Raw genomic sequence first — 57,671 nt, forward strand, 5'->3', positions numbered from 1 at the left:
TCAGTTGTATTTACTTCCCTATCCCAATCAAAGGAAAATCCTATTGATTTCATTTGCTCTTTGAAGTGGGCAATGTTATCTTCTGTGACCTTAGCTGGGTGGATTTTGTTTTTGATAGCGTAGTTTTCTGTTGGAAGACCAAAAGCATCCCATCCCATTGGATACATTACATTTTCTCCCTCAAGTCTCCTCTTACGAGCTACGACATCAAGGGCGGTATATGGACGAGGGTGTCCTACGTGTAGGCCTTGTCCTGATGGGTAAGGAAACTCTACCAAAGGATAGAATTTCTTCTTATTATTATCTATCTCAGACTTAAAAGTCTTCTCATCATCCCATTTCTTTTGCCATTTTTTCTCTATGGCATTTGGATTATATTCAACCATTACTCCCCCTAGTTCTTATCAGCGAAGGCACGTACATATCTTGGATAAGCTAGTACGTCTCTGATATTTTTCATTCCTGTAACATACATTACAGCTCTCTCAAATCCTAGTCCGAAGCCTGAGTGAACTACTGTACCGAATCTTCTTAGATCTAGGTAGTTTTCGTACTCTTCTGGATTTAGGCCATTTTCTTCCATTGATTTGTATAATTCGTCGTATCTTTCTTCCCTTTGTGAACCACCTATTAGCTCACCTACTCCAGGAACTAGCATATCGAAGGCTGCAACAGTCTTGCCATCGTCATTTCTTTTCATATAGAAGGCCTTGATGTTTTTTGGATAGTCTGTTACAAATACAGGTCCCCCTACGATTTTTTCAGAAAGATATCTCTCGTGTTCAGTTTGTAGGTCGATTCCCCATTCTACTGGGAATTCGAATTTCTCACCAGATTCTTGTAAAAGTTCGATTGCCTTTGTATAAGTTACTCTAGCAAATTCTGCATCTCTTAATTTCTCTAGTCTTTCAATTAGTCCCTTGTCAATCCAGGTATTGAAGAAATTCATCTCATCTGGAGCGTTCTCTAGTAGGTAATTGATAGAATACTTGATCATATCTTCTGCCACATCCATGGCTAGATTATAATCTGTAAAGGCCATTTCAGGCTCTAGCATCCAAAACTCTGCGGCATGTCTTGGAGTGTTTGACTCTTCTGCCCTAAAAGTTGGACCGAAGGTATAGACATCTCCAAAGGCTAGGGCGTAATCTTCTGCCTCAAGCTGACCTGATACTGTTAGATAGCTCTTCTTGCTAAAGAAGTCCTTACTATAGTCGACACTTCCGTCTTCATTTCTAGGAGCGTCATCTGGGTCTATTGTTGTTATATTAAACATCTCTCCTGCTCCTTCTGCGTCAGAAGAAGTTACTATTGGAGGGTTCACATATAGGAAGCCTCTTTCTTGGAAGAACTTGTGGAGAGAGTAAGCAAGGATTGATCTTACCCTGAAAACAGCCCTATAGGTGTTTGTTCTAGCCCTAAGATGAGGGATAGTTCTCATAAATTCTAGTGTTTGTCTTTGCTTTTGGATAGGGAATTTTTCAGAAGATTCTCCTAATACATTTACAACTTTCGCTTGGATTTCGTAAGGATTTTTGCTATTACCTGTTTTTACCAAAACTCCCTTAACTTCAAGTGATGTTGATAAGTATTGCTTGTCGAGTTCATCGTAATTTTCTATATCACTTCCTACAACTACTTGTAAGTTCTTGAAGGTTGTTCCATCATTTAGCTCGATAAAACCAACATTTTTACCAAATCTTTGGTTTCTCATCCAACCATATACACAAACTTCCCTATCAACATATTTATCTACTTCATTTAATATATCTCTAATCTTCATTTATCCCTCTCTTTATTTTCTCAAGTCTTTCTATCATTTCTTTTTCATATCCAACTTTCTTCGCCTCATAGAATTTCTCTTCTATGAACTCATCTGGAAGATAGTCTTGCTCTACATAGCCTCCGTAAGCGTGAGGATAGAGGTATTCGTCCTTTACCAAATTCTTTGATCCCTTGTAGTGGGTATCTTTAAGCTTATTTGGTACTTCTTTATCCTTATTATTCTTAACAAAATCAATCGCATTATCTATTGCAAGGTATGTAGAATTACTCTTTGGTGCAGCCGCAAGATATGTGACCACTTGGCCAAGGATTATCCTAGCCTCTGGCATTCCTACCGTATCTATAGCCTTAAAACAATTGACCGCCATAACCAGGGCATTTGGATCGGCATTAGATATGTCTTCTGATGCAAATATAATCATCCTTCTTGCTATAAACTTGATATCTTCTCCTGATTCAAGCATCTTGGCAAGATAAAAGAGTGCTGCATCTATATCTGAACCTCTCATGGATTTGATAAAGGCACTGGTTGTGTCATAATGTCTATCTCCATTTTTGTCGTATACGGCAATTTTTTTCTGGGTAGAATTTTCAATAGTAGACTTTCCTATAACTATTCTACCATCAATCTCATCTTCTGAAAATATAGCAATCTCTAAAGCATTAAGTAAGGCCCTAGAATCTCCATTGGAGTATTTTATTAGAGTCTGTCTCGCTTCATCTTCTATTATAATATCCTTAGTCTTTAGGATCTCATCTTTCTTAAGAGCAGAATCGATCAAGCTTGATAGGTCTTCATCACTTAAGCTTTTTAGCTCGAAGACATACATCCTAGATATCAAGGCCTTATTTACCTCGAAGTAAGGATTTTCTGTAGTCGCTCCAATAAGAATAAGGGTTGAATCCTCTACGAAAGGTAAAAGATAATCCTGTTGGCTTTTGTTAAATCTGTGAATCTCGTCAATAAAAAGGATAGTTTTCTTATTCTCGAAAGATAAATTATCCTTGGCTATCTGTACTTTTTTCTTAAGGTCAGATATTCCACTTGCCACAGCAGAGATCTCTTCGAAGGCCATATTAGTCTTTTTGGAGATGATCTTAGCAAGGCTAGTCTTACCCACTCCAGGTGGCCCATAGAAAATCATCGAATATATCCTATCCGCCTTGATCATCCTATTAATAATCTTTCCATCTCCTATAAGATGGTCTTGACCTAGGTAATCACTTAAGTCCTTGGGCCTTAACCTATCAGCTAGAGGAGCACTTTTTTCTAATTGATTAATCCTATTAAGTTCAAATAAATCCATTATCTCCTCCTAAAGAAAAGGAGCTGTTGCAAAATTATGAATAACAATCGTTCCATCGTTAGAAGGTTCTCTTAGGAAATTTACCTCCTCTAGCCGGTAAGCTAATTATAGCCCGCCGGCTAATTGAGGCAAAATTTCCGTGGAGGTTCTTCTAACGATAACGGAACGATTTATTCATTCTGCAACAGACCCCTTATCTTTTAAACTTTTTATTTCTTCATAAAAGGAATCAACATCCTTAAATTCTCTATAAACCGATGCAAACCTCACGTAGGCAACTGGATCTAGCTCTTTTAGCTCAGCCATAACCAGCTCTCCTATATAGGTTGAACTTATTTCTTTGTTTCCCGTATGATTTATTCTAGTTTCTACATTCCTAGCAACTTTTTCAATATCATCCATAGTCACCGGTCTTTTTTGGCAACTTTTTACAATTCCTGCTATCAATTTCGTTGGGTCATAGGCTTCTCTTGTTTCGTCCTTTTTTATGACCATGATAGTAGAATCTTCATATCTTTCGTAAGTTGAAAACCTACGATCACAATCTTCGCACAAGCGTCTTCGTCTTATAGCCCTATCGTCTTCTGTTGATCTTGAATCCAAAACCCTGGTATTGGTTGAATCGCAGTAGGGACATCTCATCTTATTTTAGAAAATCTGGCAAGTCGAAGTCATCAAATGGGTTTGATGATTTTTTCTTAGCGCTTGGTCTTTGAGGAGCTTTAAGCTCTTCTCTATTTCTTGAAGCTTGTTGTACGCTTCTTCTTGCTGGTGTTGGATTATCAAAACCTGTTGCGATAACAGTAATCTTGATATCATCTCCCAGAGATTCATCACTACCAACTCCGAATATGATATTAGCATCAGAGTCGATATTTTCTCTAATAAGCTCTGCTGCTTCATTAGCTTCCATTAGACCAACTTCAGCTGCAGTTACGTTAAGTAATACTGCGTTTGCTCCTTCGATGCTTGTCTCAAGCAGTGGTGAGTTAACAGCAGCCTTAGCAGCTTCAACAGCCCTATTTTCACCATTAGCTCTACCGATACCCATGTGGGCAATTCCTTGATCAGACATGATTGACTCAACGTCAGCGAAGTCAAGGTTTATTACGTTAGGTACAGCGATTAGCTCTGAAATACCACTTACTGCATCCATAAGTACTTGATCTGCCATCTTGAAGGCATCTACCATTGATGTTCTCTTTTCTACGATTTGTAGGAGTCTATCATTTGGAATTGTGATTAAGGTATCTACATTTTCCTTTAATCTTTCGATTCCACCTTCAGCTTGGTTTTGTCTTTTTCTACCTTCGAAAGTAAATGGCTTAGTTACAACACCAACTGTCAAGATTTCCATCTCTTTAGCAACTTTCGCAACTACTGGAGCAGCACCTGTACCTGTTCCACCGCCCATTCCAGCAGTAATAAAGATCATGTCTGCGCCTTTGATAGCTTCTGATATTTCGTTTTTAGACTCTTCTGCAGCCTTTTCTCCAACTTCAGGATTAGCTCCAGCTCCAAGGCCTCTTGTTAGTTTCTCACCAATTTGAAGTCTAATATCTGCGTTTGATTCTTGTAGTGTTTGAAGATCTGTGTTTAGTGCCAAAAATTCTACACCAGATAATCCGCTTTCTCTCATCCTGCTGATTGCGTTGTTTCCACCGCCACCAACTCCGATGACTTTAATCTTTGCTAAAGAGCTGTTGTCCATTTCCATGTTAATGTTTGCCATACTTTCCCCCATTTTATTCTAATAGATAAATCTTATATTAAGAACCTTCGTTTATTTCAACTACTGGGTTTTTTCCATTACTTAAATCTATGGAAGAAACATCTAGGTCCTTACTTTCTACATCCTTTAGGATTGATTCTAGTAATCTAATCTTGTATGAACTTTCTTTCAAATCACCAAAATCAACTCTCATATCTTTTATTATTATACCAATATGCCTATTGTTTTCAAAATTTAATTCATTAATCAAATCTACGAAGGAAGAAGAGTTTATTTCATTGATAAAATTTAATAAATCCTCATCATCTGTAAATTCTTCTCTAATATCTTCCTTGTAGTCAGAAATCTTAATACTTATTAGAGAATTTTTGGTATTAGCTGGTATTTTTTCGCTATCCATCACCTTTCCTTGATTGGATATATAGGTTATTTTTTCCTTATCTTCTATGAAAAATCTCGGATAGGTCTCTTTGACTTTGATATTGATTACCTTAGGAAAAACCTTCTTTATTTCAGCTTCTTCAATCGTGTCTTCTTCCATAAGTTTTTTTTCGTTCTTTTTTACATTGTAAGTCAATATATTTTTGCCGATTGGATTTTGTACGCTTGAAATAATATCTGTATCCTTAAGCCTTTCATTTCCTGTAACATATACCTGTGAAATTTTCATGTAAGGGTGCCTTAGGGCATTTACTATGAATATCGAAAGGAATAATATAATAAGAAAAATCACGAATCTTTTAGTAAAAGTCTTAGGCTTTTTCTTACTTACGACTCTCCTTGTCCTATTTTTATTGCTAGCTTCAGGCATCTGACTTTTCTTTCTAGCTTTTCTTTTATCTTTCATCTTTGATCAACCCTTCAATTATATGAAAAATCTTATCTCCTGCCTCATCATCAGAAAGAGCCTTGGCGTTATCGCCCATTTTCTTAAGCTTATCCTTATCCCTAATTATTTCTTTAATTTTTCTATCTAAAACAGCTCCATCTAGGTCTTTTTCTAAAATCATTATAGATGCGCCGTTATCAACATAGGTTTGTGCATTAAACTGCTGGTGGTTTTCTGTAGTATAAGACTTAGGTATAAGTATTGAAGCTTTTCCTACAGCAGAGATTTCAGAAAGACTCATAGCTCCAGATGAAGCTATAACAAGATCACTTACTGCATAGAAAAGATCTATATTATCTATATAGGAAAATACCTTAAGATATTCGCTTTTCTCTACCTCTGCCATGAAATCATCGTAGTTTTTCTTTCCAGTTTGGTGGAGTAGATAGTAGGAACCGTCGAGATTTTTGGATAATTCCTTAACTGCCTCGTTCATATAATAAGATCCATTTGACCCTCCAAAGGAAAATACAACTGGTCTGTCTTTCTTGATTCCTAAATCTTTAAGGTCTTTGTCAGTAAAGTCAGACTTAAAGCTAGTCCTTACAGGGTTACCTGTTACTAGGATCCTTTCCTTGTGCTTAAAGTGCTTTTCTGCTTCCTTGTAGGATATTAGGACCTTGTCTACCTTGTTTGATAAAAACTTTGATGCCATGCCTGGGTAGGAGTTTGACTCGTGGACTAAAGAGGGAATTCCCTTCTTACTTGCCTGATATAGGATAGGAGCACAAACATATCCTCCCGTTCCTATTACAAGGTCTGGCTTATATTCCTTTATTATTTTCTTAGCCTTCTTGAAACCTTCAAAGTTTCTAAGAAGGGATTTGAATAGTTTTTTGTTTATCCTTCTAGGAATCCCCATGCCAGGAAGGTCTATAAATTTATAGCCATATTTTTGGGCAACAGTCTCTTCTGGGCCATTTTTTATGCCGACATAGATTATTTCCACATCAGGAATTTCTTTTTGAAGTTTTTCTCCTATGGCTATGGCTGGATAAATATGTCCACCCGTTCCTCCGCCTGAAATTATTACTTTCATCTAATCATCCTTTGTATTTCTCTATCTTTTCTTTAAAGTCCCTGCCTCTTTCTTCAAAATTCTTGTACATACCCCAAGAGGCACTTGCAGGTGATAAGAGGAAGATATCCCCTTCTTCTAAATTATCGAAGGAAATCTTTACTGCTTCTTCCATATCCTTGGCCTTCTTGTAATTTACTTTGTAGGCTTCGCAAAGACTCGCCAATTTATCTGTAGTTTGTCCAATGATAACCATAAGCTTACCATATTTTTTGAATTCTTTGACATAAGGACTGTAGTCGATATTTTTATCGTAGCCTCCTGCAATTATTACCATTGGCTTGTCGAAACTTTGAATAGCCTTGACTGAGCTATCTACATTAGTTCCCTTGGAGTCATTGTAGACCTTAACTCCCCTTATATCTGCCACAAACTCCAGCCTATGCTCTATTGATTTAAAGCTTTTAGAAGCTTTTATGATATCTTCTATAGAAACCCCATATATAAAGCAAGCAAGAATAGCAGCCATCAAGTTTTCGTAATTGTGTCTGCCTATTATTGAAAGATCATCTACATCCATTAATTTAATATTTTTTCCTTGATCTTTAAAGAATATAGATGATCCTTTAAGATAGCATCCTCGATCAACTTCTTCTTTTGAAGAAAACTCATAGACTTTTGCCAAAAAGTCATCCTTATGGGCTTGTAATATAGGATCGTCGTGATTAATCACTAGAAAATCACCTGAGTCTTGTCTTATACTAATATTAAGTTTTGAATTAATATAATCATCAAAAGATCCATGCCAATCGATATGATCTTCAGTAATGTTTGTAATACAGGCTATATGAGGTTTGTAAGTAGATACATCGTGAAGTTGGAAGCTTGATAGCTCACAAGAGAAAACCACACTTGGATTCTCGTACATTTGCCACAAGATTCCCTCACCAATATTTCCTACAGAAATAGCCTTTCTGCCAGATTCATTAAGTATATGGCTAATCATAGATGTAGTCGATGTCTTGCCATTGGTCCCAGTTGTAGCTATGATTTTAGCTTCAGGAAAGAGTCTAAAGGATAGTTCAATATCAGATATTATCTCGTATTTTTCCCCTAGTTTCTTTACCACTTCATCCCTTGGGGGAATACCTGGGCTTTTTATTACAAATTCAAAATCAAAATTACAAATTTCACTATCAGAAATAGGGCTATAGTTATAGCCCTTAAGTTCCTTAACTTCTTTTTTATTTTTATCAAAGGTATAGACATCATAGCCCATCTTATCCAGGGTCTTTGCTGCTGATATACCTGTTAGTCCCAAACCGTATACTAAAACTTTCTTCATACTAATGCCGCCAATGTTATCATACAAAATATTACAGATACTACTGCAAATGCTACTACTATTTTTTGTTCCTTATAGCCTTTTAGTTCAAAGTGATGGTGAATAGGAGTCATTAGAAAGACTCTCTTCTTGTTTCTATGTCTGTAGCTTGTAACTTGGATTATTACAGATAGAGTTTCCAAGACATAAATTCCACCAAAGATTATTAGATACAAAGGTATTTTTAAATTTATTGCCATGGCAACTATTGCTCCACCGATTGCCATAGATCCCGTATCTCCCATAAATACTGCCGCAGGATTTGAATTGAATATCAAAAATCCTAAGAGGCTTCCAAGCATTATATAAGAAAATATTTCATTATCTGTTCCCTTTCCTATTATGGCAAGTGTTATAAATACTGGAAGAGATACTGTGGCGAGCAAGCCGTCTAGGCCGTCTGTAAGATTTGTAGCATTAGTTGTACCTACTATTATGAAAATCATAATAGGAATACCAATTACTCCAAGTCTTATACTTGTGTTTGTAAAAGGTATCAACAAAGATCCTATCGAATCCTTATCATTTATATAAGCTAGAACTGAAATTATAAGGGCAAGTCCAAATTGTAGGATTATCTTTCCTCTTGGACTTAGTCCTTCGGATTGTTTTAGGATAAGTTTCCTAAAGTCATCTATAAAACCAATTGCTCCAAAGCCTATAGTCGATAAAATCACTATCCAAACTTCAAGCCTATCAAGCGGCAAGAATATAAGAGATAAAATTAGGGCTGCTATAATAAAGATTATTCCTCCCATAGTTGGAGTACCAGCCTTCTTGAGATGACTCTTTGGTCCAACCTCTCTTATATTTTGTCCAATCTTTTTTCTTTTTAGAATTGGTAAGATCACAAGGCCTAGGCCTATGCTTAACAATATACTAATAACTATCAACAAAAAATTATTCATCATTAATTCCTATCTACATTTAATTTGACAGTATTATCATCATCCTTATAAACCATGCCCAATTCTTCTAGGGCGTATCTTTGGATTAAATTAAGGTCAATTGCTTCTTCTAGCCTAGTATTTAACCTATCCCTTTGAAGCTCGTAGGAGACGATATCTGCCTGTAATGTATTATACTCATATCTTTTTGCATTCAAGTTATTTCTTTTAACTAGAGCTGTTACAAGAAGACTAACTACAACAAGGAAGGTAAATACAGATAGGACCCCTTTCATTCTCCTATCTCTTTTCTTAAGATTTTGAATCTGTTTGATTTTCTTATTTCTTCTGTTATCCTTAACCTTAAGTCGTTTTCTTTTCTTGTTGTTGTTTTTGCTAATAGCTATTCTTTCTTCCATGTCTATATCCTTTGTCCAACTCTAAGCTTGGCAGGCTTTGATCGAGAATTATCCCTTAGCTCAGCTTTAGTAGCCGTCAGTGGTTTTCTCGTTATAATCTTAATTTTGGCCCTATGATCACATACACATACTGGAAATTCTGGAGGGCAGATACAATCTCTTGCCAAATCCTTGAACTTGTTCTTTACAATCCTATCTTCTAGGGAGTGGAAGGTGATTATTGCAATCCTTCCGTCTTTTTTTAAGTGATCAACGACTTTTTCTATAGTGTTTTCCAAAACTTCTAGTTCTCTATTTACTTCTATTCTTAGGGCTTGGAATACTCTTTTTTCAGGATGAGCATCTTGACTTTTTATAGATTTGCTTACAATTTCTCGAAGTTTAAAAGTCGTATCGATTCTTTCTTCTTCACGTAGACTTACTATATTTCTAGCGATAGCCCTTGCGAATCTCTCCTCACCATATTCGAAAAATATACGCTCTAGCTCATCCTGAGAGTATTCATTGACAATAACTTCCGCTGTTAACTCATTATCCTGGTTCATCCTCATATCCAAAGGACCATCCTTCATATATGAAAATCCCCTATCCGCATTGTCAATTTGATATGAACTTACGCCAATATCCATCAAAGCCCCATCTATCAAATCAAGGCCAAGGTCTTCTAGGGCTTTCTCGAAGTTTTCGAAGTTACTATTTACGAAGCTAACATTAGAAAAGTCCCTTAAGTTTTCCTTGGCAGCTTCAATGGCTTCTTTATCCTGATCGATTGCTATAAGCCTTCCCTTATCAGAAAGTCTTTCTAGGATCATCTTGGAATGACCTCCCTTTCCCAGGGTTAAGTCTAGGTAAATTCCATCTGGATTAATATTTAGATTTTCTATAGTCTCTTTTGCGAGAACTGGTATGTGTTCAAATTTCATATTATTCATCCATTATATCGGATAGATTCACCTCTACTTCGTCAATATAAGCCTCCCAATTGGCCCTATCCCAAAGCTCAATTGTGCTATTATTTCCAATTATCATTGCTTCTTCTTTGATCTCGCTATAGTCTCTCAGGTTCTTGTTAAGAAGGACTCTACCTTGTTTGTCAAGGCTTGCCTTTACGGTGGATGAGAAAAATAGTCTCTTGATAGCGCGGTTTTTCTTATTTTGCACTTCCAAGCCATCAAGTCTTTCGGATTGCTTGACAAATTCTTCCTCAGTGTAGATTACTAGGGACTTCTCTGGACCCTTGGTTATGTAGAAGTTCTCAGATAAATCATCTCTAAACTCACTCGGTATCATTATTCTATTTTTAGAATCTAACTTGTGAGTAAATTCACCTAAAAACATTTCCCACCACTTTCTACCACTATATTCCACTTCACTATCATTTTATACTAAAAGCACTTTATTTGCAACAAAACCTGCTAACAAAAGTCAAGGAGAAAAGCAAATTAATTTTGTATTTCTCCTTGTTAATTAGAGTTTAAATTTGAGCATACCAAATAAACCGGTTACTATCGGCTTGTTTTTTTACTATTGCATTCTTAATTCTAGGCTACTTTTAACAACTTCTTTTCTTGTTTTGATGCCATAACTTTTGCATAGTATATTCTTAAGAATTTATTTAATCCTGCAAATTTACATACTTTTTTCGCTTTTCCATCGTTTTCTTTTTTTACCATATACAGATATATTTCATTTTCAGGATCTTTTGCACTCATCATACATTTCATAGCTTGGTAACCTACTTTTCTTAGTATTGCATTGCCTCTTTTTGTTATTTTTCTCTGGTCTGCTTTAAAATTCCCTGATTCATATGGTGGTGAATCTATTCCTACAAAAGATATTAAACTTTTTTTATTTTTGAATTTTGATAAGTCTCCAAACTCTGCTGTGATTTGTACTGCTAATTTATCTGATATTCCTGAGAATTTTTTTGCTTCTTGATATTCTTCTAGGGGCTCGGCAATTTCTATCATTTGTGATAAAATAGTATGTAGAATTTGATTTATATGTTTTATCAATTCTATTCCTTCTTGTATGCTAGTCTTTATATATGAGCTATTAGAAGGTTGAGTTGAGATACTTTCCTCTGCGAGCTTGTATATGGATTTAGCTTTATCAGCATTAGGATGGTATCTCTTTTCTTTTGCCCAGTTTTTAAAATCTTCTATGAATTTTTCTTCTGTTTTTTCTAATACTAGGTTTTTATGCCACCATCTTTCTAAGAAGTCTAATAGTTTATCTTTTGAAAAGTCTCCTGACGCGTGTGGAATTAATTTCTTTATTCCTGGAAATGTTTGACTTATTGTTTGGTCTATGAAGTTCATTTGATTTATTCTTAAGTCCATATAGTGCTGATAGGATCTGTTTAATTCTTTTAGGACTCTGAAATTTTCTGAATCTATTTTGTATTCTTGTAATTCTTTCCAGTACATCAAGCCATATTCTGCTATTTGTATGGCATCTATATTATCATTTTTTGCTTTTCTAAAGTTAAGTACTCGACAAAACTGTTTCATTTTCAAAGGGTTTACCACAGTTACAAAGTATCCTTTGTCTTTTAATTCATAGAGGATTGGAAGATGGTATTTACCTGTTGCTTCCATGATTATTTTTACTTCTTCGTTTAATGAATCTAGTTTCTTTAAAAATTCTTCTACTTTTGTTTTCTTAAGATGGACATCAAAAGGCTTCCAAATGATTTTGCTACCTTGTTCTAGTGCACAGACTGTAAACTTCTCTTTTGCTATATCTATTCCTATAGATATCATTTTATTACCCTCTTTCTTTTAATTTGTAGTTCCTACCTGCACCATTACACTCATTTTAGCTCGTGACACGGACTTTTTGCCCAACCTGCTTAACCGAATATGAATAATGAAGAGATAGATGACAGTTTTATTGGCGGATGTTTAAACCCTAAAAGACGGTCGTCATACTACATCTTCATTATACAAAAATAGTGCAAGATAGAAATTAATTTCTTTCTTACACTATTTATGGTACTAAAAAGTCGGCCCTAAGCCGACTCTAAAATTATCTGATTTTTATATTTTATCTATAAAGCTTAAGCTTGTAAGATCTATCACTTAAACTTTATAATCTTCTCTTTTTTCTCTTTACTTTTATTTTCCCTAAAATAAGGTGGGAGATGATTTTTATTTGCCCAAATATATAGGACTATTCCTAGAAGAACATAGATTATACTCATAAGCTGTGCTGTTCTTAAAGATCCTATATAAAGGGAATCTGTCCTAAGACCTTCTACAAAATATCTCAAGATCCCATATAGGGTGAAATAAATTGCAGACTGCTTACCCTTATCTGGATTTTTCTTCCTGTAATTTATTAGGAGAATAAATATTAAAACATCTCCGATAGATTCATATAGGAAGGTTGGATGAACCTTGACTCCATCTATGATAATCCCCCAAGGAAGGTCTGTCGGCCCCCCATGGGCTTCGGAGTTTGCAAAATTGCCCCATCTACCTATACCTTGAGCAAGGACAAGAGAAGGTACTAGTACATCCATAAGATCTAGGAGAGGGATCTTTTTGTATCTTGCATATATTATAAGGGCTATACTTCCAAAGAGGATTCCCCCATGGATTGCAAGACCTCCCGCCCTAAAGTTTAGGATCTGTGAAGGGTTACTTCCATAATAGTCCCACTCGAAGATAACATACCAAAACCTTGCTCCGATTATTCCGATTGGTAGGATAACAAAAAGCAAATCATAGATAAAGTCTTCATCAAAACCTCGCCTTACGAACTCACTTTTTGCAAATTGTGCCGCGATAAATATTCCCGTTATGATTATTATTGCATACCAATAGATTTCTATACCGAATATTCTAAAGGCAACAGGATCTATATTAAATTCCATCTTTATTCCTCGCTAGAATCATCCCAGTTTGAGTATACTTCTTGGACATCGTCGTTATCTTCCAGAGTATCTATTAGCTTATTAAGCTTATCCACATGTTCTTCTTCTACGCTAATCATGTTATCTGCAAGATAAGATATATCTGCACTTTCTATTTTATAGCCTAATTCTTTTAGTTTATCATTGGCATCGTTAAAGCTATTAACGTCTGTGATAGCCTCGAAGTATTCTCCCATTTCCTTGACATCTTCGCAGCCTGTTTCTAGGGCATCCATCATGAATTCATCGAAGTCTTTTCCTTCTTTTCCTACTATGATATCGCCCTTTCTTTGGAACATGAACATAACGGATCCATCAGTTCCAAGATTTCCACCGTTTTTGTCAAAGGCATGTCTTACATCAGGAGCTGTTCTATTTTTATTATCTGTTAGGCAGTCTACTATTACAGCAACTCCACCTGGTCCGTATCCTTCATAGATTACTCTTTCGAAATTATCTGAAGCATCATCTCCTGCTGCTTTCTTGATAGCTCTATCTATGTTATCATTTGGCATGTTATCTGCCTTAGCTTTATCTATAGCAGTTTTAAGAGCAGGGTTATATTCTGGGTTTACTCCACCCTCTTTGGCTGCAACTGTTATATTTCTAGCGTGTTTTGTAAAGATTTTGCCCTTTTTGGCATCTTCACTTCCCTTTTTATTTTTAATCTTGCTCCATTTATTATGTCCTGACATATTTCCTCCTATTTTCCTTCAAATAACATCAAAGTATCTTTGACTTCTATTTTGATATTGGCGCTTGTTATATTGATAAGGTCATTTTCTATTTTGGGGTAATCTTCGCTTCTAATATGAAGCCTAATCTTAACCAAATCGGTAAAGTCCTTATCTATGACCTTAAGCTTATTTTCTGCTAGGTAGTTTTCAATTATACCAAGCACCGTATACGAATGAATTAATTCTACTTCAAAATACTCTCTCTTACAAACTATATTATCCGATACAGTATCTGTAACTCCCCTGGTATAGGCCCTAACAAGTCCTCTTTTTCCTAATAGCTTGCCACCGAAATATCTGGTAACGACAACGCAAATATTTCTGACCTCTTCTTTTTCAAGAACAGATAGCATAGGAAGGCCCGCAGACCCTTGGGGTTCGCCATCATCTGAGTATCTTTTAATCTCAGGGATTTCATTTATGATATAGGCCGAGCAGTTGTGATTTGCTTGCTTGTTTTTATCCTTTATCTCTTCGATAAAAGCTATAGCTTCTTTCTCACTTTCTACATACTTGGCGCTTGTTATAAATCTCGACTTTTCCTCTTCGAACTCGCTAGTCTTAAATCCCTTTATGGTCCTATACTTTTTTAATATATCTGTCATATTTCGAATAGTCCTCTTTGCTTATTTCTAGTTTCAATATGCTAGAAGTTGGATCATAGTCTCTTTCTATGATATCATAATTCGTCATGATATAATCTAAAACCTTGCCATCTTCAAATGGAATTGCCATTTCTACAAGCTCATAGTCTTTTTTGATGATTGAGACGATTTTCTCCTTAAGTCTTATAAGATCTTCTTCTTTGTGAGCAGATATTTGGATTTTTTCACTATCTCTTTTGTATAGACTTACACCTAACTGATCGTCTACCTTATCCATTTTATTAAAAACGTAAAGAACTTCCTTATTTCCTATATCAATTCCTTCGAGAGACTTTTCGATTGTCTCTATCTGATGGTCAATGTTATGACTTGAATCGATTACTATAAGGAGCATATCGGCAAATCTAACCTCGTCTAAGGTTGTTAGGAAGGAGTCATTTAGCTCCTTGGAGAGATTGTCGATAAAACCTACAGTATCTGTCAAGGTAACCTTGGTGTTCGAAAAATCTAGCCTCCTAGTAGATGTATCAAGCGTTGCAAAAAGAAGATCGTCCGAATATACATACTTTTCCTCACCGAAAAGCTTTATCATTCCATTTAGGATAGTAGACTTGCCAGCGTTGGTGTAACCAACTAAGGATATATTGTGGACATCCCTTCTGCCCTGCCTATTGATTCTTTTGGTCTTATCCAAATCCTTAAGGGCTTTTTCCAAAGACTTGATATCTCTTACAATAGCACGCCTATCTGTCTCAAGCATGGTCTCACCAGGTCCTCTTGTACCAATTCCTCCTGCCTGCCTTGATAGGTAAGAAAACCATTTGTTGATTCTAGGCAATTGATATTTTAGCTGAGCAAGCTTAATCTTAAGCCTTGCTTCCTTGGTATTTGCACGCATAGCAAAAATATCTAGGATAAGAGTTGTCCAGTCCACTACGTGAAGCTTCATCTCTTCTTCTAGATTGTAAAGCTGACTAGCTGATAATTCTACATCAAATATTACCGTATCTATGTCATTTTTTTGGGCAAGATCCATAATCTCTTCGACTTTTCCCTTGCCTATATAATATCTGGGATTGACCTTGCTTATGTTTTGGGATACGTAAGCTTCAGTCTTTCCTCCTGCAGTATTAATCAAAGACTCTAATTCATAAATCTTGTTATCGAGATCGTCGTCTTTATCTACTGCATTAACTTGTATAACTCTTTGCATAAATTTCCTTTCTAAAAATGATTATACGACTAATCGCTTGATTATAAAAGTTAATAAGTGTGGAAGTATTTAGTTAAAAATGATAAAATGATAGTATCTAGAATATTAAAAATAATCATGGAGGCATTATGCATAAAAAACTTGCCGCTCTTGTTGGAAAAATAATACTAGTTGTAATATTATTTGTAGCTGGCCTTGGAGTTATTTTTGCTGGCATGACTGGTGGAGCAATACTAGAAGTAATGAAGACTGCTCCCAAAATTGACGCTAACAGCATAAAATACGAAATGAGCCAAAACTCAACAATAGTGGATGAAAACGGAAACGAAGTCGATTCGATTGCTACAAGCGAATACAGACAGATAGTAGATTATAAAGACATACCTAAGAATTTAAAAAATGCATTTGTCGCAGTTGAAGATGAAAGATTTTATAAACACAATGGTATAGATCCCCTATCAATCATAGGTTCTGCTGTTGAGAATATGAAGGCAGGATCAATCGTAAGGGGTGGATCTACTATAACCCAGCAGCTTGCAAGAAACACCTATCTCTCTAATGATCAGACTTATGAAAGAAAGATAAGGGAGATTTATCTTGCTCTTGAAATCGAAAAATATCTCGACAAAGATGAAATCCTAGGAGCCTATCTAAATAGGGTCTTTATGGGACAAAATTCTTACGGAGTTCAAGCTGCAGCTAAGACTTACTTCAATGAGGACGTATCCGAGCTTAATCTTGCCCAATGCGCATCTCTTGCTGGAATTGTCCAATCTCCTTCAGAAAACTCACTCTATAAGTCAATTAAGACTAGTGAAGTGACTGACCAAAGAGTCCTAGGTGAATTTAGCATAGAAGGAAATAAATACTCAGCTGTATATAATGAAGCTCCTTACAAAAGAGAAGAATATGTATTAGACAAAATGCTAGAAAATGGCTATATCGACGAGACTCAATACAAAGAAGCCAAAGAATTTGACGTAGCAAGCACAGTAGAACCAGCAGAAAGGTCCAACACAGAAATCGCTAGCTACTTTAACTCTCTTCTAGAACGTCAAGTAGTTAATAAACTCATGGACGTCCTAAATATTTCTGAAAACCAAGCCTGGGATAAGCTCTATTATGGAGGACTTAAGATCACAACGACCCTAGATAAGGACTTACAAGGAAAACTTGAAGATATATATGCTGACTTTTCAGAATATCTCATAGGTAATAGCCAAGGCCTAGGCTACGCTCCCCTACTTGATTTATCCTATGATAACTGGGGAAATATCGTTAACTCTAGCGGTGGCTTACTCTATTACAAGAAAGCAAATCTCCTAGATGAAAACAACGACCTCTTCCTAAATTCAGATGAGGCCTGGTATGACGATGCTGGAGACTTAATCCTTTCAACAAGCAAGGCTTACCTTGACCAAACCAAGCTTATCTTTAAAGATTTCTATTCCTTGGATGAGACAAATTCCAACCTTAGAACTCATAGGACAGGTCGTATAGAATTTGAGTCCAACGAAGATATCTATACAGATGAGAATGATAATATAGTTATTAGCAAGAAATATCTAGATAATAACCCAAATCTTTTTACAGCCTATGACGATGGATCTATTAGCCTTAACAAGGACTATTACGATATAGACCTAAACGGTGTAATCCAACCTCAATCATCATCTGTAATAATCGATCAGAAGACCGGCCATATCAAAGCCTTGATGGGAGGGCGTGACCAGGAAGGAATCAATATCTTAGATAGAGCATCAAGTGTTCCAAGACAACCTGGTTCATCAATCAAGCCTATAGCAACTTATACAGCTGCCCTAGATAATGGCTTTAACCTTGCAACTGGTGTAGACGATGTTCCATTCGAGATGACCGAAAATGGCGAAGCTTGGCCTGTCAATGTATATGGCTACTACATGGGCTACACTCCTATAAGAGAAGCTATCAAGATGAGTATAAATACAATAGCTGTATCTACCCTTAATAAGGTAGGAATCGATACAAGTCTTGAATATCTAAGAAACTTTGGCCTAATCAAAGACAACGGCAAAGATTATTTCGTAACCAAAGATGAAAATCCTGATACAAATGACGAAAACCTAGCAGCCCTAGGAGTCGGTGCTATGAGTCACGGACTCACTACACTCGATATGACCGCTGCCTACGCAGCCCTTGCCAATAAGGGTGAGTACAATGAACCTCTTACCTTCTCAAAGATAACCGACTCCCAAGGAGAAGTAATCTTCGATGAAGAAAATCTAGTTAAACACACAGTAACAAGTCCAGAAACAGCCTATCAAGTAACTTCTGCTCTAGAAAGTGCAGGCGAATACTATGGAAATATCCACCTAAACGGAACAGATTACGCAACCAAGACCGGAACAACTGATGATAAGACAGACTTCTGGTGCGTAGGATATACTCCTTACTACACGGTTGGAGTTTGGATGGGAGCTGATAATCAAAACATCCACTTAAACAGCAACAGTGTAGATAGGGCAGCTCTAATGTGGAATGTTATAAATACAGAAATACTCGCTGACAGCGAACCTGTTAGTTTTGAAGAACCAGATGGTATAAGACACATGGAAGTAGACACCATAAGTGGTAAGCTTCCTACAGATGCTTCAAGGGCAGATCCACGTGGTACTGTCAAGGAAGAAATCTTTGGTCCAGAAAACTATCCAAAAGAAGAAGACGACATGCACAAATGGGCTTATATAGATTCAAGAAACAATCTATTGGCAAGTGATGTCACACCAAAGTTCTTTACTCAAACTAGATCATTAATAGCTGAAAAAAACGAATATGATCCTAACAAGTTCAATGGCATTATTCCAAGAGACTGGGATTACAGGATGCCAACAGTCTACTCAACCTTAGTCTATACACCACCAAAAGTGGAAAATTATAGGGATAAGGACAAAGACAAGGATAAAAATGATAAGGATAAGAACACCAAAGATGAAAACGAAAAAGAAAACGAAAATAAGGAAGAAAATAAAAATTCCACAACAGAGACACTTGATAATCTGTTGAATAAAGAACCTACAGAAAATGATTCTGGATTAGGCAACTAAAAAATCCCCCATGAGGGGATTTTTTGTAATATTATTTTAAGTTATCTACATTTTATAAATTTAATCCCTAGTGAAAAATTATATAAAAGTAAATTTCTCAACAAAAAAACTTCCCAAGCTAAGCTGGGAAGCTTTTTATTGTTTTAATTCGATTATTTCTTTGCCCCAGTAATCTTATCGTAAGCAAATAATAGGATTACTGCACCGATTACTGCGTATACGATCTGCATTACAAGTCCTGGGTTTGCTGAGTTAAATAATGTACTAAATATCCAGTTACCAACTCCACCACCGATTACTCCGACGATGATATTTGCACCAGTTCCCATTTGAGCATCTTTACCCATAATTTTGCTTGCAATCCAACCTGCAATTGCTCCGATAATAATTGAAGCTATTATTCCATAATTACCCATAATTTCTCCTTTCAAAAGTACGATGTACTTATAATTTGATTAGCAACATCATTTGCTACTAATATATTTATATCCTTATTTTTATATTTTAAACATTTTTTTATATACAAGGTACAATGTATGAAAAGGTAATTCTTATGTTATAATAGTTAATGGAGAGGAAAAAAGAATGAACGAAATAAATATTTTAATAGTAGAAGATGAAAAAACTATATCCGATATAGTTAAAAATTATTTGATAAAAGATGGCTACCAAGTCTTTCAGGCCTTCGATGGAGTAAAGGCGCTAGAGATTTTTAATGAGGAAGAGATCGATCTTGTGATACTTGATCTCATGCTTCCAATGCTTTCTGGAGAGGAAGTCCTTAAGGATATTAGAAATAGATCCCAGGTTCCTGTTATAATTACCTCTGCCAAGGTTGAGGAATTCGATAGGATCCAAGGACTTAGGCTAGGGGCAGATGATTATGTAACCAAACCTTTTTCTAACAAGGAACTTGTAGAAAGAGTTAAGGCTGTTCTTAGAAGGATCGAAAAATACAATATCCCTAGGGCAGATATTATCAAGACAAATGACGGAAGACTTCTAATGGATCTTAAATACAATAGATTCTTAAAAGATGGCAAGGAAATTTCCCTCACTAAGAACGAATTTTCTATTGTAAAGACCCTATTTTCAAGTCCAAACAAGATTTTTACAAGAGATGAGATAATAGAGCTTACCTTTGGTCTAGATTATGACGCCTACGACAGGGCAATAGATACTCATATCAAAAATATTAGACAAAAAATCGAGGACAATCCCAAAAAGCCTCAATACATCAAGACGATCTATGGTATGGGCTACAAATCCGGTGGCGTAGATGACCTCGTTAAGGAATAAGTTAATCAAAAATTTCATAGCAGGAGTTCTTTCTTGTATATTGATTTATTCAATTCTTATAACCCTACTTGTAACCCTAAAATACTCGGACCTTTTAAAAATCGTAGATGATAAAAAGCCGAATCTAATAAGTGAATGGTTTATAAGACTTAATAATGACGAAAACATTTCATCTGAAGGTATGTGGGCTTATCTTGATGATTTAAGTAAGCAACAAAATGTCAATATCAAGTATTATGATGCGGATGGCAATCTTATTAAATACATCCATTCCCTTAAGGATGATGACCCTGATCATTTCAAGAGCAAATCCTACAATGTCTTTAATGCCGATAAGAAACAAGAAGCAGGAAAGATTCTAGTAGAGTATTCTGTTGACTATACTACTGTCAATAGGCTCCAAGACGATTTTAGGCAGGCAGTAATATATGCTATAACAAGCTCGCTTATAATAGGCTTTGTCATAGCTATAATACTATCAACCAATATCTCAAAACCTATTGTAGAGATGAATGACTTTACTGTGAAGATCAAAGAGGGAATCTATGAAAGCCTTGCCGATAAAGAAAGTGATATTAGTGAAATTTCAAATCTGCAAAATAATATCAACTTCCTATCCGAATCTCTAAAAAAGCAAGAAGATATAAGGATGCGCTATGCCCAAGACATATCCCACGAGCTAAGAACTCCCCTAACCAATCTTAAGCTGTATATAGAAGCCTTAGATGATGGGGTGATGGAATTTGATGAGACTACCGTCCAAAGCTTAAATGGAGAGATTAACAGACTACAGGTCCTTATAGATGGCCTCAAGGACTCCTTTAATGAAAGTGTGGAGATGGGTAAGCTAAACCTTGAAGAAGTTAATATATCTGAAATGCTTGATGGAATAGCAAATGGTTTTATGGCAAATTTCATCAATAGAAATATCAGCCTTAGCAAAGATATAAAGCCGGAAGTTTACCTAGTAACAGATAGAAATAAGCTTCTCCAAGTCATCCAAAATATCCTATCTAATGCCATAAAAGCCATAGACAGAGATGGAAACATTGAAATTAAGCTTAGTGAATTCAACAAAAAAGTATTTATAGAGATTTCTGATGATGGAGTTGGGATTGATAGCGATAAGCTAGATATGATATTTGAAAGATTCTTTAGGATAGATGATTCAAGAAACACCAAGACTAATGGAGTAGGCTTGGGGCTTGCTATTAGCAAAAACTTCGTTGAAGCCTTGAATGGGAAAATTGACGTCAAAAGTAAGATTAACGAAGGTTCGAGTTTTATCCTAACTTTCAACAAATAAGTGCGGTGAATTATGAGAAAAAATAAGAAAAGATCTGATAGGCTAAGGAGAAAAAGCGAAATCAGAATAGTAAAAAGTAGCAAAAAAGACAGACCAAGAAGGCCTCTTACAAGAAAACAAAGACTTCGCAAAAAGAAGATTATTAGAAGAAGAAGGATACTACTTCTTATCCTCCTTATCCTGATTTTTTCCCTAGGAAGTCTTATCTATAAGAGATTTACCTCCTACAAGTCCCCAGGCTATCCTAGCTTTAGGGACGAGGTTTTAGAGGGACTTACAGAAAATATCTTCGTAGCTAATACCGATGGCAGAAGTCTTACTAGTGCGGAAAAAATAGCTGATTTTGATAAACTCTATGAGTCTATAATAAGAAACTACCCTGTAAGTAAGGATAATAAAGATTATTTTGACAGGTTCGCAAAGGCCCATGATAGTTTAAGAAAAAGAGCGGGAAACTCAAAGACTGACCAAGAATACTTCGATATTATTAGTGAAAGCCTATCTATCCTAGAAGATCCAAAAACTTTCATCCTTGATAAGGACACTTATAACAATCTATTTGGCTACCACAAAAACAGCAAGGATACAAATATAGCCAAAGTCCTTGGCAATGACCAAGCTGTCGATAGATATAAGAGGATGATTAATAAGGAAAATATCAACAAGGATATGATTATCGATAGTCCTAAGGCCTCGACTTTAATTGTTAGGCTTCCTGACTTTAATTCCAAAAATGTTGACTCTGATCTTGATTTAATTGCTGATAAACTTCAAAAAGGCTCAGTAGAATCAATCGTCTTTGACTTATCTAATAATACATCCATAGACTCAGCCTATGTAAATGAGTTTGTAACTTACTTTTTGGATAAGGACTATGAGGAAAAAGATATTTTCTTCTATAGGGGGAACCTATTTGAAGAAAAGCTATCTGATATGAAAGCAAATGATCAAAGTCCCTATACAACTGGCAAGGTAAAGAATCTTGCTATTAAGTACAACAAGGAAGTAAGTAAATTTGACCTAGATGATTATACCTACTACGATCAGATTGAGCTTAAACTTAAGAAAAAGGATGATTTCAAGAAAAGAAAAATCTTCGTCCTAACTAACGAAAATACTGCAAATCAAGCTATAAGATTTGCATCGATTCTTAAGGATAATGGAGCATACACAATAAAAAACGCCTTAAGTTCAGATAATACTCCTAAGGATAGAATAGATTACCTATCCCCTGACCTCTTGCTTCTAGATCATGCTGGACTAATCCTTGCCATAAATACTGAAATTAGAGCAAGTGAAGATAAGATATTAGAATATGATCAAAGGATAAATAGTGAAAATCCAGATAAGGCAATGATGGAAATAGTAAAATAAATAAAATCCCTTAGAGATTCTCGATTAAAAAGAGATGTAATCTAAGGGATTTTTTCTGGGAATTTTCCACAAAATAAAATTTAATGTTCCATTTTGCTAATTATTTTAATTATGAGATAAATTTCACACTAGCTTGTGAAGAAATATTTTTTATTAGAAAAGATCTTATAATTTTATCCATAGAAAAAAGGGCTGTTGCAGAATGAATAAATCGTACCAATATCATTAGAAGAACCTCCACGGAAATTTTGCCTCCATCAGCCGGCAGGCATAACTAAAAATTTCCTAAGAGAACCTTCTAACGATGGTACGATGATTATTCATAGTTTTGCAACAGTCCTTAAGAATTTATTATTTTCTAACGAATTCTTTTGATTTTCTCTCACCAAGTCTACCAGCGTAAGCCGATACTACTAGGGCAAGTACAAGTCCTACAAATACAAGTACTGATCCAACTGATGCCTTGTTAGAAGCATCTTCTGCTCCTTCTTTGGCGCTTTCTACAGTTTCGTCAACCTTATCACTTGCTTCATTTGAAAGTCTTGTGATTTCTTCACTTGCATTGTTAATTGTCTTTTCAGCTTCTGTTGAAGCATCTTGCAAGCCGTTGTAGATATTTTCTGAAACTTCACTAGCTTCTTCTTCTGTAAGGTCTGTGTTTTTAGAAACTGCATTATCAATTGCTTCCTTATCAGCAGAATCTGCTATAGTTTTTGCTCTTTCAGATAATGAATCTGTTAGATCTTTTATAATTTGATCCTTGTTTTCTGGGTTTACTGCTAAATCCTTAACTGCAGCTGTGATTTCATCTCTAGATTCTTGAAGTTGTCCTTCTAGATAATCTGGTTGAAGTTCAGCAACTTCTGTATCTGCTAGATATTTTTCTAGATTTCCTTGAAGTTCTTCTGTATCAACGTCTGAAATATTAGCTCCTGCTTTCTCAAGTGCTTTGCTTGCTGCATCTCCTGCAAAATTTGAAACAGATCCTACAACTTTACCTGCTGCATTTCCTGCAGTTCCAGCAACAGAACCTATTACATTTCCTGCCATTCCGAGTGCTGAGGCTACTGCGTTAAATACTAGTGTTATTAGTAGTAGGATAGTTACTGCCCAAGTTACAATTCCGTGAAGAAGACCAGTTGATCTTGCAGAATATCCTGCGACATATCCTCCTGCACAGAATGAAATGATTAAGGTAATGATTGTCCAAATACCTGTACCAATTCCAATTCCTGCCATTGGGTCAGCGCTTGTTGGTGCAAATAAACCAAATCCTAGTGCTGCTGTTAGTAAGCTTAGAACAGCAAATACTGCTGCTGCACTTACAGCACCTGCTATAATTGAGCCCCAAGATAAGTTTTTACCAGCTTGGATAGGACTTGTTTCTTGTTCATAAACAGCCCTATTAACTCTTCTGTTATTCTTTTCTGTCATTTTTCCTCCTTATGATGTCAAATCATTTTCAATATTAAATACATAAGCATTTTCTATGCTTGCTGTATTATTATACCCAATTTTATCAATTTACCTACATTTTTTGTAAACTTCTTGTTCTCTAAGAATTTCAGAGATCATATCTCTTCCCTTTTGCATTTTCTTTATATTTTTGATATCAAGTATTATAACATCATTTTTGATCAAATCATTTTTACTCTTATCTGTTAGATAAGAAGAGTTTATGATAAGAATTGGCCTTAGTCTAGTATCCATGTCAGAAATTTTTCCAATCATTTCTTTGATGAAATCCTCTTTTAAGTTTTTTTCATAATCATAATTTTTGATTTCTATTGCAAATCGCTTATCCTTCTTCTTGGCATAAAGATCAAACCTATGGCTTCTTTCAAATTCTTCCTGGAAGGGCTCGACCCTGTAGCCAGATTTCCTAAAGGCCTTAGCAATGAATTCTTCCGTAGTAAAGTCTAGATTAATCTTTCTTAAAGCCTTCAAAAGATTGGTCGGATTTATCTTAAAGACTGCCCTATATTCGGTTATCTCTCCGAATCTTTTAATATCAAATCCAATGACAAGGTCATTTATCACATTGAAATTGCCGTGAGCTATGGCATTTCTTATATGACGTAAGAGGGCCATGGTCTTTGTTTCACTAGAATCAGCTAGGGTCATTATAAGCTTTTGCTCATCTACCCCAACCTTACCCTCGAATTTTTTCGCTAATTTTTCACTAATCTCCTCGGTAAAAAGCACATCTCTATCTTCTAATTTCATAGAAGCCATTATGTCTTTGAAGATATAATCGTCATATTCTGGGTTTAGGAGAAGCTCGTTTTCCTTGGCCTGCTCTGAAGTAATATTTGGCACATACCACAAGAGCATCTTTATGGCTTCATCTAAATCTGGACTTAGCTTTATAGGAATTTCCTTATGTCTTATAGAAAAATCCATAAGTTTGCCAGTCTTATTTATTTCAAACTTATCTGTAATTTCCATCTTACAACCTTTCTTTTAGTATCTACTAATATCTTACCCAAATACATATTTATTTTTCTATCTTCAAATAATTATAGGATCCATCTAGGTCAAGTAAATTCCTTAAGATGTACCTTATCTTAAGATCTTCACTCACAAGGTCAATGTACTTATTTCCTAAAAGATAGGCACAGACAATTTTTGGATTATTTTGAAGATATGATATGATTTCACTTTCTAAAACTGGATTTTTCCTAATTTCATTAAGCCTTTTTCTTATATTTTTCCCTCTTATGGTAGATGAGTAATCTGTTAGCTTGTAATTAGAAAGAGTAGATCTTATATTTAGCATAAGATTAATTGTCCTATTAATCCTTGTCCCACGAAAGGTCCTAAGGCCTTCTCCATCCTTATCGTTAATTAAATAGAAGCCTTCGGCATCTGGATTGGTCTTCAAGCTATCGATTACTCCATTGATTTTTTCGTTAAAGGAATATTTTGCTCTTTTCTCTATAATTTCTTCCATTTTTCTTCTAATCTCATCAGATGTCTCTTTGTTAGTAGATGAGCTAAAGTCGGGCGCCTTGCCCTCTTCTGCCTTACTTACTATGATTTTTTTAGCCTTTAGATTAATAGATTCAACCTGCCAAATGGATCCAGCCAGATAGAGCCCGTCTCCCTTCTTTAAGTCTATAGATTTTTCTATCTCTCCAATCTTCCCCTTTTCACTAAATACATGAAAATTATCCTTCCTTATAAATTGATTGTAGAAAGATCCCATCTTGAGGAGCTTTTCGCATTCTCTTCCTCCTATATATTCATTTTCCAGTTTTTCTATATAACCTTCCTCTACCATATGGGCAGTAATTTCCATAAATTCCTCATGGTTTATATCAAAGTCTAACTTCTTATACAGACTCACATAATCGTCGACACTTAATCCATTTTTTTCTAATAGAGTAGATAGGATTTGATGGGCAAATACATCATAAGGGCTCTTTATAGGATCAATTTTATCAAGTCTTCCTTCCTTAAATAGGATAATTGTCGCAAGCGACTGGACTAAGTCCCAAGGATTTGTAGCAATCTGATGGAGAATAGACTTCCCAGTTTTTCTGCCAGACCTTCCCAGCCTTTGGGCGAGAGATAGGACAGAATTTGTAGACCCATACTGACAAATCGAATAGACACTACCTATATCGATACCTAGCTCAAGGGTTGATGTCGCACAGATTATGAAATTTTCCCCATGTCTATTTTTAGCAAAGTTTTCTATTTCCTTTCTTCTTTGTTTGCTAACAGAAGAATGGTGGGAGAAGATTTGAGTCTTTATTTTATCTTCCCTAGCTTTCTTCTTAAGCTTTACGGCAAGCTCTTCGACAAGTTTTCTAGCGTTTGGAAAAGCAAGCATCGATCCTTCACTTGCAAAAGATAAAATTTGCCCAATCGTCTTATCGCTTATATGATCTTCCTCATTATAAGAAATCGTAGCCTCTAGCTCGTTTTTGGATGAGTCTACTATTAATTTAGTAGCCCTCTTATTTTTAAAAAAATTCTTACAAATATCGTAATTTAGATTTCCTACTGTTGCAGATAGGCCAATAAATCTCGGATTTTTATCAGTATAGGAAAGTATTCTCGTAAGAAGACTCTTAAGCTGGACACCCCTATTTCCAGTAAGAAAACTGTGGATTTCGTCGACTATTATATAATCTAATCCCCTAAATAATTTCTTAGCCGCATGTCCCTTGTTTACAAAAATTGCCTCGAGAGATTCTGGAGTCATAAGACAAATTCCAGAAGGATTTTCCAATAATTTTTCTTTTTTCGTCTGATTGGCCTCACCATGCCAGCTAGTAACATTAATACCAATATCATCACACATGGCGAGGACTCTCTCAAACTGATCGTTAATCAAGGCTATAAGTGGAGATATATAAAGAATCCTAAGCCCCTTATCGAAGTCATTTGCTTCTGATATGGCAGGTAGAAAGGCTGCCTCAGTCTTGCCAGCTGCAGTTTTTGCTATGAGGACTAGATTGTCACAACTTTTCACGAAGTTTTCGATAGAAGCTTTCTGAATCTTGGTTAGACTTGGCCGCTTGTTTTTGTAGACGAACTCCCTCATAGGCCTTGATAATAGTGAATATGGATCTGTCATAGGATAAAGATATCGTCGTCGTGATCATCAGGATCTTTTTCGACAGGACTTGTTAGACCCTGAAATTTACTTTCCAAGATTTGCTCTATACTTACTTCCGGATTCTGTCTTTTAAGATCTAGGATTTCAAGGAAGTCCTTGATTACAGCCCTAGGGGTAAGAAACTCCTTGGCTCCTGGTCTATTGAGCTGTCCTTCCATGTATTTTATAATAGTTTCCTTATCCATGTGTATTTCTTCCCCGTAATTGATATTATAAATATTAAGGAGATTTTCAAGGAGGGTGAAAATTTCTTCTTCTGTTAGGGGTTTAAGTAAGAGAGCGGTCTTTTTAGTATTTATAAGGTCTGAGTCCTTATCGTAAAGCTCTCCAAGTCTTCCAGCAAGGGCCCCGTAGGAGCTCATTCCTCTAGACTCATCAAAGACTGTAGCCCTTGTAGCACCAAAGTTTATAAAAAGATTCTTGGCCCTTCCACTTTTGGTCTCGTTATAAATATTTAATATTCTCTCATAATTTCTCTGTCGAGTTACGGATTGGGCAAGCTTATAGAGATTGACCGCTTCATCAAAGTTAATCACAAAGCCAGAAAATCCAATTGAGCTAAAAAGCTCAGAAAGGTTTTTGATAGCTTCGAAGTAATTGTCGTCATTGATAATCTCTCCTATACCAAGCTCTCTTTTCGCCTCTGTCTTTGTTGAAATATCTCCCCTTAACCAACGAATGGCCTTAGTTTTAAGGTCTCTGTCATTACTAACAAGGCCTTCGTAATATTTTACAATAGCCTGACCCATCTCATAGGAAAGACCTACTGAGTCAAAATCTTCTATTGAGTCTAAGATTTTATCTTCTACAGCCTTCCTATATTCTCCCCTGATTAAATCTTTCATTTCCCATAGGTTTTCCTGGGATAGTTCAGTGAATATTTTCATTATCCACTCTTCAACAATCTCTCCTAGGACATTGCCAGTCCTTTTGGTTTTGGTCTTGATATTATCAGCAATTTCCCTGTAAAGGGCCTGGGCCTTCTTATCTGTTGCATAAAACCTCCTCTGTGGAGCGAGATCTATGGTAGATGTGACGAAGTTTTTGGATAAGGCAAGTTGCTCTATTGTGGCGAGCATAAAGGACTTACCTGAACCGAAGTCGCCTACCCACAATCTAAAATCACTTCCTCCCCTACTTACTTCGTCTAATACTTCAATTATCTCTTCTACTTCAGAAAGCCTTCCTACAAGGAGGTGTTCTATCCCTATATTTGGCACAACACCTGCTTCTAGGGATTTGATTATCACTTGTGCTTGCTTCGGATTAATCTTTGCCATCTATAATCTCCTTAATCATTTCTAGATAGAAAGAATCTATAATTATCTTTCCATCTTCATTTACCAAAGTCTGATCGTCTATATAATCAAACAATTCATCATTTATATCTCCTATAAAAGAATTGAGGATTTTCCCCTCTTCTAGGGCGATTTCACTAGCCACATCTTCTCTAACCGATCCATTTTTAAGGATCAATTTAAGAAAGTTCCTGCTAGCCTCGCTTATAGAAATGTCCTCATCTTCTTTGTCGTCTTTGTTATATTCATTTATGTTTACATGATCTCTAAGAGCTTCTTCCTTATGGCTACTATCTTCTATATCTTTTTTGCTATCAGCCAAAAAGTCTTCGACTATGCTTACTGTTTCATGAAGATCCTTCCTTGATGAAGAAAGCTTGGCCCCATCGATTTGAATCCTCTTTTTAGGCTTCTTATCGAGTCTTAGAATTTCATCTATAAGCTCAATTGACATATCCCTCGTCTCTATAAGTTTAATAAATTGGTCATAATTTTCTTCATGAATAATCTCTAAGACCTTATTTTTATCTTTATTTAAAATTTTTCCGTCATTAAATAAATAATAAAAGCCCAGGGCCTTGGTCGGAGGAAAATCTGAATTGCTTAAATTTCTAGAAAGCTTTTCCATATCGACGAGGTCCTTATGGCCTTCAACGAAGCTTATTTGCTTACTTATATCAGCTTCTAGAATATAAGAGGTCCAATCTTTTAATTTGTTTGGATTTGCTAGAAGATAGTTTTCAAAAATTTCTTCTTTTCTTAAGACATCAATGTCTCTATAGTAAGAATCCAACTCTTTTAAGAAAAAGTCCAACAAGTTTCTAGAATCATTTTTTTCTAAGACTTCTACTTGTTTACTAGAATCTATTTTAGCAAAAATCCAAAAGTATTCCCTAAACTTTTTCTCTGTTACTAGAAGGAGGGCTTCAAGGATAGATTCCGAAAGGGTGTAGGGACTTGTGTATTTTCTAATTTTTTCTGTATCTTGGCTTTTTTCATCTAGGGCCTTTTTAAGAATAGTCAAATAGGCTTCTACGACTAAGTCTCTGGAATCTTTATTAGACCATACTTGATTGAACCTTCGATTAACTTGACCTATCAGTTTCATATCTTCTCTCTTATAGGAAAGCTTATCTAAAAGACCCTTATATTCTGACCAAAAGCCCAAATAATTATCTGAGTCCTTATATGAAACATTTCTAGGACTTTCTTTCTTTTTATCTTCAATATGAAAATTAAATTCTACCTTGCCTAGTTTTCTCTTATAAGTTTTTTTCCTATCCTTCTTATCAATTGTCGATAGGTCTTTAAGCAAACCATCAATCAAATCCACTACGTCATCAATCTTCATAAGCCCTCCTTCAAAATCCTCTTCTTACCATTATACTTCTTTGTAAGATTTATCTTTTATATAAGGACACAAAAAAGCTGGCAAAGCCAGCTCAGAAGATAGACAAAGAAGATTTAGCTTAGATTTATTCTATAGTTAAGTTACCTTTATCTCGACTAAGAGAGTGAAACGAACGCATGGAGAGATCTCATTAGATTTCTCCACTCACTCCGTTCGGTCGAAATAAGGGTCAATTTGATTTTGACTACAGTCTAAAGCTGGCAAAGCCAGCTAATCAAGATAATATTTAAAAGCAAATCTTACTTGTCCATACTTTTCGATAGGATTTTCTCCATTGATAGGTCAACTGAGGACCTATACATATTTCCAAACTTATGAAGGTGGACCATAAGGAGGTAAAGTCTATAAAACTCAAGCCTTATAGCCCTTTCAGGATCTTTTTTAATATCTTGTAGATAAGTCCTGTAGAAATCATCATCAAAGCCAGAAAACACTGTACTTACTCCGATATCAAACTCCCAATCTCCATATAGGGGAGCTGGATCGAAAAGATAAGGATCTCCATCAACAGAAAACATGGCATTGCCGGGCCACAAATCTCCATGAAGGAGGACGGGCGCACTTTCTCGTCTTCTAAGATAAGTATCTATCACTTCTCTGATCTTTTCGTAAGTAGCTAAATCTTCCCTAGACCAAATTCCTCCTTCTACTAGCTTATCTTTGAGCTTATCTAATCTTTCTTCTAGGAAAACTTCCCTCCAGTTATCCTTAAAGGCATTGGAAAAGGAAATAGAAGACCCACGATAGGCAAATTCAAAGCCGAACTTGCCATTAGGGCTTTCGATTTTATGAACTTTTTTAAGTTCTCTAGCAAGGTCTTTCTGATCTTGCCATCTACCTTCTTCTATATAATCTAAAATGAGATAAGCTCCCTCTTTACTTACTCCACTATCCAAAACCCTAGGGGCATTTACTCCGTTTTTTTCAAAAAGCTTAAGACCTTTTATTTCTGCCTGGAAGAAATTATTGTCTCCTCCCCTTTGGATTAGAAGAAAACGTGGCCCCTTGTCTGTGTATACCTTAAAGGCCTCGTTCACATCTCCTCCCCTGACACTTCTTATATCATAAGCTCCATCTATATTTATATCTAAATCTATCACATTATCACCTCTTATAACTTTTACCCAAAATAAAAAGCCATACCAGCATCGCTGATATGACGTTTTCATTCAAATGATTTGATCTTACGTTCTTGCCAATCTAGAGTATATTCAACCAATTGATCTAGGACTTTTGTATAGATTTCTATATCCCTATCGGAAATCTTATTTGTGGCTTCTTTGACGAATTCTTTCGTGACCTGAGATATTTCAGAAAACTTGTCTTCGCCCTTGTTTGTAAGACTGATTGTCTTTCTTCTCATGTCTTCCTTGTCTGGCTTACGCACTATCAATCCATCTCTTTCCATTCTTTCTAATAGGCCTGTCATAGTTGATTCTCTAATATTCATCTTTTTGGCCAAATCTTTTTGATTGGTTGAACCGTCTAAATCTATGTAGTACAAAGCAATACATTGACTTCTAGTAAGTCCATATTTTAAAACAACATTATTAAAAGCATCGTTCATAGACTTAGCAGCTATTGCTGTTGCAACTGGCAAATATTCTTCAAATCTCGCCATAATATCTCTCCTTTCAGATACCAAATTCCTTTGACATCCTTCAAATTAGGGCTATATAAGCCCTGTTTTTCATTATATCTATGAATAAGGCTTCTGTAAAGTTTGCTTAGGATAGAAAATAAATGCAAAAAGCCTAAATATATTCATCTAGGCTTTTCTTCGTAAAGTTAATCGCTCTACTCTTCTATTTCTCTATATAGGGTGTCAAGATTCATCTCATTTCCTAGTCTAATTAATTCTTGGCTTCCGTAATCTAGAGTTTTCATCATATCTTCGTCTTCGAGATACCTTGTAGCAACATAGGTCTTATCCAAATACCCATATTCGTCATAGGACCTATCTACTATTGTCGTATGGGACTTAAAGGATGTAATCCTCGCCTTATCTCCTGGTTTTTTTTCTATATTGCACTCGACAAGGAGACCTTGTTCTACCCTATAATCTTCCTCGAAGGCCTCTGCCTTTTGGTTTGAGAGAAGATTTCCTAGGGAGTAGTAGATCAAGCCAATTTTTCCATCCTTAGTCTCATAGACTTCCTTAGGCTGGATTACGTGAGGGTGGTTTCCTATGACGAGGTCTGCTCCCCAGTCAACCATATCATGGGCTAATTCTATTTGATCTTCTCTTGGATATGAAGAGTACTCCTCACCCCAATGAGGATATACTACGATAAGGTCTACTTTTTTCTTCTTAAGTTTTTCTATATCAGTCTTTACTTGTTTAGGAGAAAGGGTGTTTACCATATTATATTTTTCTTTAGTATCTAGGAGGTAGTCGTTGCCATTTAGGATTTCTGTATAGGAAAGAATTCCTATCCTTATACCATTTACTTCCTTAATTACATAAGGTCTGTAGGAAGACTCACTTGTTCCAACATAGTCTAGGTCATGTTTTTTGATAGCTTCAATTGTACTAGTTACTCCATCTACACCCGTGTCTAGACAGTGGTTATTTGCTGTTGTGACAAGATCTACTCCAGCATTTTTCATAGCCTTATAGATATTCTCATTGGAATTAAAGCTAGGGTAGCCAGATACTTCGTACTCATCATTTACACTGAATTCATTATTTAACATAAAGAAGTCAAAGTCTTCGGCAAAATCCTTGATATCCTCAAAGGATCTAGAATAGTCATGAACGCCTCCGCCGTAGTTTAGGGCGTAGTCATTTATTGGCATGTGAGGGATTATGTCTCCACCAAATAGGAGGCTTGCAGTCTTTGTTTCTTCCCTTTCCTCTTCCTTTTTCTTTTTGTTCTTTTCAATATAGGCATCTATTTCTGGATACCTATTATTCCTTACATCATCCTTCTTGACTCTTCTTTCAAAGTCCTTCTTGTTTAGGGCTTCTCCCTTTGAGCTTTCTGCCATATTACAAGCTACAAGACTTGTTATTATAAGAAAGACTAAGGAAAATATTCTTAATTTCTTTTTCATATTATCACTTTGCCTTTGGCGAAATCTTGAGGTCTAGGAAAAGATCATTATACAAAATAGTACTTTCCTTATCTAGGGCCTTGAAAACTTCTAGTTTATTTATAATTTCATCATCTGGATAAAGGGTCTTGTCATATCGAGCCTCAGGATCTATTAAATCCATCGCCTTCTTGTTTGGAGTCGCATACCAAATATAATCTGCATTTTGGGCAGCATTTTCTGGCTCTAACATGAAGTTGATAAAGGCATAGGCTGCTTTTTTGTTTTTACTAGTTTTAGGTATAACCATGGTATCAAACCAGATATTAGATCCCTCCTTTGGTATGGCATAAGCTAGATTCTCGTTAGATTCTATGGCACTTGAGGCATCTCCTGAAAATGTTATGCCGACATTGGCTTCTTCTAAAGCCATATACATCCTTATCTCATCGGCAAGGATGGCCTTTACATTTCCCATAAAGCCTATTAGCTCATCTCTTACCTCTATTAGCTTATCTGGATCTTCTGTATTTAAGCTTAAGTTATTTGCGAGAAGTCCTATTCCCATTGTTTCACGAGCTCCATCGAAGCTTAGGATTTCTCCCTTAAACTTAGGATCCCACAAGTTTTTCCATGAATCAAAGTCACTGGCCTGGTATTTTTTAGTATTATATAAAATACCAAATGTTCCCCACAGATAAGGAATCGAATATTCATTTCCGGGATCATATTCCCTATCCAGAAATCTCTCGTCAATATTAGAAAGTCCTTCTATCTTCGAATGGTCGAGCTTTTCTAGAAGTCCCTGGTCTCTCATCATCTCTACTGCGTATTCGCTAGGGATACATATATCAAAGTCGGTTGATTTTTGTTTAATCTTTGTAATCATAGCCTCATTTGAATCGAAGGTTTCCATAACTACATTAAAACCAGTCTCTTCCTCAAACTTATCCAAAAGCTCAGGATCAATATAATCTCCCCAATTATATAAGTAAAAGGTATTTGCTTCAGCTGTCTTTTTCCCTCCAACAAGTATGGACTTAAGACCTAAAAGGAGGAAAATTCCCACGATACAAGCTAGGAAAAATTTATATACCTTATTCATCTAACTTCCTCCTTTCCATTATATTCATCTCCCTTTGGCTGATAAAATAATAAATCACTACCAAAAAGAGAGATGCTAGAAACATCAAGGTCGATAGGGCGTTTATCTCAAGAGAAATCCCCGTCCTAACCCTAGAGTAAATCTCAACAGAAAGTGTTGTAAATCCAGATCCTGTCACGAAAAAGGTAACTGCAAAGTCATCCAAGGAGTAGGTCAAGGCCATGAAAAATCCTGTGAGTACCCCGCTTGTAATATTTGGCAGGATGATTTTGTTAAGGATAGTTATATCACTTGCCCCCAAATCTTCTGCCGCAAGAATCATCGAAGGATTTAGACTATAAAGTCTTGGTAAAACCATAAGGACCACAATGGGAATCGAGAAGGCTATATGAGAGAGTAAAACCGTCATAAAGCCCATTGGTATCTTTATAAGAAAGGTAAAGAGAACCAAAAAGCTTGCTCCCATCATTACATCAGGCATAACCATAAGGACCGAGTTTAAGTTTAGGACCCTTTTTCTAATCCTTTCATTTCTTAGATAATAGATTGCTATGGCTCCACAAGTGCCAATAATAGTAGCTATAAGGCTTGACAAAAGCCCCAAGACTATGGTATTTATTACAATCGTCCAAAGCCTAGTATCCTGGAAGACCTCCTTATAATGATCTAGGGAAAATCCCACGAAGGTATTCATATTAGTCCCACTATTGAAGGAATAAAATATTAGATAGGCTATGGGTAGGTATAAGAGGATAAAGATAAATATTAAGTATAAATCTGAAATTTTAAATTTTTTCTTCATTAATTTTTATCCTTTCTAGCATTTAGGCCACTCATTACCACAAACATAAGTAGGATTAAGACAAGACCTATAGTTGCTCCCATGCCCCAGTTTTGTGTAACCAGATAATGCTCCTCAACCGCAGTTCCCAAAGTTATAATCTTATTTCCTCCTATGATTCTTGTAATTAGAAAGAGTGATAAGGAGGGGATAAATACGGCCTGACTCCCTGCTATTACTCCATCCATAGAAAGGGGAAGGATAATTTTTCTAAAAGTCTGCCACTTACTCGCTCCTAGATCCTCGCTTGCTATTAGGTACTCATTTGGTATAGAATCAAGGGCCCTAAAGATTGGAAGAATCATAAAGGGAAGCTCCACGTAAGATGCTACCAAGACGAAGGCAGGATTTGTAAACAAAAGCCCTTCGCTTACTAGAGAAAATACCTGGGCAATTGGTCCATGCTTGCTCAAAAGTCCGATAAAGGCATAGGCCTTTAGCAATAGATTAATCCAAGTAGGTAGTGTTACCAAAAGGAGGAAGAACTCCTTGTTTCTTGAATTAGTCAGAAAATATGCAAAGGGATAGGCCAAAATCAGGGTCGTTATAGTTATCAAAAAGGCCGTCAAGAATGAATTTAGGGTCATCTTGATATAATTTGCTGAGCTAAAGTAAGAAATATAATTGTCAAAGGTAAAGTTGCCATATATATCAAAAAATGATTGATACAAAAGCATGGCTATGGGAGCAATAATAAAAAGTACAATCCACAAATAATATACACTAGATAGGGCCCTGTATTTTTTATTCATCATCATCTCCTATAGAATATTTCTCTATCCTCTTATCGAAATCGTCTTCAGATTCGTTAAATCTCATTACATGAATATCGCTAGGATCTATAGAAATGCCCACAACATCACCTTCTTCAAAGCTCTGGGTGGTGTGAATCTTCCATCTGAAATTATCTTCATCAAAACAAATTAGCTCATTAAAGACTCCCCTGAACAAGACATTGTCCACACTCACCTTGATATCAGCTTGCCCCTCCTTTGAGACATTGATATCCTCAGGCCTTATAACTACTTCAACCTTCTCTCCCTTAGGAATTCCTGCATCCTCACAGGCAAAGTCCTTGTTGGAAAACTCTACTAGATAGTCATCTTTCATCACGGCACTTAGGATATTGCTCTCTCCGATAAATTCTGCAACATACCTATTAATTGGCTCATCGTAGATATCTGTAGGCGTTCCTGATTGGACAATCTCGCCCTTATCCATTACGAAAATCTCATCAGATAGGGCAAGGGCTTCTTCCTGATCGTGGGTTACAAAGACAAAGGTAATACCAAGCTCCCACTGGATATTTGAAAGAAGGACCTGCATGGACTTTCTTAGCTTCATATCAAGAGCAGATAAAGGCTCATCTAAGAGCAAGACGTCAGGTCTATTAACAATAGCACGAGCTATAGCGACCCTCTGCCTCTGACCACCTGACATTTGGGAGATTTTTCTTTTCTCAAAACCTGATAGGTTTACCATATCGAGCGCCTTTTCGACCTCTTCTTTGATCAGCTTCTTATCCATCTTCTTAATATTTAAGCCGAAGGCAACATTATCGTAGACATTCATATGAGGAAAGAGAGAATAATTTTGGAAAACAGTATTTACCTTTCTCTTATTGGCTGGGGTATCACTTACCTCTTCCCCATTTATAAATACATCCCCACTAGTTTGTTCGACAAAGCCTGCTATTATATTAAGTATTGTAGTTTTCCCGCAACCTGAAGGTCCTAAAAGCGTATAAAACTTCCCCTTCTCAAGCGTTAGATCTACAGTTTTTAAAACTAGTTCGTCATCATAAGACTTACTTACATTTCTTAAGACGACACTTTTGTTAGAAAAATTATTTTCCATCTCACATCCTACTTTCTTCTTATCTTATAGAAAAGTATACCATAAAATCATAATCTTTTTATAGCTTTATTAATTATTTTTACAATAGATGAAAATAATCTCACGAATAAGTTTTCTAATACTAAACTTAGTCTATGAAAACTTTTTCTTGACCGAAAATTTCCTATAGCTTATAATTTATTTATAAATATATTTATTTAGGAGGTCTTTATGTCAGACGCAAAAGTTAAAAAATCGTTTCTTAACAGCCTGCTTTTCAAGTTAATTATAGCTATTGCTATAGGAATTTTCCTAGGTAATATTGCTAACGAAGGTGCAATCCAGGTTATTTCTACAATCAAAAACATTCTAAGTAACCTAATTAACTACATAGTGCCAATAATAATCCTAGCCTTCATTACTCCGGCTATAGTTTCCTTAAATGAAAGTGCAGGCAGAGTTTTATCTCTCACCCTAATCATATGCTATCTTTCATCAGTGGGAGCTGCACTATTCTCCTTTGTTGCCGGAACTGCAATTATACCTCACCTTAACATAGTAAGTGCCACAGAAGCCGGAAAAAAGATTCCAGAGATCTTATTCCAAATGGATATCCCTTCCATCATGCCTGTAATGACAGCTCTAGTAACAGCAATTCTTTTCGGCCTTGCAGTAATTTGGACCAAATCTGAAACTTGGGCAAATCTTTTACGAGAGTTCAATAATATGGTTCTTGAGATAGTAAATCGTGTAATCATTAAAGTGTTACCTTTTTATATTGCGACAACCTTCGCAGAACTTTCCTATGAAGGAGTAATCCTAAGCCAATTTCCAGTATTTCTCAAGGTCATAGTGATCGTAATTTTAGGCCACTATATTTGGTTATTCCTCCTTTATGCCCTCGGCGGAATGTTTTCTAAGACTAATCCTATGGAAGTTTTAAAATACTACCCACCAGCATACGTTACAGCCCTTGGCACAATGTCTTCAGCTGCAACACTTTCAGTTTCACTTCAATGCTCAAGAAAGGCCAAGACCCTAGATCCTAAGATAAGAGACTTCGTAGTTTCACTTTGCTCCAACACCCACCTTTGTGGATCAGTTCTTACAGAAACATTTTTCGTAATGATTGTAAGCCAAGTCCTCTACGGTGCTCTTCCAAGCACAGGAAATATGATTCTTTTCATTCTCCTTCTTGGAATATTTGCTATAGGAGCACCAGGAGTTCCAGGAGGAACTGTAATGGCCTCTCTCGGTCTTATCACTTCTATTCTTGGATTTGATGCGACAGGAACTGCCCTTATCCTTTCCATATTCGCCCTCCAAGATTCCTTCGGAACGGCTTGCAATATCACAGGAGATGGAGCTATTGCCCTAATGGTTACTGGACTTTTAGGTAAGGTTCCAAAAGAGGCGAGGTCCTAGTTATGACTGATTTTAAAGAACTAATCAAAGAAGAGCTAATCCCAGCCACAGGTTGCACTGAACCAATTGCTATCGCCTACGCATCAGCTAAGGCAAGAGAGGTTCTAGGATCTGACCCAGAAAAGATTATCGCAAATCTTTCTAGCAATATCATTAAAAACGCCAACTCTGTAACCGTACCTTCCACCATGGGTAGGAAGGGAATAGAGATATCAGTAGTTGCTGGTATATATTTAGGGGACCCTAATAGGGAACTTGAAGTCCTAGCAGATGTTGACAAGACTAAGCTTGATTACTGCGATAAGATTATAGAAGAAGGCCTGGTAAGGGTAAATCTTGCCACAGAAAAGGAAGGACTTTTTATCGAAATTATATTAGAGAATGAAAAATCAACGGCAAGTGTTACTATAGCTGATAGCCATACTAATATTATAGAAATAAAAAAGGACGACAAGATAATCTATCAAAAGGAAAAGGAAGAAGAAGTAAAAGAAGATATAGATTTTTCTTTCGATAAAGTTTATGATTTTGCTAGAACTTGTGATTATGCTGATATCAAGGAAATTCTCGATAGACAAATTTCTTTTAATGAAAAAATCGCAGAAGAAGGAATCAAAAACGACTGGGGAGCTAATATAGGAAAACTCATCCTAAATAATGACCCATCAAACTACTATGAGAAGCTCGCTGCCTTTGCTGCAGCAGGATCTGATGCTAGGATGAACGGCTGTGAGCTGCCTGTAATCATTAACTCAGGATCAGGAAACCAAGGAATTACTACCTCAGTCCCTGTAATCTTATACGCCAGAGACAATGATTTCTCAGAAGATGAGCTCTACAGGGCCCTTATATTTTCTAATCTAATTGCCTTATATATCAAAAACAAAATAGGCAAGCTATCTGCTTACTGTGGGGTAGTATCTGCCTCTGCTGCAGCTATCGCTTCCATTGCTTTTCTAAACAAAGAAGATAAGAAGATTGTAGAAGATACTATAACTAACGCCCTAGCCGTAAACTCGGGCATAATATGTGACGGTGCCAAATCCTCTTGTGCTATGAAGATCGCTTCAAGCCTAAGAAATGCGAGCCTTTCTTATATGCAGGCCAAAACAGACAATTCCTTTGAAGTAGGAGATGGCATAGTCAAAGAAAATATTGACAAAACGATCGATACAGTTGCAAGAATTGCAAAATACGGAATGAAAAAGACTGACGAGGTCGTCCTAAGCGAGATGATAGGCAAGGACGACTATCTCAAAGACTTTGAATAAAATAAGCTCCTGACTAGGCTTTCCTAATCGGGAGCTTTAATTATTACTTAAGTTTATTCTAATTAATCTTCTTATCTATTTCTCTTTAAATCTGCCAATAAGAAGTTTTCCTTAAGGTCCCTACATGACTTATCAAACATTTCTTGTTCCCTCTTATCTATTGGCATCTCTAGGATTTTCTCTGCACCATTTTTGCCGATTACGGTAGGCACTCCTGTATAGAGTCCTTCGTTCTTATACTCTCCACTAAGCCTCGCAGAAGCCATAAGGATTCTCTTCTCGTCAAGAAGGATTGCTCTTGTAAAGGCTAAGAGACAATTAGCTATACCAAAATGAGTTGCACCCTTTCCTTTAATAATCCTAAAGGCCTTATCTCTAATCATCTCTCCTACTTTATCCTTGTAGGAATCGTCTATATTGTCGATAAATTGATCGATTCCAATCCCATTAATATTGGCATTTGACCAAACAGCTACAGAAGAATTACCGTGCTCTCCTATAACATAAGCATTGATATCAGCTACATTAAAACCTGTTTCAAGGGCCAGGTATTGGGCAAATCTTGCTGAGTCGAGGCTAGTTCCAGTTCCTACGATTCTTTCAGAAGGAAAGCCTGAAACTTCCTCAACAACCCTTGCTATAACATCAACTGGATTTGTTGCAAGAAGGATTACCCCGTCGTAGCCATCTTCTACAACTTTTGGAACTGTATCTAGGACCATTTCTGTTGCAATCTTGATATCATCAAGCCTATTTACGAGATTTTTCTGACTATTTCCATAGGCGAGTACTATAAGGTCAGCGTCTTTACAATCTTCATAGCTTCCGCTTCTAACGATGGTTGCAGATGATGTTAGGACTGTCGCATCCAAAAGGTCGTTGACATCAGCTACTTCCTTATCTTTTCTTATATCTATAATTACAAGCTCACTTGCAAGAGTTGAGTTTACTAGAGCAAAAGCGTAGGAGCTTCCTACAAAACCATCCCCTATCAAGACAACTTTATTTCTATTATTCATAATTTCCTCCTAATATTTTCTACCTATACACTTTACACCTTTTAATTTCTCTATAAAGCAAATTGAAAATTAAGATATAAAACGAATAATAATCTGATTTATCGATTAAAAATAGGCAAATAAAAAGCCAAAATCTCCATTCTAAACTTGTAAAGCTGAGCTAATGGGAAGATATAAACTACCAACCTAAAGTCTATCCCAAGAGATTTTGGCTATAATTATTTATTTTATTTGTCAGGATTCTTGTATCCTTCTTCTACTATTTCTTCGCCTGTGCAAGTGTTGAATTTCTTTCCATTAAACTTTTCAACTCCGCAATATTCACCGTCTTTTATATTCTTTTCTTCTTTTTTGATATCTTTTTCTTTCTTTTCAGTCATAATAGCCTCCTCTACTATTATTCTACCCATGTTCAATAATTAGTCTTCTAATATTTTTAGGATATCTTCATAAACAATATCTTTATCTGTTTCATTTAGTATCTCATGGCGCATCTTGTCGTAGGTTTTGCTTCCTATATTTTTATATCCCAAATCCTTTAGGAGCTTTAGAGATCTACTTACTCCCTTCTCACCCTTTGTTACCATGTCATCTCTTCCAGTTAAGTTATATATTGGAAGATTTTTGTTTTTCATCTTATATTTTGATTTTTGTGCTAATTTTTTATTTATTTCTATCAAAACCTTAGTATAACCGATGGTGAAGTTAAATACCCTCATCGAATCATTGTATTTATCTGCTCTATTTTTTTCATCATAAGATATAAAGTCTAGAGAATCGTCCCCTGGCCCTACTATATAATTTATAACATTTGATCTTTGATGACTTCCTATATAGAAGCAAAATACATTTGCAAAGAAAACGGCAACTTTTGCAAATCCGTCTTGTGGTGGCGTTCCAGTTAGGATAAGTTTACTTATCAAATCATCATGTTCTTGTAAAAATACCCTAGCAGTCATAGATCCCATTGAGTGGCCTAACATGTATATTGGCACATCTTTATATTTAGTCTTTATATATTTTGTAAGCTTAGATGTGTCATTTACAAGTTCACTTGCTCTTTGCATGTGGCCGTTGGGATATCTTTCGCTTAGGGACTTGCCATGCCCCCTATGATCATGAATTACAACCGCATAACCATTATCATTTAGATATTTTGCAAAGTCCATATAGTTTCCGCCATGCTCACTCATACCGTGAACTAGTTGGACAACTGCCTTAGGATTTTCATTTTCTAACTCTCTTACAAAGCTATCGAAACCATCTGCTCCTGTTAGATAATATTCTCTATAGTTTGATATACTTCTTACGTCAAACTTCTTGTAAAATTTCTCGCCTGTATCAATAGACCTATACCTTCTCTCTTGTATATAATAATATATTTGAGGTATAAGTAGGATTAATACGATTATTAAAAAATATTTCATACAAGCCCTCCTTAATATATTGATACCCAATCGAGTAGGAGGTAGATGATTAATTCATCTACCGACCTCTCACACCATCGTACGTACGGTTCCGTATACGGCGGTTCTACAGTTTAATTTGAACTTTATTGTAATAGCTGAATAGGGATATATACCCCCTTTCAGCTATTCTTTTGTTGTTAAGAGCTCTGCTTAGTATTGGGCTTTTGGCTATTCTCCAATAGGATTTGCGTGTATTTGCCCATTGCCAAGCTTGATATTTTGCTGTCCCTAATTTTACTAAGTTTGTAAATTTGGTTTTGACTTTCTTCCACCCTTTCCATGCACACATTCTGATTTTTCTTCTTAACCATTCGTCTAAAATTTGAAGGTGTTTTCTCATATTTGCAAGTTTGAAATATTTAATCCATCCTCTTGCGATTTGGTTAATTTTTATTCTTCTTTGCCTATAGCCTAGTGAATTACTTCTGCTTGTTACCGCTTTTAGTTTTGCCGTTAGTTTCTTTAGGCTTTCTTTGTGTACTTTTAATTGGGTTCCATTGTTATGGTAAAATCCATACCCTAGATATTTTGTTTGGCTTAATTTTCTTATTGAGGTCTTTTCCTCGTTTACTTTAAGTTTTAATTTTCCTTCTAACAGATTTTTGACTCTTTTGTAGTATCTTTCGGCTGCTTTCCTATTTCTTGCGAATATTAGCATGTCGTCTGCATATCTTACAAATTTGTATCCCCATTTTTCAAGTTCTTGATCAGCTTCATTTAGGTAGATGTTTGCGAGTAATGGACTTAGGGGACCACCTTGTGGTACGCCTTTGTCTGATTTTACTTTTATTCCATCTATCATTATTCCTGATTTTAGATATTTGTGTATTAAGGATATTACATCTCCATCTTTTATTTCTTCTGATAGGATTTGTATTAGTTTGGATTGGTTTACTGTGTCGAAGTATTTTTCTAGGTCTAAATCTACTACCCATGTGTATCCTTCATCTGCTATTTCTTTTATCCTTTTTAAGGCATCGTGTGCACTTCTATTTGGTCTAAATCCATAGCTGTTTTCTGAGAATTTATTTTCATAGATGGGGCTTAGTATTTGTGCTATTGCTTGTTGTATTACCCTATCTGTTGTTGTGGGTATTCCTAGATTTCGTTTCTTACCATTTGATTTTGGTATTTGTACCCTTTTTACTGGTTTGGGCTTGTATTTCCTTGCTCTTATTTGTCCTAGTATTTTATCTTTGTTTTCTTTTAGATGTTCTAGGAGTTCTTCTGTTGATATTCCATCTATTCCTGCTGAACCTTTATTGGATTTTACTTTGTAATGCAAGCTTATCCTACGTAACTGCCTTATGTGATTTCTGTTCGTCAGACCAAGAGTTTGCCTAGGGCTTCCTTCAGATTCCACCACACGATGGACACCCTTGCCTTTGGCTATGTGTTTCCCACTACCGGGCACACTTAGGACTTTCACCTGTTAGATTATGTTCATGCCGAGCGCACAAATAAAAATCCCTAAAGGTACTTGCCTCTAGGGATTAATATTTTAGTGGGTTGCTCCACCTGTTATTTCTAAATCTTCTTTATCAGCGTATTTTACTATAGCTCTTACAGCAGCATTTAGTCCCTTAACTATATCGTCTAGGCTCATTGATGCTGTGTCTTTTTTGTCTAAGACTTGTTCTGGAAGGAAAGGTACGTGGATAAATCCTGCCTTGATATTTCCGTACTTTTCTGCCAAGTAGAGGTCTTGGTACATTACGTGGTTACATACGAAGGTTCCAGCAGAGTTTGATACTGAGGCTGGGATATTTTCCTTCTTGATTTCTTCTACCATTGCCTTGATTGGAATTGTAGCAAAGTATGCATTCTTACCATCTTCTCTGATTTTAACATCGATTGGTTGGTTTTCTTCGTTATCAGGGATTCTTGCATCGTCTTGGTTGATGGCAACTCTTTCTACTGTTAGATCATATCTACCACCAGCTTGTCCTATTGAAAGGATTGCATCTGGTTGGATTTCCTTGATTTTTTCCTCGATTTTATCAGCTGCCTTGTGGAATACTGTTGGTATTTCTAGCTTATAGATTTCAGCTCCTTCGATATTTTCATCGATTCTCTTAACTGATTCTATGGCTGGGTTAGTTTTCTCTCCTCCAAATGGATCAAATCCTGTGATTAAAATTTTCATATTTCCTCCTAAAACGCCCAAAATCTCATAAGTAGTATGTGAACTACAATTAATATTATGGATAGTAGGGCTTGTTCTTTTATTACTTTATTCTTATCTTTCATCTCTAGTAGGGCCACTGGCAAGAGGTTGAAGTTACCTGCCATTGGTGTAAGAAGTGTTCCACAATAACCTGATGTCATTGCAAGGGCTGCCGCTATGGCTGGGTCTGCTCCTTGAGCTATTACGAAAGGTACTCCTATTCCTGCAGTAATTACTGTAAAGGCTGCGAAGGCATTTCCCATAATCATGGTAAATATTACCATACCCAAGACATAGGCAATAGCCCCGGTCCATGGATTGACTGTTGGGATAATTCCTCCGATAATCTTAGCAATTACATCACCTACTCCTGCTGCAGCAAAGATTGCTCCAAGCGCTGCCAAAAGTTGTGGTAGGATTGCTACTGCACCTACTTGTTGAACCATCCTATCAGATGAGTCTAGCATATCCTTAAAGCTTGATTTGGTAAGGACCATGGCAAATACTACTGCTATTATTGCAGTAAGACCCAAGACTGAAGATGATGATTCCGGAATAATTTTTGCTATTGCTATAGCAAGGACTGCCATGATTATTACTGGCAAGAAGACCTTAAGTCCAAGCCTTTTGCTAGATGCGATTTGAATCTTCTCGCTTACTTCCTTACTTCCCTTAATCTTTATCCCATCGACAAGAGAAATTATAGCGATTAGGACAACGAGGATTCCGCTTATCTCTGAAGGAATGACTTTCCCTAGAGCAAATAGGATTCCAAGAATTATCCAGAAAACTATTGTTGTAAGTTTCTTTTCCTTGGAAGGATCTCTACTTACCCTATAGGCTGTGTAGAAGAATTGAAGGCCTATGATTACAAAGATAAACTCCAAAAACATTGGGAAAAATTCTGCTCTTGTCATCTACTTACCTCCCTTAATCTTCTTATCGTCTATGATATTTTTGATAATACCAAGGACTAGGGTTATAAGAGCTATAGGGATTGAATATTGGCTAAGCTCGATATTTGTAACATTGTAGCCAAGCTCTGCCATAGTTCCCACCATCATTAGGACTCCTGCCGCTCCAACGAAAGTATTTTGAGCAAAGAAGTTTCCGAAGTTTTCCATGGTGGCTCCCCTAGCCTTTAGGCTTTCTACTTCTTTCTCGCTAAGCTTACCCTTTTTCTTCTCGGCTGATGCCCTAGCCATTGGGAAGATTATTGGTCTAACGAATTGTACCAAACCATATATTCTCATTGACAAGAAACCAGCAAGTTCCCTAAAAGCAAGGTATACTGAAAGAAGGGCACCTGATGAAAGGTTTTCTCTTTTCTTAACTATATTTTCAGCAACTTGCTTAAGTCCATGCTCTTCCGATAGTCCTATTACTGGAAGAGTGATGATAAATATGGTTACTATTCTTTGGGAAACAAAACTATCACCTAAGATCGACAAGAATTCGCTTACACTTAGTCCTGAGACCAAAGCTGTGATGAAACCTGATAGGACAACCGTAAAGATTATATTCAGTTTGAATATAAAACCTAATACGATAATCAGGATTCCTATTAATTTAATATATTCCATAAAACCTCCTATGATTTATCTATACTTTACCCGAAGTCTTATATAAATTTAAGAATCATAAATTTTATACAAATTAATTTGTCGGTATAATAAAGGAAAGGAGAATAAGATGTATAGTAAAATAATTTCTGGAAAAGACCTAGAAGAAAATTTAGATAATTTTGATATAATTGATGTGAGAACTGAAGAAGAATACAAGCTGGGCCATGTGGAAGGTGCAATCAATATTCCCTACGATGAGATTTTGGAAAATCTCGATAGAATCGATAAGGATAAGCCTACCATAGTCTACTGTAGGTCCAATGCTAGGGCGGAGATTGCAAGTCTTAGCCTAAAGTCCGCAGGCTTTCCTTATATTTATATTGGAGATGGGGTCGATCTTTATGATTATAAGCTTGTAAAATAGCTTAGAATTCTAATAAACTCTATTAATTTAGTAAATAAAACTTAATAATAGACATATTAAAAGGGGATGTTGCAGAATGAATAAATCGTACCATTATCGTTAGAAGAACCTCCACGGAAAGTCTCACGAAGCCGACGGGCTAATAGCCTCCATCAGCTGGCAGGCGCGCCTCCTTCTGCCGGCGGGCATTTCTTGGCCCACCGGCCATGGGAGGTAAAATTTCCTAAGAGAACCTTCTAACAATGGTACGATGATTATTCATAATTTTGCAACAGCCCCTTTCTTTTATTCTATTACCCTTACCTTAACGGCTTGGGCGCCTCTTGGGGCGTCTATTTTTTCGAATTCTACGGCTTGGCCTGGGTAGAGTTTCTTAAAGCTATTATCGCTTTCTATGTCAGAATAGTGGACAAAGAGGTCCTCTCCTTCCCATTCTATGAAACCAAAACCTCTTTTGTTGTCAAATGTTTTAACTTTTCCTCTATTCATATTACTCCTTTGTCTGTGAGAAAAGTATCCTTAAACTCTCCTCTTTGACACTTCCCATATCATCTTCATCAAAGATTTCTACATTCTTAAAGCCAATATCTTCGATTATTTCTTTAACTTCTTCTATCTCGTAGAGTCTTTCCTGCTGGAATTCTGATATTCTCCTGTAAGATCCATCTTCATTTTCCACGAAAAACTCCAAATGCATATCACAAAGCTCATCTTCATAGAAGTTATCCCAAGTGTAGAAGATATCCTCATATTCATAGACATAACACTCATTGCCAAAAACTTCCCTAATCTTGTAAGGCGAATTGATATCAAAGACCAAAAGTCCGCCCTTTTTTAGGCTAGCATAGCAATTTCTAAAAAGCTTCGTCAGGTCCTCTTTCTCTGTCACATAATTTACAGAATCTAGGAGGATTACTATGAGATCATAGGTATCTTCCTTGACATATTCAACCATATCATAGTGGATGAGATTTACATTAGAAGGGTCGTATTTGTTTGCAAAAACTTCTAGCATCTTCCCCGATATATCTAGGGCGTCGATATTTTCGAATTCATCAAAGAAATATCTGGTAAGCATTCCAGAGCCTGCTGCAAGCTCTAGCATGTTTTCCTTCTCTATCCCGTGTTTTTTAACAAGAGATTTTATATTCCCTGCATATTTTTCATAATCTAGGTCAAAGCTTAGTTTGTCATAGATGTAAGAAAAGTCGTCGTACATTATTTATCCTTGATTTCTTCTAGGGAAGCCTTAGTTTTTGCTAGTAGGTCTTCGTAGCCCGCTAGTTTCTCACGTTCTTCATTCACTACCTTCTCTGGAGCTTTTTCGACAAAGCCCTTGTTAGAAAGCTTGCCACTAGCTCTTTTAATTTCACCTTCTAGACGCTTGATCTCATCTTTTAGTCTAGCTCTTTCCTTCTCATAATCTACCAACTCATCAAGGCTCATTAGGACAGAAAATTCATTGAATACTAACCTTACTATGCCTTCTTCATCAGCAATTTCACTATCTTCCTTGGCCAAAACTTCAACTCCACTTGCCTTAGCAAGATTTACAAATTGATCCTTGATTTCTTCGATTAGGGAGATATTTTCCTTATTTTCTACTAGGATTGTAAGTTTTTGAGAAGTCTTAGCTGGTACATTTAAGGTAGCTCTTTGGTTTCTTATGGCTGTTATTGCTTCGATTACAGAGTTGACATTGCTTTCTTCATTGACAAAGTCAAAATCTTTATTAAACTCAGGCCAGTTTTCTACTATCAAGAGGTCCTTCTTGTTTGGAAGGGATGAATAGATTTCTTCTGTTATAAATGGCATAAATGGATGGAGGAGAACTAGCATGTTCTTTAAAACATAAAGAAGAACTTTCTTTACATTAGCTTTTGCCGCATCGTCATCTCCGTAAAGTCTAATCTTAGCAAATTCTATATACCAATCGCAATACTCATTCCAGATAAAATCCTCAATCCTATCTGCTGCAAGACCGATTTCGTATTTGTCGAGGTTCTTGCTGACATCTACTATTACATCGTTAAGTCTCTTAAGGATCCACTTATCTTCAAGCTCAAGATTTTCCCCTTTAAAGTCTAGGTCATCTCCTTCTTCTATATTCATTAGGACAAATCTTGAAGCATTCCACAACTTGTTGGCGAAGTTTCTGCTAGCAAGGATTCTCTTTTCATCATAACGCATATCATTTCCAGGAGAGTTTCCTGTTATTAGGGTAAATCTTAGGGCATCTGCTCCGTATTCATTTACAACATCGATTGGATCTACACCATTTCCTAAGGACTTACTCATCTTTCTACCTTGAGGGTCTCTGATTAGTCCTGTAAATAGAACGTGGTGGAAAGGAACCTTGCCTGTGTTATAAATTGAAGAGAAGATCATTCTAATTACCCAGAAGAAGATTATATCGTAACCTGTAACTAGGATATCTGTTGGGAAGAAATAATCTAATTCTTCGTTTTCATCTGGCCAACCAAGAGTTGCAAAAGGCCATAGGGCTGATGAGAACCAGGTATCTAGGGTATCTTCATCTTGAGTTACATGGACTCCTTCGAGCATGCCATTTTCGTCTGGTTCATCCTCAGATACAATAATTTCTCCATCATCTGTATAGAAAACTGGAAGTCTGTGTCCCCACCATAGTTGACGGGAGATGGTCCAGTCCCTGATGTTATTTAGCCAGTTCATATATGTCTTAGATAGGGAATCTGGTATAAGTTTTACCTCACCCTTATCGTAGGCATCTATACACATCTTGGCAAATTCATCCATCTTGACAAACCATTGCTTGGATATTAATGGCTCAATTACTACCTTTGTCCTTTCGGAATAACCTACAGAGTGCTCGATTTCTTCGATTTTTTCAAGCTGACCAGCTTCTTCTAAATCCTTTATCATCTCCTTACGGGCCTCATACCTATCCATGCCGGAGTATTTGCCGTAACCATCTACAATATGAGCCTTGGTATCTATGACTACACATTGGCCAAGGTCGTGACGTGCCCCTACTTCGAAGTCGTTAGGGTCGTGGGATGGAGTAATCTTAACAAGACCTGTACCATATTCCATATCTACATAGGAATCTTCTATGAGAGGAATTTTCCTGCCAATTAGAGGAAGGATCAAGTTCTTGCCTATCTTATCCTTAAAGCGAGGATCTTCTGGGTTTACTGCAACTGCCAAGTCTCCCAGCATAGTTTCTGGCCTAGTTGTGGCTATTGTCACATATTCATCGCTATCTTCAAAGAAATACTTGATATACCATAAGTGTCCTACTTGGTCTTCGTGATATACTTCTGCATCTGATATAGCAGTTTCTGCCTTAGGGTCCCAGTTAACTATCCTATTTCCCCTATAGATTAGGCCATCGTCATACATCTTCTTGAAGACTCTCTTTACCGCCTTGGTTAAATTTTCATCCATAGTGAAGGAATCATGGTCCCAATCACAGGATACACCGATTGTACGAAGTTGTTCCTTAATTCTTCCGCCATACTTATCTGTCCAGTCCCAAGCTTCTTTAAGAAAGCCTTCACGACCTAAGTCAGCCTTAGTCTTTCCCTCGCTAGATATCTTATCTACGACCTTACTTTCGGTAGATATAGAAGCGTGGTCCGTTCCAGGTATCCATAAGGCTTCAAAGCCTGCCATCCTCTTATAACGAATGATGATATCTTGGATAGTGTTATTTAGGGCGTGGCCTAGGTGGAGGTAGCCTGTAACATTTGGAGGTGGCATAACTATAGTATAAGGCTTCTTGTCAGGATTTACCTTGGCCTTAAAGTAACCACCCTTCTCCCATTTTTCATAGATTTCTTTTTCAAACTGATTTGGATTATATTTTGTATCCATAATAACTCCTTTAAAAATAAAAAAGGTGATAACAACATAGGACGAATGACCGTGTTACCACCTAATTTTCTTAATTAAGACTCTCTTTGCACCAATGCGTGCGACATGAAACATTTACAAAAGCAACCTTCAAAAGTTCATACTAGAAACTTCCAGCTCCCGTTTCCTCTCTAGAAATAATCCCTTCCTACTCCTCTTTTATTGTTTCGATATTGTATTTATTATATTTTCTTTATCTATTTTGTCAATCTATCCCTTCTAGGATAATTCGTCCTAAATTTATTCTCTGATTTGTCATATTTTTTCATATTCTTACATTTCTGAAAGTATTTTCATAGATTAAACCTTGCATTTTACTTAATATATAAAAATTTAATGGAAAAGTTTTCATATCGTGAAAAATTTGATATAATATATCTAGGATCGCACAAAGGAGTGAAGGAAATTTGGATATTTATATTATTTCAGATACAGCTGGCCTTGCTATATCAGAGATAGTCCATTTCTCCTTGAGCAAGTTTGATATAAATTCTAATATTATTATCAAATCTCAAGTCAAGGAAATAGACGAGCTTTCTGATTTATTAGCGAGTATTAAGACCGACAATATAATAATTTATCACTCTTTCCAAGATTCTAAGATGAGTGCCTATATTGAAACTTTTGCCCAGACTAAAGAGATTGAGACAATTGACCTTATGGCTTATTCTATCAACAGCCTCTCAAAGATTCTTAATCAAAAGCCCTGTGATAAGCAAAGACTTATCAATGCCTATGATTCAAATCATATGAGAAGGCTAGATGCCCTAGATTTCGCCATCAAATATGACGACGGGGCAGACTTTAGGGGTATTAAGTTTTGTGATATAGCTATTATAGGAGTTTCTAGATCTTCTAAGACTCCCCTATCCATGTATTTGGCAAGTAAGGGCCTAAGGGTATCCAACATACCCTTGATTGTGGACTCGCAGGCTCCAAGAGAGCTTTTTGAAATCGATCCCAGACGCATAATAGGCCTTACAATCGATAAGGATAGACTTAAAAGTGTAAGGGATGAAAGACTTAAGTCGCTTAAGTTAATTGGCGATTCAATCTACTCTAGTAGGGAAAGGATTGAAGCTGAGCTAAAATATGCAGAAGATTTGATGAAGGATTTGGACTGTTTTGTAATCGACGTGACTAACAGGTCTATAGAGGAAACTTCAGATATCATTATCAATTATTTAAACAAAAATAAGTTATTGGAAAGGAAAGAAAAATGACAAACAAATACGTTTATAACTTTAACGAAGGAAACATGTCAATGAGAGCCCTCTTGGGTGGTAAGGGTGCAAACCTTGCAGAGATGACCAACCTCGGTATCAGAGTACCATATGGTTTTACAATCACTACAGAGGCTTGTACCAGATTTTACAAAGAAGATAAGAAGCTTTGGGATGATCTAAACAAGGAAGTTACAGAACATATCAAAGACTTGGAAGAAGCAAACGAAAAAACTTTCGGTTCTACAGAAGATCCTCTTCTAGTTTCAGTTAGATCTGGAGCACCAATTTCCATGCCAGGTATGATGGATACTATCCTTAACTTAGGTCTTAATGATGATGCTGTAATAGGCCTTGCTAAGAAAACTGACAACGAAAGATTCGCCTATGACTCTTACAGACGTTTTATCCAAATGTTTGCTGACGTTGCTATGGAGCTTGACAAAAACAACTTCGAAAAACTCCTTACTGCCAAAAAAGAAGCCAAAGGTGTCGACCTTGATACAGAACTTGATGCAAATGACCTCAAAGAATTAGTAGAAGAATATAAGGCAAAATACAAAGAGCTAATGGGAGAAGACTTCCCACAAGAGCCTAGAGAGCAACTTGATCTTGCAATATCTGCTGTATTTAGATCTTGGGGTAACGAAAGAGCAATCCTTTACAGAAAACTAAACGATATAGATGATGCTATGGGAACAGCCGTTAACGTACAATCCATGGTATTTGGTAACATGGGCGACTCATCAGGTACTGGTGTAGCCTTCTCAAGAAACCCAGCTACTGGAGAAAATGTCCTATTCGGTGAATACCTAATCAATGCCCAAGGTGAAGACGTAGTAGCAGGTGTAAGGACTCCTCAAGAGATAGCTACCCTAGAAAAAGCTATGCCAGAAGTATACAAGGAATTCTTCGAAACATCTGAAAAGCTAGAAGCCCACTACAAAGACATGCAAGATATGGAATTTACTATCCAAGATGGTAAGCTCTTCCTCCTCCAAACAAGAAACGGTAAAAGAACTGCCCAAGCAGCAGTTAAGGTTGCAGTTGATCTTGTAGAAGAAGGCCTAATAGATGAAAAAGAAGCAGTCCTAAGAGTTAATCCAAAGGACCTTGACGGCCTCCTCCACCCTACCTTTACACAAGAGGCTGAAGAAGCAAATGAACCTATCGCAAAAGGACTTGCCGCATCTCCTGGAGCTGCAGTAGGTAAAATTGCCTTCTCTGCCAAAGAAGCAGCCAAAAGAGCAGCTGACGGTGAAGCAGTAATCCTCGTCCGTGAAGAAACATCACCAGAAGACCTTGAAGGAATGGTATCTGCTGAGGGAATCCTTACAGCTCGTGGAGGAATGACAAGCCACGCTGCAGTAGTTGCCAGAGGTATGGGAAAATGCTGTGTTGCAGGAGCTGGAGAACTTCACGTTGACGAATTAGAACATACAGTAAGAGTTGCTGGCGAAATACTTACAGCAGACGATGTTATTTCTATCGACGGAACAACAGGTGCCATCTATAAGGGAAGTCTCGAAACTCAACCACCTCAACTCCACGGTGCCTTCGGTACATTTATGGGTTGGGTTGACAAATTTAGAGACATGAAAGTAAGAACAAATGCAGATACACCAAGAGATGTAGCCCAAGCCCTAGACTTCGGTGCTGAAGGAATCGGTCTATGTAGAACAGAGCACATGTTCTTTAAAGAAGACAGAATCTTCCAAGTAAGAAAGATGATCCTAGCAAGTGATCTTGAAACAAGAGAAGCTGCCCTAGAGAAAATCCTTCCAATGCAAGAAGACGACTTCTACCAAATCTACTCACTCATGAAAGAAAGACCAGTAACAGTTAGACTCCTTGACCCACCTCTTCACGAATTCCTACCAAAGGGAGAAGGAGAAATCAAAGACCTTGCCCTTGAACTAAACATCCAACCAGCAAGAGTTAAGGAAAGAATAGAAGAACTTCAAGAAGTAAACCCAATGCTCGGATTTAGAGGACTAAGACTTGCTATAATCTATCCAGAGATTGCAAAAATGCAAGCTCGTGCCATCATCCAAGCAGCTCTCCACTGCCACGAAGATGGAATAAAGGTAGTTCCAGAAATCATGATTCCACTATCAAGTGATGTAGTAGAATTATCTAGAGTAAAAGAGACTGTTAAAGAAGAAATAGAAAAAGTATTTGAAGAAAAAGGAAAGAAAATAGACTATCTATTAGGTACAATGATAGAAATACCAAGAGCTGCAATCACTGCAGATGAGATTGCAGAAGTAACTGACTTCTTCAGTTTCGGTACAAACGACCTTACACAAATGACCTTCGGTCTATCAAGAGATGACGCAGGTAAGTTCCTACCAGCCTACATCGAAAAGGACATCTTCGAAAAAGATCCTTTCCAAGTACTTGACCAAAAGGGTGTAGGATTCTTAGTTGAAACTGCAGTAGAAAAGGGAAGAAAAGCAAACGACAAACTCCACGTCGGTATCTGCGGTGAGCACGGTGGTGAACCATCCACAGTTAAATACCTATACGGAGTAGGACTAGACTATGTATCATGCTCTCCATATAGAGTACCAATAGCAAAACTTGCCGCTGCCCAAGCTTCAATAGAAAACCCAAGAAACAAATAATAAAAATAAGGCCTATAAGCAAATGCTTGTAGGTCTTTTCCTTTGCCCTCCCCTTCCCCTTATTTCGACTGAACGCAGTGAGTGGAGAAGCCTCATGAGAAATAGTAAAATTATAATTATTTTAAAACTCATAATTAAATCAAAACTTCCATTAACGCCATCTCTAATGGATGTTAGAGATCTGCAGTCTATGATGACATGTGGGTATAAAAGTTCAAGTTATCTACTAGAATACATAAATAACAAAGTCTCAGACCATACACGCCCCAAAGTTCTGTAGACCTCTCACTTAAAGTTCGAGGTGGTTATCTGTGGGAATGTTTAATAAAAAATATATTAAATGATAAGAGATGTCTCGACTACGCTCGACATAAGGGGAAAGAAAACAAAGTTTTCTCTCCATATCCCTTGTTTCGAAGCAAGCCCGTCCGGCTCATGGAGGACTGGAGAAATCTCTCAGAGTTACCAATATCAAAACAGCAAGGTATGTACCTTAAGATAAACTCAAAAAAGCTAAGCCATCTCGAACGAATGTGAGAGATCTACAGTCTATGATGACATTCGGTAATGAAAGTTAAAGCTATCTACATAAATAATTAGATAGCAAAATCTTAAATCAAACATGTCCCAAAGTTCTATAGACCTCTCACCTAGTCCTCTCAGAGCCGGACGGGCTTTTTTCGAGGCGGAGAGTAGAATTTTTAATATGAGATATTTCGACCTTGCGAAGAAATCTATTCAGGAAGTTTCTAAGTCAATACGAAGCAAATTTACAACTTACCATATCTAAGACAGCAGTTATCCAAACTAGACCTTTCGACTTCGCTATTGTTCCGCTCAAGGAAGTCCACTTCGTTTTACTTTTTCCTCTAATTTTCCAAATAAAAAACCCACAATTAATACTGTGGGTTCTAGATTATCTCATATGTTTCTTACATTCATCATTTCTATTAGAAAATTTCCTTGACATATGATGATGGTTTTTATTTCTTTTCTCTTTTCCTACTCTATGGCAAGTATCATAAGAGTTTTTATTGGTGGAGTGCTTGCATGTTTGCATATCCATGTAGCTTTCGTTCATAAAATCTTTGCAAGCTTGGTAGCCTTCACTTTTGTATGTTTCATCACAATAGTCTGCCATATGGTTTTCGCAGTCTCTGTGCATGTGATTGTGATAATAAGAATCTTCATTTATACATATATTTGATTCAGTTTCATTTTGCGGATTGTCCATGTTTTTAGCATATCCCGCACCGCCTACTAGGCTTGTTGCTAATAATATTGCAAATATTTTATTCATATATTTCTCCCTTTATTCATTTCTACTCCTAAACTATACCTCGATTTTATATTTTATCATAATTTTGTCCAAAAAATCAGACAAAGTTGTCTGATCAGACCGAAGACAACCCCCAGCATAAACTGGCGTTTGTCTTTATTTTTTTATCGTTTTAAGCTATTTTTGCAAATAAAAATCCCTAGTTAAGTTCATGACTTTCCTAGGGAATGTATTTATATTTTCTTTTTTAGTATCCTCATTGCCCATAGGACTGCTATTATTGTAACTCCAACATCTCCAAATATTGCTAGCCACATATTTGCGTATCCTAGTAGTCCTGCTATTAGGATTCCTATTTTGACTGCCATTATGAAAGTCACGTTTTGCCTTACTGTTCTATTGGTAAGATCTGAGATTTTCATTAGCTTGCTCATCTCTCTAAATTCTCCGTTAACTACGAGTATATCGGATGATTCTATAGCAAGATCAGATGCTGTTTCTCCCATTGATATACCAACATCTGCATTGGTAAGGACTGGGGCGTCGTTGATACCATCTCCTACAAAGACTGTAGGAAGTCCTTTATCTTGGTAGCCTTTCATAATTTCTAGCTTCTGGTCTGGCATGACTTCTGCGTAGTAGTCATCTAGGCCAAGTTCTTTGGCTGTTTCTTCAACTGCATTTTTGCCATCGCCTGATACTACAGCTATATTTTCAAAATGCTTGCGAAGATCTTCTATAGTTTCAAATGATTGGTCTTTGATTTCATCTTCGATTATTACTTTTGCAGCAAGTTTGTCATCTATAGATACATAGATTGCCCTGTCATTTTCTTCTCCATCATAGCCAATAAATCTAGCAGAACCTATCTTGATTAGGTCGCCATCCTTGCTAGTAGCTCTTACACCAAGGCCCTTTTCATTGGTCACTTCTTCAAACAAATCATGTTTTTCATCACGGTCTAGACTTTTTACTATCCCTTTTGCGATAGGATGGGTACTCATTAGCTCGATATTGTATATATAATCGAGGATTTTTTCCCTATCATGGTCAGTAAAATATTCTATATCTTTTACTTTGAAATTCCCTGTAGTAAGGGTTCCGGTCTTATCTGATAATAGGACTTTGGCATTTTTTAGTCCTTCAAAATACTGGCTTCCTTTTATAAGGATTCCATTTTCACTAGCTAGTCCTAGGCCTGACATAAAGCTTAGTGGGACTGATAATACTAGGCCACATGGGCATGATATTACTAAAAATGTAGCTGCCAAGAATATAGAGTCATACCAATCTACTCCAAAAAATAGGGGAGGGATGATAGCTACTATAAGCGCAATAGCTACAACAATTGGGGTATAGATTTTGGCAAACCTTGTTACCATCTTTTCACTTTGAGATTTACTTTCTGCGGAATCTTCTATAATCTCCATAATCTTTGCTGCAACAGAATCATCAAATTCTTTTTGGGCGCGTATTTTGATAATACCCTCAGTAAGAAGCGATGAAGATATAACCTCAGACCCTACTTCGGCTTCTACTGGCATGGATTCTCCAGTGACAGAGGATGTATCAAGGAGGCCATGACCTTCTATAACGACACCATCCACACCAATTTTCTCACCATCACGAACCAGGAGGATATCTCCTACTTCTACATCATCTAGGTCGATTTCTGTAGTAGAACCATCTGGGTTTACCTTATTGGCCACATCAGGCACTAAGTCTAGGAGTCCTTCTATGTTTTGGCGGGACTTATGGCTTGCTATATTTTCAAATAAATCACCAAAATTATAAAAAAGTATTACAGCAATTGCTTCTATATATTGGCCCAAGAGAAAGGCTGCAATTGATGCTATAGACAAAAGGAAGTTCTCATCCATGGCCTGGCCACGGATGATTCCCTTAAACCCTTTTATCAAAACATTCCATGCGGATAGCAAGTAGGCTAATAAAAACCCACCCACAATCCATATATTTTCACCTATAGTATTACTTAATACTGCTAATATAGCAGTAAAAATACCTATAGCTATAAGTTTACTAAGCTCCTTTTTGTGAGCATCTGTCATAGACTCAAACATATCCTACCTCACTAAGACAGTCCCTGGCTCAAGCTTATCAGCAAGTCTATTAGCCTCATCAAAGATAGCATCTTCATTAGCACCATCAGCTAAGTCCATCTTTAGTTTCA

At 36.6% G+C, this 57,671-nt stretch carries 52 protein-coding genes (2 of these 52 cut by a window edge); 9 read left to right on the forward strand and 43 right to left on the reverse strand.

Annotated elements, in window-relative coordinates:
- The 17 genes from leuS to hflX all read right to left on the reverse strand — a co-directional run.
- Positions 1 to 386, reverse strand: the beginning of a protein-coding gene (gene leuS / locus C7D97_RS03710; protein WP_105300781.1) for a leucine--tRNA ligase. The gene continues 2,017 nt to the left of window position 1, outside the view; the window shows 386 of its 2,403 coding nt (coding positions 1–386); the start codon lies at positions 384 to 386; its stop codon lies off the left edge, out of view.
- Positions 387 to 394: 8 nt separating this feature from the next.
- Complete coding sequence (gene asnS / locus C7D97_RS03715) at positions 395 to 1,783, reverse strand: asparagine--tRNA ligase (protein WP_105300782.1); 1,389 nt, start codon at positions 1,781 to 1,783, stop codon at positions 395 to 397.
- Positions 1,773 to 3,092, reverse strand: a complete 1,320-nt coding sequence (locus C7D97_RS03720) for a replication-associated recombination protein A (RefSeq protein ID WP_105300783.1) — start codon at positions 3,090 to 3,092, stop codon at positions 1,773 to 1,775. Before C7D97_RS03720 ends, asnS begins: the two co-directional genes overlap by 11 nt.
- A gap of 174 nt (positions 3,093 to 3,266) precedes the next feature.
- Positions 3,267 to 3,734 (reverse strand): transcriptional regulator NrdR, encoded by a 468-nt coding sequence (nrdR, locus tag C7D97_RS03725; RefSeq protein WP_105300784.1) that lies wholly within the window; start codon positions 3,732 to 3,734, stop codon positions 3,267 to 3,269.
- 1 nt (position 3,735) lies between these two features.
- Positions 3,736 to 4,824 (reverse strand): cell division protein FtsZ, encoded by a 1,089-nt coding sequence (gene ftsZ / locus C7D97_RS03730; RefSeq protein ID WP_015778124.1) that lies wholly within the window; start codon positions 4,822 to 4,824, stop codon positions 3,736 to 3,738.
- A 37-nt stretch (positions 4,825 to 4,861) separates the two neighbouring features.
- Positions 4,862 to 5,671 (reverse strand): cell division protein FtsQ/DivIB, encoded by an 810-nt coding sequence (locus tag C7D97_RS03735; protein ID WP_105300785.1) that lies wholly within the window; start codon positions 5,669 to 5,671, stop codon positions 4,862 to 4,864.
- Positions 5,661 to 6,752, reverse strand: a complete 1,092-nt coding sequence (gene murG, locus C7D97_RS03740; protein WP_105300786.1) for an undecaprenyldiphospho-muramoylpentapeptide beta-N-acetylglucosaminyltransferase — start codon at positions 6,750 to 6,752, stop codon at positions 5,661 to 5,663. Before murG ends, C7D97_RS03735 begins: the two co-directional genes overlap by 11 nt.
- 4 nt (positions 6,753 to 6,756) lie before the next feature.
- Positions 6,757 to 8,076: a UDP-N-acetylmuramoyl-L-alanine--D-glutamate ligase gene (murD, locus tag C7D97_RS03745; protein WP_105300787.1), complete on the reverse strand. Its 1,320-nt coding sequence runs from the start codon at positions 8,074 to 8,076 to the stop codon at positions 6,757 to 6,759.
- Positions 8,073 to 9,023, reverse strand: coding sequence for a phospho-N-acetylmuramoyl-pentapeptide-transferase (mraY, locus tag C7D97_RS03750; RefSeq protein WP_205408051.1), 951 nt, complete (start codon positions 9,021 to 9,023; stop codon positions 8,073 to 8,075). The genes murD and mraY overlap by 4 nt, the downstream gene beginning before the upstream one ends.
- Before the next feature lie 2 nt (positions 9,024 to 9,025).
- Complete coding sequence (locus C7D97_RS03755; RefSeq protein WP_105300789.1) at positions 9,026 to 9,421, reverse strand: hypothetical protein; 396 nt, start codon at positions 9,419 to 9,421, stop codon at positions 9,026 to 9,028.
- Between the two features lie 2 nt (positions 9,422 to 9,423).
- Positions 9,424 to 10,344, reverse strand: coding sequence for a 16S rRNA (cytosine(1402)-N(4))-methyltransferase RsmH (gene rsmH, locus C7D97_RS03760; protein ID WP_105301852.1), 921 nt, complete (start codon positions 10,342 to 10,344; stop codon positions 9,424 to 9,426).
- Position 10,345: 1 nt separating this feature from the next.
- Complete coding sequence (mraZ, locus tag C7D97_RS03765; protein WP_105300790.1) at positions 10,346 to 10,759, reverse strand: division/cell wall cluster transcriptional repressor MraZ; 414 nt, start codon at positions 10,757 to 10,759, stop codon at positions 10,346 to 10,348.
- Positions 10,760 to 10,962: 203 nt separating this feature from the next.
- Positions 10,963 to 12,186: an IS110 family RNA-guided transposase gene (locus C7D97_RS03770; RefSeq protein WP_105300322.1), complete on the reverse strand. Its 1,224-nt coding sequence runs from the start codon at positions 12,184 to 12,186 to the stop codon at positions 10,963 to 10,965.
- Positions 12,187 to 12,500: 314 nt separating this feature from the next.
- Positions 12,501 to 13,301 carry a prolipoprotein diacylglyceryl transferase gene (lgt, locus tag C7D97_RS03775; protein WP_105300791.1) on the reverse strand — a complete coding sequence of 267 codons (801 nt, stop codon included), beginning with the start codon at positions 13,299 to 13,301 and terminating at the stop codon, positions 12,501 to 12,503.
- Between the two features lie 2 nt (positions 13,302 to 13,303).
- Entirely contained in the window at positions 13,304 to 14,035 is a 732-nt protein-coding gene (locus C7D97_RS03780) for a YebC/PmpR family DNA-binding transcriptional regulator (protein ID WP_105300792.1), read from the reverse strand.
- An 8-nt stretch (positions 14,036 to 14,043) separates the two neighbouring features.
- Entirely contained in the window at positions 14,044 to 14,682 is a 639-nt protein-coding gene (locus C7D97_RS03785) for an IMPACT family protein (RefSeq protein WP_105300793.1), read from the reverse strand.
- Positions 14,657 to 15,895, reverse strand: coding sequence for a GTPase HflX (gene hflX, locus C7D97_RS03790; RefSeq protein ID WP_105300794.1), 1,239 nt, complete (start codon positions 15,893 to 15,895; stop codon positions 14,657 to 14,659). Before hflX ends, C7D97_RS03785 begins: the two co-directional genes overlap by 26 nt.
- Positions 15,896 to 16,023: 128 nt before the next feature.
- Between hflX and C7D97_RS03795 the strand changes: the two genes are divergently transcribed.
- Positions 16,024 to 18,978, forward strand: a complete 2,955-nt coding sequence (locus C7D97_RS03795; RefSeq protein ID WP_105300795.1) for a transglycosylase domain-containing protein — start codon at positions 16,024 to 16,026, stop codon at positions 18,976 to 18,978.
- Positions 18,979 to 19,130: 152 nt separating this feature from the next.
- Here C7D97_RS03795 and C7D97_RS03800 read toward each other — a convergent pair whose 3' ends face one another.
- On the reverse strand, positions 19,131 to 19,394 hold the full coding sequence (locus tag C7D97_RS03800; protein WP_105300796.1) for a GlsB/YeaQ/YmgE family stress response membrane protein: 264 nt from the start codon (positions 19,392 to 19,394) through the stop codon (positions 19,131 to 19,133).
- A gap of 169 nt (positions 19,395 to 19,563) precedes the next feature.
- Here C7D97_RS03800 and C7D97_RS03805 point away from each other — a divergent pair, with 169 nt between their 5' ends.
- The 3 genes from C7D97_RS03805 to C7D97_RS03815 are packed head-to-tail and all read left to right on the forward strand — an operon-like array spanning position 19,564 to position 22,957.
- Positions 19,564 to 20,277 (forward strand): response regulator transcription factor, encoded by a 714-nt coding sequence (locus C7D97_RS03805; RefSeq protein ID WP_105300797.1) that lies wholly within the window; start codon positions 19,564 to 19,566, stop codon positions 20,275 to 20,277.
- Positions 20,258 to 21,583: a sensor histidine kinase gene (locus C7D97_RS03810; RefSeq protein WP_105300798.1), complete on the forward strand. Its 1,326-nt coding sequence runs from the start codon at positions 20,258 to 20,260 to the stop codon at positions 21,581 to 21,583. The genes C7D97_RS03805 and C7D97_RS03810 overlap by 20 nt, the downstream gene beginning before the upstream one ends.
- A 12-nt stretch (positions 21,584 to 21,595) precedes the next feature.
- Positions 21,596 to 22,957, forward strand: a complete 1,362-nt coding sequence (locus tag C7D97_RS03815) for a S41 family peptidase (RefSeq protein ID WP_105300799.1) — start codon at positions 21,596 to 21,598, stop codon at positions 22,955 to 22,957.
- A 351-nt stretch (positions 22,958 to 23,308) separates the two neighbouring features.
- Here the strand turns inward: C7D97_RS03815 and C7D97_RS03820 are convergent, their stop codons facing one another.
- From C7D97_RS03820 to C7D97_RS03875, 12 genes are all read right to left on the reverse strand, one after another.
- The gene (locus C7D97_RS03820) at positions 23,309 to 24,391 is read right to left on the reverse strand and encodes a hypothetical protein (protein ID WP_105300800.1); all 1,083 of its coding nucleotides are present in this window, start codon (positions 24,389 to 24,391) and stop codon (positions 23,309 to 23,311) included.
- Between the two features lie 90 nt (positions 24,392 to 24,481).
- Positions 24,482 to 25,405 (reverse strand): restriction endonuclease, encoded by a 924-nt coding sequence (locus tag C7D97_RS03825; protein ID WP_105300801.1) that lies wholly within the window; start codon positions 25,403 to 25,405, stop codon positions 24,482 to 24,484.
- 49 nt (positions 25,406 to 25,454) lie between these two features.
- Entirely contained in the window at positions 25,455 to 27,545 is a 2,091-nt protein-coding gene (locus C7D97_RS03830) for a DEAD/DEAH box helicase (protein ID WP_105300802.1), read from the reverse strand.
- Positions 27,542 to 28,867, reverse strand: coding sequence for an ATP-binding protein (locus tag C7D97_RS03835; protein ID WP_105300803.1), 1,326 nt, complete (start codon positions 28,865 to 28,867; stop codon positions 27,542 to 27,544). Before C7D97_RS03835 ends, C7D97_RS03830 begins: the two co-directional genes overlap by 4 nt.
- The gene (locus C7D97_RS03840) at positions 28,854 to 30,236 is read right to left on the reverse strand and encodes a tellurite resistance TerB C-terminal domain-containing protein (protein ID WP_105300804.1); all 1,383 of its coding nucleotides are present in this window, start codon (positions 30,234 to 30,236) and stop codon (positions 28,854 to 28,856) included. Before C7D97_RS03840 ends, C7D97_RS03835 begins: the two co-directional genes overlap by 14 nt.
- A 299-nt stretch (positions 30,237 to 30,535) precedes the next feature.
- Entirely contained in the window at positions 30,536 to 31,396 is an 861-nt protein-coding gene (locus C7D97_RS03845; protein WP_240308886.1) for a fructosamine kinase family protein, read from the reverse strand.
- A 65-nt stretch (positions 31,397 to 31,461) separates the two neighbouring features.
- Positions 31,462 to 31,917 carry a MarR family winged helix-turn-helix transcriptional regulator gene (locus C7D97_RS03850; RefSeq protein WP_105300806.1) on the reverse strand — a complete coding sequence of 152 codons (456 nt, stop codon included), beginning with the start codon at positions 31,915 to 31,917 and terminating at the stop codon, positions 31,462 to 31,464.
- 176 nt (positions 31,918 to 32,093) lie between these two features.
- Complete coding sequence (locus C7D97_RS03855; protein ID WP_105300807.1) at positions 32,094 to 33,353, reverse strand: CapA family protein; 1,260 nt, start codon at positions 33,351 to 33,353, stop codon at positions 32,094 to 32,096.
- 4 nt (positions 33,354 to 33,357) lie between these two features.
- On the reverse strand, positions 33,358 to 34,437 hold the full coding sequence (locus tag C7D97_RS03860) for an ABC transporter substrate-binding protein (protein WP_105300808.1): 1,080 nt from the start codon (positions 34,435 to 34,437) through the stop codon (positions 33,358 to 33,360).
- Positions 34,430 to 35,239 (reverse strand): ABC transporter permease, encoded by an 810-nt coding sequence (locus tag C7D97_RS03865; RefSeq protein WP_105300809.1) that lies wholly within the window; start codon positions 35,237 to 35,239, stop codon positions 34,430 to 34,432. Before C7D97_RS03865 ends, C7D97_RS03860 begins: the two co-directional genes overlap by 8 nt.
- Complete coding sequence (locus C7D97_RS03870; protein ID WP_105300810.1) at positions 35,239 to 36,030, reverse strand: ABC transporter permease; 792 nt, start codon at positions 36,028 to 36,030, stop codon at positions 35,239 to 35,241. The genes C7D97_RS03865 and C7D97_RS03870 overlap by 1 nt, the downstream gene beginning before the upstream one ends.
- Positions 36,023 to 37,135 (reverse strand): ABC transporter ATP-binding protein, encoded by a 1,113-nt coding sequence (locus C7D97_RS03875; RefSeq protein ID WP_105300811.1) that lies wholly within the window; start codon positions 37,133 to 37,135, stop codon positions 36,023 to 36,025. Before C7D97_RS03875 ends, C7D97_RS03870 begins: the two co-directional genes overlap by 8 nt.
- Before the next feature lie 210 nt (positions 37,136 to 37,345).
- Between C7D97_RS03875 and C7D97_RS03880 the strand changes: the two genes are divergently transcribed.
- Both C7D97_RS03880 and C7D97_RS03885 read left to right on the forward strand, forming a co-directional pair.
- Complete coding sequence (locus tag C7D97_RS03880) at positions 37,346 to 38,539, forward strand: dicarboxylate/amino acid:cation symporter (protein ID WP_105300812.1); 1,194 nt, start codon at positions 37,346 to 37,348, stop codon at positions 38,537 to 38,539.
- 2 nt (positions 38,540 to 38,541) lie between these two features.
- Positions 38,542 to 39,810, forward strand: a complete 1,269-nt coding sequence (locus tag C7D97_RS03885; RefSeq protein ID WP_105300813.1) for an L-cysteine desulfidase family protein — start codon at positions 38,542 to 38,544, stop codon at positions 39,808 to 39,810.
- A gap of 71 nt (positions 39,811 to 39,881) precedes the next feature.
- On the opposite strand, the gene C7D97_RS03890 is transcribed toward C7D97_RS03885, so the two are convergent.
- From C7D97_RS03890 to C7D97_RS03915, 7 genes are all read right to left on the reverse strand, one after another.
- Positions 39,882 to 40,829, reverse strand: a complete 948-nt coding sequence (locus C7D97_RS03890; protein ID WP_105300814.1) for an L-lactate dehydrogenase — start codon at positions 40,827 to 40,829, stop codon at positions 39,882 to 39,884.
- A 227-nt stretch (positions 40,830 to 41,056) separates the two neighbouring features.
- Positions 41,057 to 41,209 (reverse strand): hypothetical protein, encoded by a 153-nt coding sequence (locus tag C7D97_RS10585; RefSeq protein ID WP_015778156.1) that lies wholly within the window; start codon positions 41,207 to 41,209, stop codon positions 41,057 to 41,059.
- Positions 41,210 to 41,248: 39 nt separating this feature from the next.
- The gene (locus tag C7D97_RS03895; protein ID WP_105300815.1) at positions 41,249 to 42,256 is read right to left on the reverse strand and encodes an alpha/beta fold hydrolase; all 1,008 of its coding nucleotides are present in this window, start codon (positions 42,254 to 42,256) and stop codon (positions 41,249 to 41,251) included.
- Between the two features lie 106 nt (positions 42,257 to 42,362).
- A complete protein-coding gene (ltrA, locus tag C7D97_RS03900; protein ID WP_205408052.1) occupies positions 42,363 to 43,583 on the reverse strand; it encodes a group II intron reverse transcriptase/maturase in 1,221 nt (406 codons plus the stop codon).
- 216 nt (positions 43,584 to 43,799) lie between these two features.
- Entirely contained in the window at positions 43,800 to 44,444 is a 645-nt protein-coding gene (gene pcp / locus C7D97_RS03905; protein WP_105300817.1) for a pyroglutamyl-peptidase I, read from the reverse strand.
- A gap of 8 nt (positions 44,445 to 44,452) precedes the next feature.
- Positions 44,453 to 45,382, reverse strand: a complete 930-nt coding sequence (locus tag C7D97_RS03910; RefSeq protein ID WP_105300818.1) for a DUF979 domain-containing protein — start codon at positions 45,380 to 45,382, stop codon at positions 44,453 to 44,455.
- Positions 45,383 to 46,048 carry a DUF969 domain-containing protein gene (locus tag C7D97_RS03915; protein WP_105300819.1) on the reverse strand — a complete coding sequence of 222 codons (666 nt, stop codon included), beginning with the start codon at positions 46,046 to 46,048 and terminating at the stop codon, positions 45,383 to 45,385.
- 109 nt (positions 46,049 to 46,157) lie between these two features.
- On the opposite strand from C7D97_RS03915, the gene C7D97_RS03920 reads away from it, so the two are divergent.
- Positions 46,158 to 46,454: a rhodanese-like domain-containing protein gene (locus C7D97_RS03920; protein WP_105300820.1), complete on the forward strand. Its 297-nt coding sequence runs from the start codon at positions 46,158 to 46,160 to the stop codon at positions 46,452 to 46,454.
- A 285-nt stretch (positions 46,455 to 46,739) separates the two neighbouring features.
- On the opposite strand, the gene C7D97_RS03925 is transcribed toward C7D97_RS03920, so the two are convergent.
- The 3 genes from C7D97_RS03925 to C7D97_RS03935 are packed head-to-tail and all read right to left on the reverse strand — an operon-like array spanning position 46,740 to position 50,312.
- Positions 46,740 to 46,943, reverse strand: a complete 204-nt coding sequence (locus C7D97_RS03925; protein WP_105300821.1) for a cold-shock protein — start codon at positions 46,941 to 46,943, stop codon at positions 46,740 to 46,742.
- Between the two features lies 1 nt (position 46,944).
- On the reverse strand, positions 46,945 to 47,673 hold the full coding sequence (locus C7D97_RS03930) for a class I SAM-dependent DNA methyltransferase (protein ID WP_105300822.1): 729 nt from the start codon (positions 47,671 to 47,673) through the stop codon (positions 46,945 to 46,947).
- Complete coding sequence (locus C7D97_RS03935; RefSeq protein ID WP_105300823.1) at positions 47,673 to 50,312, reverse strand: valine--tRNA ligase; 2,640 nt, start codon at positions 50,310 to 50,312, stop codon at positions 47,673 to 47,675. Before C7D97_RS03935 ends, C7D97_RS03930 begins: the two co-directional genes overlap by 1 nt.
- A gap of 446 nt (positions 50,313 to 50,758) precedes the next feature.
- Between C7D97_RS03935 and C7D97_RS03940 the strand changes: the two genes are divergently transcribed.
- Both C7D97_RS03940 and ppdK read left to right on the forward strand, forming a co-directional pair.
- Entirely contained in the window at positions 50,759 to 51,574 is an 816-nt protein-coding gene (locus C7D97_RS03940; protein ID WP_105300824.1) for a pyruvate, water dikinase regulatory protein, read from the forward strand.
- Complete coding sequence (gene ppdK, locus C7D97_RS03945) at positions 51,571 to 54,201, forward strand: pyruvate, phosphate dikinase (RefSeq protein ID WP_105300825.1); 2,631 nt, start codon at positions 51,571 to 51,573, stop codon at positions 54,199 to 54,201. The genes C7D97_RS03940 and ppdK overlap by 4 nt, the downstream gene beginning before the upstream one ends.
- Before the next feature lie 916 nt (positions 54,202 to 55,117).
- Here the strand turns inward: ppdK and C7D97_RS03955 are convergent.
- The 3 genes from C7D97_RS03955 to C7D97_RS03965 all read right to left on the reverse strand — a co-directional run.
- On the reverse strand, positions 55,118 to 55,501 hold the full coding sequence (locus C7D97_RS03955) for a hypothetical protein (protein WP_105300827.1): 384 nt from the start codon (positions 55,499 to 55,501) through the stop codon (positions 55,118 to 55,120).
- Between the two features lie 212 nt (positions 55,502 to 55,713).
- Positions 55,714 to 57,561, reverse strand: a complete 1,848-nt coding sequence (locus tag C7D97_RS03960) for a heavy metal translocating P-type ATPase (RefSeq protein ID WP_105300828.1) — start codon at positions 57,559 to 57,561, stop codon at positions 55,714 to 55,716.
- Positions 57,562 to 57,564: 3 nt separating this feature from the next.
- Positions 57,565 to 57,671 carry the final stretch of a cation transporter gene (locus C7D97_RS03965; RefSeq protein WP_040398200.1) on the reverse strand. It continues 118 nt past the right edge of the window, so only the last 107 of its 225 coding nucleotides appear in the window; its start codon lies off the right edge, out of view; its stop codon occupies positions 57,565 to 57,567.

The organism is Anaerococcus marasmi (assembly GCF_900290195.1).
Taxonomy (GTDB): Bacteria; Bacillota; Clostridia; order Tissierellales; family Peptoniphilaceae; genus Anaerococcus; species Anaerococcus marasmi.

Bases quoted from the DNA above. Each gene is read 5' to 3' on its own strand.
- C7D97_RS03795 (WP_105300795.1), top strand. From the start codon at position 16,024: ATGCATAAAAAACTTGCCGCTCTTGTTGGAAAAATAATACTAGTTGTA.
- C7D97_RS03880 (WP_105300812.1), top strand. From the start codon at position 37,346: ATGTCAGACGCAAAAGTTAAAAAATCGTTTCTTAACAGCCTGCTTTTC.
- C7D97_RS10585 (WP_015778156.1), bottom strand. From the start codon at position 41,209: ATGACTGAAAAGAAAGAAAAAGATATCAAAAAAGAAGAAAAGAATATA.
- mraZ (WP_105300790.1), bottom strand. From the start codon at position 10,759: ATGTTTTTAGGTGAATTTACTCACAAGTTAGATTCTAAAAATAGAATA.
- C7D97_RS03840 (WP_105300804.1), bottom strand. From the start codon at position 30,236: ATGAAGATTGATGACGTAGTGGATTTGATTGATGGTTTGCTTAAAGAC.
- C7D97_RS03895 (WP_105300815.1), bottom strand. From the start codon at position 42,256: ATGAAATATTTTTTAATAATCGTATTAATCCTACTTATACCTCAAATA.
- lgt (WP_105300791.1), bottom strand. From the start codon at position 13,301: ATGGAATTTAATATAGATCCTGTTGCCTTTAGAATATTCGGTATAGAA.
- C7D97_RS03720 (WP_105300783.1), bottom strand. From the start codon at position 3,092: ATGGATTTATTTGAACTTAATAGGATTAATCAATTAGAAAAAAGTGCT.
- C7D97_RS03780 (WP_105300792.1), bottom strand. From the start codon at position 14,035: ATGTCAGGACATAATAAATGGAGCAAGATTAAAAATAAAAAGGGAAGT.
- C7D97_RS03925 (WP_105300821.1), bottom strand. From the start codon at position 46,943: ATGAATAGAGGAAAAGTTAAAACATTTGACAACAAAAGAGGTTTTGGT.
- murG (WP_105300786.1), bottom strand. From the start codon at position 6,752: ATGAAAGTAATAATTTCAGGCGGAGGAACGGGTGGACATATTTATCCA.
- C7D97_RS03875 (WP_105300811.1), bottom strand. From the start codon at position 37,135: ATGGAAAATAATTTTTCTAACAAAAGTGTCGTCTTAAGAAATGTAAGT.
- C7D97_RS03755 (WP_105300789.1), bottom strand. From the start codon at position 9,421: ATGGAAGAAAGAATAGCTATTAGCAAAAACAACAACAAGAAAAGAAAA.
- C7D97_RS03890 (WP_105300814.1), bottom strand. From the start codon at position 40,829: ATGAATAATAGAAATAAAGTTGTCTTGATAGGGGATGGTTTTGTAGGA.
- C7D97_RS03870 (WP_105300810.1), bottom strand. From the start codon at position 36,030: ATGAATAAAAAATACAGGGCCCTATCTAGTGTATATTATTTGTGGATT.
- mraY (WP_205408051.1), bottom strand. From the start codon at position 9,023: ATGAATAATTTTTTGTTGATAGTTATTAGTATATTGTTAAGCATAGGC.
- murD (WP_105300787.1), bottom strand. From the start codon at position 8,076: ATGAAGAAAGTTTTAGTATACGGTTTGGGACTAACAGGTATATCAGCA.
- C7D97_RS03955 (WP_105300827.1), bottom strand. From the start codon at position 55,501: ATGAATAAAATATTTGCAATATTATTAGCAACAAGCCTAGTAGGCGGT.
- C7D97_RS03960 (WP_105300828.1), bottom strand. From the start codon at position 57,561: ATGTTTGAGTCTATGACAGATGCTCACAAAAAGGAGCTTAGTAAACTT.
- C7D97_RS03800 (WP_105300796.1), bottom strand. From the start codon at position 19,394: ATGGGTAATTATGGAATAATAGCTTCAATTATTATCGGAGCAATTGCA.
- C7D97_RS03935 (WP_105300823.1), bottom strand. From the start codon at position 50,312: ATGGATACAAAATATAATCCAAATCAGTTTGAAAAAGAAATCTATGAA.
- pcp (WP_105300817.1), bottom strand. From the start codon at position 44,444: ATGAAAATTTTAATCACAGGATTTGATCCATTTGGAGGAGAGAAAACT.
- C7D97_RS03815 (WP_105300799.1), top strand. From the start codon at position 21,596: ATGAGAAAAAATAAGAAAAGATCTGATAGGCTAAGGAGAAAAAGCGAA.
- C7D97_RS03835 (WP_105300803.1), bottom strand. From the start codon at position 28,867: ATGGCAAAGATTAATCCGAAGCAAGCACAAGTGATAATCAAATCCCTA.
- C7D97_RS03820 (WP_105300800.1), bottom strand. From the start codon at position 24,391: ATGACAGAAAAGAATAACAGAAGAGTTAATAGGGCTGTTTATGAACAA.
- ppdK (WP_105300825.1), top strand. From the start codon at position 51,571: ATGACAAACAAATACGTTTATAACTTTAACGAAGGAAACATGTCAATG.
- C7D97_RS03915 (WP_105300819.1), bottom strand. From the start codon at position 46,048: ATGGAATATATTAAATTAATAGGAATCCTGATTATCGTATTAGGTTTT.
- C7D97_RS03860 (WP_105300808.1), bottom strand. From the start codon at position 34,437: ATGAATAAGGTATATAAATTTTTCCTAGCTTGTATCGTGGGAATTTTC.
- ftsZ (WP_015778124.1), bottom strand. From the start codon at position 4,824: ATGGCAAACATTAACATGGAAATGGACAACAGCTCTTTAGCAAAGATT.
- C7D97_RS03810 (WP_105300798.1), top strand. From the start codon at position 20,258: ATGACCTCGTTAAGGAATAAGTTAATCAAAAATTTCATAGCAGGAGTT.
- rsmH (WP_105301852.1), bottom strand. From the start codon at position 10,344: ATGAAATTTGAACACATACCAGTTCTCGCAAAAGAGACTATAGAAAAT.
- C7D97_RS03735 (WP_105300785.1), bottom strand. From the start codon at position 5,671: ATGAAAGATAAAAGAAAAGCTAGAAAGAAAAGTCAGATGCCTGAAGCT.
- hflX (WP_105300794.1), bottom strand. From the start codon at position 15,895: ATGCAAAGAGTTATACAAGTTAATGCAGTAGATAAAGACGACGATCTC.
- C7D97_RS03805 (WP_105300797.1), top strand. From the start codon at position 19,564: ATGAACGAAATAAATATTTTAATAGTAGAAGATGAAAAAACTATATCC.
- nrdR (WP_105300784.1), bottom strand. From the start codon at position 3,734: ATGAGATGTCCCTACTGCGATTCAACCAATACCAGGGTTTTGGATTCA.
- C7D97_RS03930 (WP_105300822.1), bottom strand. From the start codon at position 47,673: ATGTACGACGACTTTTCTTACATCTATGACAAACTAAGCTTTGACCTA.
- C7D97_RS03885 (WP_105300813.1), top strand. From the start codon at position 38,542: ATGACTGATTTTAAAGAACTAATCAAAGAAGAGCTAATCCCAGCCACA.
- C7D97_RS03920 (WP_105300820.1), top strand. From the start codon at position 46,158: ATGTATAGTAAAATAATTTCTGGAAAAGACCTAGAAGAAAATTTAGAT.
- asnS (WP_105300782.1), bottom strand. From the start codon at position 1,783: ATGAAGATTAGAGATATATTAAATGAAGTAGATAAATATGTTGATAGG.
- C7D97_RS03830 (WP_105300802.1), bottom strand. From the start codon at position 27,545: ATGACAGATCCATATTCACTATTATCAAGGCCTATGAGGGAGTTCGTC.
- C7D97_RS03850 (WP_105300806.1), bottom strand. From the start codon at position 31,917: ATGGCGAGATTTGAAGAATATTTGCCAGTTGCAACAGCAATAGCTGCT.
- C7D97_RS03865 (WP_105300809.1), bottom strand. From the start codon at position 35,239: ATGAAGAAAAAATTTAAAATTTCAGATTTATACTTAATATTTATCTTT.
- C7D97_RS03825 (WP_105300801.1), bottom strand. From the start codon at position 25,405: ATGGAAATTACAGATAAGTTTGAAATAAATAAGACTGGCAAACTTATG.
- C7D97_RS03910 (WP_105300818.1), bottom strand. From the start codon at position 45,382: ATGACAAGAGCAGAATTTTTCCCAATGTTTTTGGAGTTTATCTTTGTA.
- C7D97_RS03855 (WP_105300807.1), bottom strand. From the start codon at position 33,353: ATGAAAAAGAAATTAAGAATATTTTCCTTAGTCTTTCTTATAATAACA.
- C7D97_RS03785 (WP_105300793.1), bottom strand. From the start codon at position 14,682: ATGACAGATATATTAAAAAAGTATAGGACCATAAAGGGATTTAAGACT.
- C7D97_RS03770 (WP_105300322.1), bottom strand. From the start codon at position 12,186: ATGATATCTATAGGAATAGATATAGCAAAAGAGAAGTTTACAGTCTGT.